This is a genomic window from Paraburkholderia sp. BR10872 (assembly GCF_040965835.1).
Lineage (GTDB): Bacteria > Pseudomonadota > Gammaproteobacteria > Burkholderiales > Burkholderiaceae > Paraburkholderia > Paraburkholderia nodosa_A.
The window spans coordinates 1-57,671 of the sequence record NZ_JBFRCN010000057.1 but is presented as its reverse complement, the minus strand read 5'-3'; the positions used below and the strand labels follow the sequence as shown (position 1 = coordinate 57,671).

Annotated in this window: 44 protein-coding genes and 12 pseudogenes (1 of these 56 running past the window's edge); 28 read left to right on the top strand and 28 right to left on the bottom strand. The window is 56.8% G+C overall.

Features of this window, described 5'->3' with window-relative positions:
- Nucleotides 1-757: the 5' portion of an acyl-CoA dehydrogenase family protein gene (locus AB4Y43_RS32905; RefSeq protein WP_218108682.1), read on the bottom strand. Its footprint begins 515 nt before the window's first position; only the first 757 of its 1,272 coding nucleotides appear in the window; its start codon is at nt 755-757; its stop codon lies off the left edge, out of view.
- Between the two features lie 804 nt (nt 758-1,561).
- Between AB4Y43_RS32905 and AB4Y43_RS32900 the strand changes: the two are divergent.
- The 6 genes and pseudogenes from AB4Y43_RS32900 (at nt 1,562) to AB4Y43_RS32875 (ending at nt 4,139) form a co-directional block, all read left to right on the top strand.
- Nucleotides 1,562-1,938 (top strand): annotated as a pseudogene (locus AB4Y43_RS32900) (transposase).
- Between the two features lie 231 nt (nt 1,939-2,169).
- Nucleotides 2,170-2,458, top strand: a pseudogene (locus AB4Y43_RS32895) (helix-turn-helix domain-containing protein); the annotation flags it as partial.
- A 25-nt stretch (nt 2,459-2,483) separates the two neighbouring features.
- A complete protein-coding gene (locus AB4Y43_RS32890; protein WP_069268312.1) occupies nt 2,484-2,753 on the top strand; it encodes a hypothetical protein in 270 nt (89 codons plus the stop codon).
- A 13-nt stretch (nt 2,754-2,766) separates the two neighbouring features.
- Nucleotides 2,767-2,881: pseudogene (locus AB4Y43_RS32885) on the top strand (transposase); the annotation flags it as partial.
- 52 nt (nt 2,882-2,933) lie between these two features.
- Nucleotides 2,934-3,656, top strand: a pseudogene (locus AB4Y43_RS32880) (IS6 family transposase).
- A gap of 147 nt (nt 3,657-3,803) precedes the next feature.
- Nucleotides 3,804-4,139 (top strand): H-NS family nucleoid-associated regulatory protein, encoded by a 336-nt coding sequence (locus tag AB4Y43_RS32875; RefSeq protein ID WP_069268313.1) that lies wholly within the window; start codon nt 3,804-3,806, stop codon nt 4,137-4,139.
- 655 nt (nt 4,140-4,794) lie between these two features.
- Here AB4Y43_RS32875 and AB4Y43_RS32870 read toward each other — a convergent pair.
- Together AB4Y43_RS32870 and AB4Y43_RS32865 are read right to left on the bottom strand one after the other, a co-directional pair.
- Nucleotides 4,795-4,890: pseudogene (locus tag AB4Y43_RS32870) on the bottom strand (transposase); the annotation flags it as partial.
- 698 nt (nt 4,891-5,588) lie between these two features.
- Nucleotides 5,589-5,822, bottom strand: a complete 234-nt coding sequence (locus AB4Y43_RS32865; RefSeq protein WP_176732985.1) for a hypothetical protein — start codon at nt 5,820-5,822, stop codon at nt 5,589-5,591.
- A gap of 116 nt (nt 5,823-5,938) precedes the next feature.
- On the opposite strand from AB4Y43_RS32865, the pseudogene AB4Y43_RS32860 reads away from it, so the two are divergent.
- Nucleotides 5,939-6,142: pseudogene (locus AB4Y43_RS32860) on the top strand (transposase domain-containing protein); the annotation flags it as partial.
- A 73-nt stretch (nt 6,143-6,215) separates the two neighbouring features.
- On the opposite strand, the gene AB4Y43_RS32855 reads toward AB4Y43_RS32860, so the two are convergent.
- From AB4Y43_RS32855 to nodB, 17 genes are all read right to left on the bottom strand, one after another.
- Nucleotides 6,216-6,992 carry a glycosyl hydrolase gene (locus tag AB4Y43_RS32855; protein WP_069268316.1) on the bottom strand — a complete coding sequence of 259 codons (777 nt, stop codon included), beginning with the start codon at nt 6,990-6,992 and terminating at the stop codon, nt 6,216-6,218.
- 91 nt (nt 6,993-7,083) lie between these two features.
- Nucleotides 7,084-7,941, bottom strand: a complete 858-nt coding sequence (locus tag AB4Y43_RS32850) for a sterol desaturase family protein (RefSeq protein ID WP_069268317.1) — start codon at nt 7,939-7,941, stop codon at nt 7,084-7,086.
- 934 nt (nt 7,942-8,875) lie between these two features.
- Nucleotides 8,876-10,231: a carboxyl transferase domain-containing protein gene (locus AB4Y43_RS32845; RefSeq protein WP_069268318.1), complete on the bottom strand. Its 1,356-nt coding sequence runs from the start codon at nt 10,229-10,231 to the stop codon at nt 8,876-8,878.
- A gap of 71 nt (nt 10,232-10,302) precedes the next feature.
- Nucleotides 10,303-11,643 (bottom strand): amidase family protein, encoded by a 1,341-nt coding sequence (locus AB4Y43_RS32840; protein WP_368619622.1) that lies wholly within the window; start codon nt 11,641-11,643, stop codon nt 10,303-10,305.
- A gap of 35 nt (nt 11,644-11,678) precedes the next feature.
- Nucleotides 11,679-13,367, bottom strand: a complete 1,689-nt coding sequence (locus AB4Y43_RS32835; protein WP_368619621.1) for an NAD(P)/FAD-dependent oxidoreductase — start codon at nt 13,365-13,367, stop codon at nt 11,679-11,681.
- Nucleotides 13,368-14,029: 662 nt separating this feature from the next.
- Nucleotides 14,030-17,074 (bottom strand): efflux RND transporter permease subunit, encoded by a 3,045-nt coding sequence (locus tag AB4Y43_RS32830; RefSeq protein ID WP_368729680.1) that lies wholly within the window; start codon nt 17,072-17,074, stop codon nt 14,030-14,032.
- Between the two features lie 11 nt (nt 17,075-17,085).
- Nucleotides 17,086-18,237 (bottom strand): efflux RND transporter periplasmic adaptor subunit, encoded by a 1,152-nt coding sequence (locus AB4Y43_RS32825; protein WP_069268323.1) that lies wholly within the window; start codon nt 18,235-18,237, stop codon nt 17,086-17,088.
- A gap of 93 nt (nt 18,238-18,330) precedes the next feature.
- Nucleotides 18,331-19,932 carry an efflux transporter outer membrane subunit gene (locus tag AB4Y43_RS32820; protein WP_368729679.1) on the bottom strand — a complete coding sequence of 534 codons (1,602 nt, stop codon included), beginning with the start codon at nt 19,930-19,932 and terminating at the stop codon, nt 18,331-18,333.
- Nucleotides 19,933-20,024: 92 nt separating this feature from the next.
- On the bottom strand, nt 20,025-20,642 hold the full coding sequence (gene cysC, locus AB4Y43_RS32815) for an adenylyl-sulfate kinase (protein WP_368619618.1): 618 nt from the start codon (nt 20,640-20,642) through the stop codon (nt 20,025-20,027).
- Nucleotides 20,643-20,719: 77 nt separating this feature from the next.
- The gene (gene nodU / locus AB4Y43_RS32810; protein ID WP_305120852.1) at nt 20,720-22,450 is read right to left on the bottom strand and encodes a nodulation protein NodU; all 1,731 of its coding nucleotides are present in this window, start codon (nt 22,448-22,450) and stop codon (nt 20,720-20,722) included.
- Between the two features lies 1 nt (nt 22,451).
- Nucleotides 22,452-23,081, bottom strand: coding sequence for a nodulation methyltransferase NodS (nodS, locus tag AB4Y43_RS32805; RefSeq protein WP_069268326.1), 630 nt, complete (start codon nt 23,079-23,081; stop codon nt 22,452-22,454).
- An 85-nt stretch (nt 23,082-23,166) separates the two neighbouring features.
- Nucleotides 23,167-23,757, bottom strand: coding sequence for a NodA family N-acyltransferase (locus AB4Y43_RS32800; protein ID WP_342922752.1), 591 nt, complete (start codon nt 23,755-23,757; stop codon nt 23,167-23,169).
- Between the two features lie 163 nt (nt 23,758-23,920).
- Complete coding sequence (locus AB4Y43_RS32795; protein ID WP_368729678.1) at nt 23,921-24,718, bottom strand: sulfotransferase; 798 nt, start codon at nt 24,716-24,718, stop codon at nt 23,921-23,923.
- A gap of 95 nt (nt 24,719-24,813) precedes the next feature.
- The gene (locus AB4Y43_RS32790) at nt 24,814-25,605 is read right to left on the bottom strand and encodes an ABC transporter permease (protein WP_305120853.1); all 792 of its coding nucleotides are present in this window, start codon (nt 25,603-25,605) and stop codon (nt 24,814-24,816) included.
- Nucleotides 25,606-26,520, bottom strand: coding sequence for a nodulation factor ABC transporter ATP-binding protein NodI (gene nodI, locus AB4Y43_RS32785; protein WP_368619617.1), 915 nt, complete (start codon nt 26,518-26,520; stop codon nt 25,606-25,608).
- A gap of 64 nt (nt 26,521-26,584) precedes the next feature.
- Entirely contained in the window at nt 26,585-27,823 is a 1,239-nt protein-coding gene (nodC, locus tag AB4Y43_RS32780) for a chitooligosaccharide synthase NodC (RefSeq protein ID WP_083245589.1), read from the bottom strand.
- 429 nt (nt 27,824-28,252) lie between these two features.
- Nucleotides 28,253-28,918 (bottom strand): chitooligosaccharide deacetylase NodB, encoded by a 666-nt coding sequence (gene nodB / locus AB4Y43_RS32775; protein WP_083245590.1) that lies wholly within the window; start codon nt 28,916-28,918, stop codon nt 28,253-28,255.
- Between the two features lie 244 nt (nt 28,919-29,162).
- Between nodB and AB4Y43_RS32770 the strand changes: the two genes are divergently transcribed.
- Nucleotides 29,163-30,071 (top strand): LysR family transcriptional regulator, encoded by a 909-nt coding sequence (locus AB4Y43_RS32770; protein WP_069268331.1) that lies wholly within the window; start codon nt 29,163-29,165, stop codon nt 30,069-30,071.
- Here AB4Y43_RS32770 and AB4Y43_RS32765 read toward each other — a convergent pair.
- The 3 genes from AB4Y43_RS32765 to AB4Y43_RS32755 form a co-directional block, all read right to left on the bottom strand.
- Nucleotides 30,039-31,346, bottom strand: coding sequence for an acetyl-CoA carboxylase biotin carboxylase subunit family protein (locus AB4Y43_RS32765; RefSeq protein WP_069268332.1), 1,308 nt, complete (start codon nt 31,344-31,346; stop codon nt 30,039-30,041). The two genes, AB4Y43_RS32770 and AB4Y43_RS32765, sit on opposite strands and share 33 nt — an antisense overlap.
- An 89-nt stretch (nt 31,347-31,435) precedes the next feature.
- A complete protein-coding gene (locus AB4Y43_RS32760) occupies nt 31,436-32,569 on the bottom strand; it encodes an acetyl-CoA carboxylase biotin carboxylase subunit family protein (RefSeq protein WP_256095001.1) in 1,134 nt (377 codons plus the stop codon).
- Entirely contained in the window at nt 32,566-33,279 is a 714-nt protein-coding gene (locus AB4Y43_RS32755) for a hypothetical protein (protein WP_342950207.1), read from the bottom strand. The genes AB4Y43_RS32760 and AB4Y43_RS32755 overlap by 4 nt, the downstream gene beginning before the upstream one ends.
- Nucleotides 33,280-33,736: 457 nt before the next feature.
- Between AB4Y43_RS32755 and AB4Y43_RS32750 the strand changes: the two genes are divergently transcribed.
- From AB4Y43_RS32750 to gspD, 12 genes and pseudogenes are all read left to right on the top strand, one after another.
- Nucleotides 33,737-34,669 carry a LysR family transcriptional regulator gene (locus tag AB4Y43_RS32750; RefSeq protein WP_069268336.1) on the top strand — a complete coding sequence of 311 codons (933 nt, stop codon included), beginning with the start codon at nt 33,737-33,739 and terminating at the stop codon, nt 34,667-34,669.
- Nucleotides 34,670-35,105: 436 nt separating this feature from the next.
- A complete protein-coding gene (gene nifA / locus AB4Y43_RS32745; RefSeq protein WP_368619615.1) occupies nt 35,106-36,752 on the top strand; it encodes a nif-specific transcriptional activator NifA in 1,647 nt (548 codons plus the stop codon).
- 225 nt (nt 36,753-36,977) lie between these two features.
- Nucleotides 36,978-38,471 (top strand): nitrogenase iron-molybdenum cofactor biosynthesis protein NifE, encoded by a 1,494-nt coding sequence (gene nifE, locus AB4Y43_RS32740; RefSeq protein WP_069268338.1) that lies wholly within the window; start codon nt 36,978-36,980, stop codon nt 38,469-38,471.
- A 22-nt stretch (nt 38,472-38,493) separates the two neighbouring features.
- Entirely contained in the window at nt 38,494-39,849 is a 1,356-nt protein-coding gene (gene nifN, locus AB4Y43_RS32735) for a nitrogenase iron-molybdenum cofactor biosynthesis protein NifN (protein WP_368729677.1), read from the top strand.
- Nucleotides 39,850-39,904: 55 nt separating this feature from the next.
- Nucleotides 39,905-40,309: pseudogene (nifX, locus tag AB4Y43_RS32730) on the top strand (nitrogen fixation protein NifX); the annotation flags it as partial.
- Between the two features lie 84 nt (nt 40,310-40,393).
- Entirely contained in the window at nt 40,394-40,594 is a 201-nt protein-coding gene (locus AB4Y43_RS32725) for a CCE_0567 family metalloprotein (RefSeq protein WP_069268349.1), read from the top strand.
- Nucleotides 40,595-40,609: 15 nt separating this feature from the next.
- On the top strand, nt 40,610-40,918 hold the full coding sequence (gene fdxB / locus AB4Y43_RS32720; protein WP_083245591.1) for a ferredoxin III, nif-specific: 309 nt from the start codon (nt 40,610-40,612) through the stop codon (nt 40,916-40,918).
- A gap of 16 nt (nt 40,919-40,934) precedes the next feature.
- On the top strand, nt 40,935-41,501 hold the full coding sequence (locus AB4Y43_RS32715) for a nitrogen fixation protein NifQ (protein WP_069268350.1): 567 nt from the start codon (nt 40,935-40,937) through the stop codon (nt 41,499-41,501).
- Nucleotides 41,502-41,887: 386 nt separating this feature from the next.
- A pseudogene (locus AB4Y43_RS32710) lies at nt 41,888-42,013 on the top strand (IS110 family transposase); the annotation flags it as partial.
- A pseudogene (locus AB4Y43_RS32705) lies at nt 42,014-42,151 on the top strand (IS110 family transposase); the annotation flags it as partial. It lies immediately after the preceding pseudogene.
- A gap of 288 nt (nt 42,152-42,439) precedes the next feature.
- Nucleotides 42,440-43,233, top strand: a pseudogene (locus AB4Y43_RS32700) (IS5 family transposase).
- 908 nt (nt 43,234-44,141) lie between these two features.
- Complete coding sequence (gspD, locus tag AB4Y43_RS32695; protein WP_368619614.1) at nt 44,142-46,352, top strand: type II secretion system secretin GspD; 2,211 nt, start codon at nt 44,142-44,144, stop codon at nt 46,350-46,352.
- A 236-nt stretch (nt 46,353-46,588) separates the two neighbouring features.
- On the opposite strand, the pseudogene AB4Y43_RS32690 reads toward gspD, so the two are convergent.
- Together AB4Y43_RS32690 and AB4Y43_RS32685 are read right to left on the bottom strand one after the other, a co-directional pair.
- Nucleotides 46,589-47,109, bottom strand: a pseudogene (locus AB4Y43_RS32690) (transposase); the annotation flags it as partial.
- 170 nt (nt 47,110-47,279) lie between these two features.
- Entirely contained in the window at nt 47,280-48,227 is a 948-nt protein-coding gene (locus AB4Y43_RS32685; RefSeq protein WP_368729676.1) for a DPP IV N-terminal domain-containing protein, read from the bottom strand.
- Between the two features lie 1,402 nt (nt 48,228-49,629).
- Here AB4Y43_RS32685 and AB4Y43_RS32680 point away from each other — a divergent pair.
- The 5 genes from AB4Y43_RS32680 to AB4Y43_RS32660 all read left to right on the top strand — a co-directional run bounded on the left by AB4Y43_RS32680 (nt 49,630) and on the right by AB4Y43_RS32660 (nt 52,810).
- Complete coding sequence (locus tag AB4Y43_RS32680) at nt 49,630-50,025, top strand: efflux RND transporter permease subunit (protein ID WP_141710968.1); 396 nt, start codon at nt 49,630-49,632, stop codon at nt 50,023-50,025.
- 11 nt (nt 50,026-50,036) lie between these two features.
- Nucleotides 50,037-50,423 carry a hypothetical protein gene (locus AB4Y43_RS32675; RefSeq protein ID WP_368729675.1) on the top strand — a complete coding sequence of 129 codons (387 nt, stop codon included), beginning with the start codon at nt 50,037-50,039 and terminating at the stop codon, nt 50,421-50,423.
- A gap of 70 nt (nt 50,424-50,493) precedes the next feature.
- Nucleotides 50,494-50,883 carry a transposase gene (locus tag AB4Y43_RS32670; RefSeq protein ID WP_368729674.1) on the top strand — a complete coding sequence of 130 codons (390 nt, stop codon included), beginning with the start codon at nt 50,494-50,496 and terminating at the stop codon, nt 50,881-50,883.
- The gene (gene tnpB, locus AB4Y43_RS32665) at nt 50,880-51,215 is read left to right on the top strand and encodes an IS66 family insertion sequence element accessory protein TnpB (protein WP_254344552.1); all 336 of its coding nucleotides are present in this window, start codon (nt 50,880-50,882) and stop codon (nt 51,213-51,215) included. Before AB4Y43_RS32670 ends, tnpB begins: the two co-directional genes overlap by 4 nt.
- Before the next feature lie 62 nt (nt 51,216-51,277).
- Nucleotides 51,278-52,810 carry an IS66 family transposase gene (locus AB4Y43_RS32660; RefSeq protein WP_368729673.1) on the top strand — a complete coding sequence of 511 codons (1,533 nt, stop codon included), beginning with the start codon at nt 51,278-51,280 and terminating at the stop codon, nt 52,808-52,810.
- Nucleotides 52,811-53,013: 203 nt separating this feature from the next.
- On the opposite strand, the gene AB4Y43_RS32655 is transcribed toward AB4Y43_RS32660, so the two are convergent.
- Nucleotides 53,014-53,349, bottom strand: a complete 336-nt coding sequence (locus AB4Y43_RS32655) for a DUF3757 domain-containing protein (protein ID WP_368619640.1) — start codon at nt 53,347-53,349, stop codon at nt 53,014-53,016.
- On the opposite strand from AB4Y43_RS32655, the gene AB4Y43_RS32650 reads away from it, so the two are divergent.
- Nucleotides 53,255-53,527, top strand: a complete 273-nt coding sequence (locus AB4Y43_RS32650; protein WP_256095114.1) for a hypothetical protein — start codon at nt 53,255-53,257, stop codon at nt 53,525-53,527. The genes AB4Y43_RS32655 and AB4Y43_RS32650 overlap by 95 nt on opposite strands.
- 884 nt (nt 53,528-54,411) lie before the next feature.
- On the opposite strand, the gene AB4Y43_RS32645 is transcribed toward AB4Y43_RS32650, so the two are convergent.
- Complete coding sequence (locus AB4Y43_RS32645) at nt 54,412-54,690, bottom strand: hypothetical protein (RefSeq protein ID WP_141710967.1); 279 nt, start codon at nt 54,688-54,690, stop codon at nt 54,412-54,414.
- A gap of 136 nt (nt 54,691-54,826) precedes the next feature.
- Between AB4Y43_RS32645 and AB4Y43_RS32640 the strand changes: the two genes are divergently transcribed.
- A complete protein-coding gene (locus AB4Y43_RS32640) occupies nt 54,827-55,417 on the top strand; it encodes a DUF4158 domain-containing protein (RefSeq protein ID WP_368685908.1) in 591 nt (196 codons plus the stop codon).
- Between the two features lie 259 nt (nt 55,418-55,676).
- Nucleotides 55,677-55,881: pseudogene (locus AB4Y43_RS32635) on the top strand (transposase domain-containing protein); the annotation flags it as partial.
- 124 nt (nt 55,882-56,005) lie between these two features.
- On the opposite strand, the gene AB4Y43_RS32630 reads toward AB4Y43_RS32635, so the two are convergent.
- Nucleotides 56,006-57,409, bottom strand: a complete 1,404-nt coding sequence (locus AB4Y43_RS32630) for an FAD/NAD(P)-binding protein (RefSeq protein ID WP_368729681.1) — start codon at nt 57,407-57,409, stop codon at nt 56,006-56,008.
- Nucleotides 57,410-57,671 lie beyond the last annotated feature (262 nt).

The following is a 57,671-nucleotide window of genomic DNA, read 5'->3' as shown; positions in this document are numbered from 1 at the left end:
AGTCGAAAAAATTGGCCTCCGACGCGAGTACGTTCTGTAGGGCTATGTGGTGACTGCCGGTACCTCTGAGGCCGGAGGCGTGCCAAGTGTCTTCAATATGCCAAGCCGAGGCCGGCAAGGCGACACCCCGGACCAAGGCTGGCCCGGCATCCCCTGCCGGGCCAAGGAGTGGCTTTCCTCCTTCCGACATGACACACAGACCCGCCATCCAGTCGGCGTTGCGGCAACAACTGGCGAACGGCCAACGGCCGCTGATCTGCCACCCACCTGGCACTTTCTCGGCGGTGCCTCCAGGCATGGATACGCTAGCTATGATGATGTCCGACTTCTCCTGATACATCAGATCGTAAGTCTGTCTCGGCAATCGAGGGCTCATAATTGCCGATGAAATGCCGATCATCGCGGTCCAGCCGACTGACCCGTCGAGCCGAGCCAACGCGCTGATCACTTCCATTCCCCACGGCAAATCTAACTCTAATCCTCCACGGCTGCGTGGCACGAACACGCGGAACACCCCGATCGATCGCAATTTCTCGATAAGGTCGGACGGCATGCATCGTCCGGCTTCGATTTCGGTTACGCGCGCGAGCATGTCCGGGGCAAGATCGCGAATCGCGTCGAGGATCCGACCGGCTGCAACTGACGAGATCTCCAGGCCCTCGTCGTCAGAGGGGGCTTGAATTTCAGCTTGATGCCCCTTTGGCACCGGGCGATCTGACTCGTGTAGAGCATTACTTTGCTTCATTAGTTTCAGCATGTGTCTGATTAATTAAATGAGCGAGCATGCCTTCACCTATGACAGGTTCAGTGCGGCGGTGGTTAGTTGTTGCGCCTTACGTCATGATTGACCAGCATTACGCGGTTCTCGTGCTAATCGCCTACCCGGCTGCAGTCTATATGCTATTGGTTCTGTGACGGGCAGCGTGCGTTCATTTCTGTGGTTTATGTGGCAAGCATCAATTGTGGCTGTAGGCGGGGGATTGGTGAGCCGGACCATGGGTTTTCCTCCTGTGCGCTTAGCGTGGTTGGAATGCAAGACCCGCGCAAATAGGCACTCGCGGTTCGGCCTCGGGTTGACAAATCTATTGTTCGTCGACGGATCTAATACTTTATACACGCTTTCAGAAGTGTGCCTCGCGTTCAGTAGAGACGCAAGGCAATTAATATCAAAAGAATTGAAATGTCGTTCAGTTATAGTAATGTCGCAATCATTGCATCGCCGAGAGATGACCGCTCAGATATTCCAGTTGACGGTTTCGCGTTCACCGCGCGTGACAATCGTCTTATCCACATGGCGTTGAGCTGTATGCTTGCATGCTGGAAGTCGATCGGTGCGGCGCCGTCAAAACCCGGCGCGAGCGATGCTAACCCGCGTTTAGATTCTTAACGGCAGGCCACTCACACCTCAGCAGAAAGCATGCTGCCAAGGAGTAAATGTAGCGAAAAAAGGCGCGTCATGCGGGTGGGCATGACGCGAAGGGAATAACCGCCGATGTCGACCCAACTGCGTTAATGTCCGACTATCAGGACTAGCGAGGGCACTGTAACGTAAGATGTCTCGATGAAGAAAAGAAAATCGCTTTATCACGGCCACCGCTTCCCAGCGGCAATCATTAGTCTCGCGGTTCGGCGGTGTTTCTGGTTCCAATTTAGCCTGTGTGATATTGAAGAACTGCTGTTCGAGCGCGCTGTCGTTGTCAGTTACGAGACGGTGCCGAAAACAGCCATCAACCTACGCGTGAGCGCGAACGCCGGATGTGTGGTTTCCGCGATCCTGGTCGCACACAAGCGTTCTTATCGAGCTTCGGACCGATTCGCCAGCACTTCGCGCTCAAGCGACATTTACTGCGTGCATCACTCTATCGCAAACAGCTCGACGCACGCTCTGCCGGGTGGCATCGCTTCACTAGGCTCACCCAAGATCCGTCCAATTTCTGAGCGAATGTACGTCCTGTGCGCTCTTGCATCTCGTACCTTAACGTGACAACGCCAATTCTACGGGTGAGCCCGTCTCCCAAGAACCATATGATGCATATCAACGTCGATGTCGAGTCGCATGAGTATCTTTGCGAATGCAGGTGCGCAAGCGTGCGGCAAGCCGTTAGCGCGTGGCGCACCGCGTTTACTAACATTTTCAAAGTATTGTCACAATGACGAGACAGTACGAGCATGAAATCCAAACGTCATCCCTATGGCCGGAAACTGGATCACGTGAGGTTGCAGGCAATGCGCCAGCAAGCAGTGAAGCCGTTGGCGAACGACAGGACGTGGCGAGTGTAGTGGCGGCCTGCGGGGTGAACGAACGCAGCGTCTATCGTTGGCTGGCCGACTTCGCCAACGGCGGACAAAGCGCCTTGCTCGTCGAGCCGGTCCTCGGCCGGGCGCCAAGGTCACTGCCGAGGAGATGCGCTGGCTGGCGCAAGCCGTACGGGGCCTCACGCCGTTGCAGTTCAAGTTTTAATTCGCACTGAAGCTGGACGACTATGAAGAATATGATCGACACCGACACGATGGAGCGGCGCGAGCGAATCCGAAAAAAGGCCTTCGAATTCGCCGAAAGCGGTGCCTTTACCAATTGGCAAGCAATTGGGGTGGCGCTCCGCTCACAATTTCCAACTAGTCACGTGGAGGATATCCTCGCGAGCCCATTCTGTCGTCTGGATCTGAATAATCGATGCGACAAAGCCCGCCGTCACGATCTGTCCGATAAAGATATTCACGAGCGAGACGGCAAGCAAGGAGGCATTGAATAGCGATCAACCGATCTTGCGCGAGATGCTCAATGCGTTGCGCTGGATGGCTCGCGCTTGGGCGGCGTGGCGAGTGCTGCCGACCAATTTATACGCCGTGGCAACTCGTGTACCAGCAGACACAACGATGGCTGGCGGCCGTCTGTTTGGCTTTTTCAAGTCGAAGGCGGTTAGAATGAGAGGGTGAAGAGGAACAAAACGCCGTACTATGGTTTGCGTTTTCCGGCCGCGATCATCAGCTGCGCGGTACGCTGGTACTACCGCTTTAACCTGAGCCTGAGCGACGTGGAGGAGTTATTGCTCGAGCGCGGCGTGATGGTCAGCTACGAGTCGGTGCGAAACTGGTGCGACCGGTTCGGGGCCCACGCGGCGCGGGAAAGCCGCGCGCGCAAAGCCTGGCTCCACCTGGCATCTCGATGAAATGTTCGTGAAGCTGCGCGGCGGGTCGTACGTGCTGTGACGCGCGGTGGACGAACATGGAGCAGAGCTTAGATGTGCTGCTGCAAGAGCGCCGCGACAAGGCTGCGGCCAAACGCTTCTTCAGGGGGGCTCTGCTCGCACCCCCGGTGCCCACGAAGATCGTTACCGACCAGTTGCGGAGCTACCCGGCAGCCAAAGCGGAAGTGACCGAGCTGGTCGGTGTGAAGCACCTCTTCGTGAAGGCCTCTGCCGGGGTCAACAACCGCGCCGAGAATAGCCACCAGCCCACGCGCGGGCGTTAGTGTCAAACGCAGGGGTTTCGCGATCCACACCGAACGCAGGCGTTTCTTACGCGCTTCGGACCGATCCGTCAGCATTTCGGCGTTGCCCCGGCATCAAATGAGCGCAGCCTGCCATAGAGCTGAACTTCAGGCGCACCTGCGCTGCTGGTTTGAGTGGACTGGTACGAACTGCATGGTTATCTGATAAGGATGCCTATTGTTAATGGGGTTTGGCAAACTCCATCGCTTAACTTGACAAAGCCAGACAAGGCATTCCAGACGTGGAAGCCGACCGCACCGAAGGCGGCCGGTTCGAACTGATCGCATCGACTAGCACGGAGGACAGAATCAGGTGAAAGGCGATACGTACAAGCACCTCATCGCCGAGTTGCAAAAGTTGAACCGGCGCATTGAGAGTGCGAGGCAGGACGAACGGCAAAACGTTTTGCGGGAGATTCGTGAGAAGATGACCGAGTGGGATATTACTTCGAACGAGCTCCGGCGATATCGACGTGGCACGTACCACATGAAGCCGGTTCTCGCGAAGTACCGAGACCCGGCCACTGGCCGCGAGTGGAGCGGCCGGGGCCGTGAACCGGCCTGGATCGCTGGCAAGGATCGCAGTCTGTTCCTCATCGAGAGCGACGATGCACCAGCCGGCACGCTGCGGGCCGTTCGCGCTGGTTAACTCTCTCTCGGCCTGCGCTACGTCGAGCCTCGTTGCGAGTCTCTGGCCAGGTGCGGCCGCACGTAGGCGCCCGCCGCGCGGAGTTCATCTCGGTTTCGGTTTGTGCCTGTGGCCGTTTCCCTGATTCGCCGTCCTGTCACGCACAATAGCTAACCCGCTACGGCCATCAAGGGCCGCGCGGAGCTGCGACGCGTCGAGCAGGGACTGTGCGAGACGCTCGGAATTCCGAGCGCGGTAGGATGATATCCTGAGCAGGGATGATCGCGTCCTTTTTGACTGAAGCGTAAGTGGCGGATGAAGCAGCTGCTAGTTCGAGGCAGAGCCGGCCATCGACGGTGAGATTTTTTGACAGTCGCAGGGTGAACCTTTGCAAGATAATCTGCAACGCCAATTTATGGTAAGACGAAACGCTTCAACAGCGTGTTAGACGCTCAATGGCCCCGGCTACCGGGCGAGGGATAACCGACAGGGCGGCGCAGACAATCAAGCGACGCCCGAAGGGATCTGTCAGATTTTTAGTTGCGGAGGTCATAAGACTACTAAGATTTCGGAAAGTGCTCTGCATGACTACATGAAAAGTCTTGTTTTCGTGCCGTTTGGCACGAAAACCCGCAGCGTGCTCATGCAACATGCATTACTCTCCGCGGTATGTAGCCACCTGCTCCATCAGTTGGCGCTCCGAGCGAACGCTGTAAAGCATCCAGACTAGCATGGCTCGCAGCAACTTCCCTGGCGCGACGCTCGACCGTCCAAGCGTGGTCAAGTTCATCTTTTCCATGTGTTCCATTGGATACCAAATAAGGTGCTTTTTCAACGATACAATGGACTAAAAGGGGCATCAATATGATCGAAGTATCCAGAAGAAATAACCATTTATATAAAGCGAATTGGTGCTGCTAGGATTTGTGCCTCATCGTCACTGAGCCGTGTATGAGCGAAGAATCGGATTCCGTCCGCGTAAATCGTAGTGCAAGTGGGCCCGCGCCTATCATGGCCATCGCGTCGATGTGCAGCGTACAGCTTGGTGCCGCGTTGCCGCGGCCCGTGATGGCACAATATGGTACGTTCAGCACGACTTGGGTGCGCCTTTGTTTCGCGGGCGTGGTACCGTCAATCGTGGTGCGACCGCCGCTTCAACCTTCTCCGGCGGCGCTGGATCGCCGCCATCGTCCTCGGTAGTGCGATGGCGGGCATGACGCTGTGCTACTTCGAAGCCGTCCGGCGCGTGCGTGTCACTCGGTCTTGCAGTCGCCATCAGCTTTCTCGGGCCGCTCTCCTTCGGTCGGTAGCCGCAAGTTCCGCATGCAGTGTGGCCCGTGCTTGCGCTGGCCGGCGTCCTGCCGCTTGCGCAGCAGGACGGCATGTAGGTCCCCTGGTTCGGGGCGCTCGTGTTTCCGATCGGGTCTGCGAGAAATCGTCAAGAATGGTGTATGCGGGTCGGTGGCATGATCAGGCGGCCAGCGCTTGATGGCCAGCATCGGATGTGGCCGTCAGACATAGGCCCACGCCAGCAGACTGTATCTTGGCATCGAACGCGACGGCCCGCTGCCGACGACGGTGTGGAACCGCTTCGTCGAATGGTAATCGGACCGCTATAACAAGACGGTCACTGAGGCCGCGGGCCGCGCCTTTTGTCTCGACACCGTCAAGGGTTCGCTGGAAAGAAACCTCGATCTTCTGCATGACTTGATCCAGCGCACGAGCGATTCTGGCATCTCCCGCTAAGGGGGCGATTAGCATGGTTTGATCAAAACGTGCAAATCGCATGAGGGCAAAGACGCAAAACGGTAGCGCTGGAACGGAACTTCCTGCACTTCGGCTCGGGCAGTGGCGGCGAAAGGGTTGCCGCAATCTACGCGCTGGTCGCCACGGCCAAGCTGAACGGCCTCGACCCCGAAGCTCTGCGCTACGTCATTGCATGTATCGCCGATCATCCAGTCAGTCGCGTCGGCGAACTGCTTCCGTGGGTAATTGCCGATCATCTCAAGAACGACCACGCCTGAGAATCCTCAAGCACTCACCGGTGTCAAGAACGGCCTGCACCGTACGCTTACGCGAGGACTGGAGGCGGCCACATCACTCGGTGGTGACGGCGAAGTTTTTGGACGCGAAAGACAGGCCACTAGGCGACGACGTGATCTCGAAGCCGTACTGAACCTCACCAAGCACGACGTCATCGAAATAATTCCGCGACTTGAGGTAATTCATGAACGCCAGCACGTCGAGCGTGGTGTGGTCGGTCTTTGTTGTGCGAAGAAACGAATAGACCGTGTTACGGCCGTTGCTGCCCACGTAGACATTCCAGGTACCACCCGACAGCGGGACATCTTTCTGAATTGGGATCGCACAGCCGGAGAACGTCCAGTTCGCGGAAATCGGTTTGACGTTGCCGCAGCCATCAGGCAATCCGGTATAGTTGAGCCAGACCATGATTTCGTGCGCATTGTTTCCGGCCCAGATATCGAAGGTCGATTCCCAAGCGCCGCCGTAAGGCGTGGTCGATGAGACGACAGCGGTCAGCGAGTTAAGCGAACTGAGTGGCTTGTTGACCGCGTATCCGATGTGCGGATAAGACTTGATGTGGCCGGTGTCGGGTTGTTTTGAAGAGACGCCCCAGTCAACGTTGCTCTTGGCCCAGATCGTCTGCTTGCCTGCGGCGACACCTTGGCAGGGCGCCCAAACGTCATTGTTGAACGTATAGCTACCGTAGGAGCTAGAAGCAAAAAGGAGATCGGCCGGATAGCAGGACGAGGCTTCGGGCGAAGTTGCAGACCAGCCATCGGCCTGTGCTTCTGCACTGCAAACCATCAAAACTGTGGCGGCACAGCCGGCGAGGAATGGCGTTCGCGGCATAAGGTTGCTGTCTCCTATACAGTGGATGATGTCAGTCGAGATTGGTCTCTCTTGGCTTTTAGGGGATATGAGCGGTAACTTTGCGGAACTATCATTCACTCATCCTGTTGCCACTTTTGACCGCCGGTCGGAACCAGCGGCGTTGGTCAAACGGGAACAGAACGTAGTCGCGAACCGTATGCGGTTCCGGTTGGTTGCGAAGACCCACTTCCGGCCATTCCTCTTTATCCGGCCAGTATGCCGTGCGAAAAACCGTGTCCCAGATGGTGGTGAAGAACCCATAGTTTTGGTGCCGGTGATGCGACTCCATTGAGTGGTGAATGCGGTGAAACTGGTTATCGCCGATGATGTATCGGAGCGGCCCGAGATTCACGCGCGTGCTAGAGTGAGAAAGATGTGCCTGAAAACTAATTAGCGTCATGGCAATCGCGGGCACGACACCGGAATTGAAGTGGATTAGCGCGAGTGGCAGTGCTACAAACACCGCGTAAACAAGCGGTTCGGAAATGTGATGATTACAGTTCCACGCGGTCAGCTCGCGGATCGAGTGATGAGTGGCATGCAAGCGCCACAGGAGCGGAATTGCGTGCTGTGCGCGGTGCATCCAGTAGTAAAAGAAGTCGCCGGCAATTGCAACCAGGACGCCAGAAAGAACCGCCATAAACACGCCGACAATCGTGTTGCCGGAATGGAACAACGCCCCAAAATCGACTGTCAGGAGTGGTTTCACCCCTAGCCACTGCAGCCCCATAGCGTAAAGGTGCCAGATTAATGCACCACAACCAATGCGGATTATCCAGTTCCGCACGCCTCGAATGTATGACGCAAAACTGTAGCGGTAGGCCGGATAGATCAGCTCGAGTACGACGCAGACGTTAGCGAACACCATCACGAGCTCTAATGAGCTCACGAAGAACCGGGCCATCTGATCAATATCGACAACGTGCATTCATTTGCTCCGGCGAATCGGCGCTCTATGCGCGAGCCTAGATTAAAGCGGTAATCGTCAGGCAGCCGCCTTACAGCTGTCGCTTCACCGGTCCGAAACTATTTGGTCCGGCGCGTCCTATAAATACCGATTCGGCATGCCATTCGATGTGAGGGTGGTAGTGCGCGGGTTGCACCTAGCAGATCAAGCAACATCAGTACCGTAGTACTTCAAACCATATCAAACTATAACCGTGACGACTGCACGGTAAGTTTTAGTATGCATCGCTTCGCGCCATTGCGAAAATCAATTGTTTGGATAGGAAACATTCGTATTCTAAATGCCGTTTTCGCTTCCGTCGTAAGTACTGGCGGCATTCAGCCACAGCTGACTTGCCGCAGGAGTTGATTGCCACACTGTTCACCGATCCTGCTCTTCTGCGGATAGGACGGCAATCTCATCGCGGCCGACCGTCCTTCCTATGCCGTCACAGTTGGGTTGGCGCGGCACGAAACCCACAGCAGCGAGTCCGTCTCTCAAGGACATCTGGGCACTAGGAGACGCGAGAAACCACAGCTGGCATTCAACGATTTGACTTCCCTGCCTGATGCACCGATATCGCCCTACATCATAGTTGAGCGGATGGGCAAGTGCGGAAGAGCCAACGGCCGTTCGGTGAAGGGGCCTGTATGGTCCAGCGACGTGGTGTCCTCGGGGCGGAAATGTCCAAAGTCCCGGTGCCGGACTGACAACGTGACAACGCCGACGATTAGCGGCTGATAGTGCAGTCTGGTTCTATGTGCGCGTAAGCGATCAGGTCTGGCTAATTGCGCATCGTCAGATGCCTCGATTTTACTAAAACTTTCTGAGGGATTTTGATGGCGCAGAACGGTCCTCTTCGAGGCGCCATTGCGCGCGACCGTCCGCTCAAATCTTCCGTGAGGAACGGACCGTGTCACGTCGGAAACAGATATCTGACAACCTCTTGTCTAGTCTCTTCCACTCCTATTACGTCAGTAATCAGTCCATCAGCCTTTAAAAGATTAGGATTCTGGATCTCGTCAGATAGCTTCCGCATCGTGTCTTTAATAGCGCCTTCAGCACCAGACATCAGTTTGCCCATCGTGTCCGGGCTAAAAACGCCGATGTGTGCGTGCGGATACGCCAGCACGGCTATTGGATCGAATCCGGGGCCGCTCATCGCATACACACCGCCGGTGTAGGCTTTTCGGACGACAAGGAGTAGCTTAGGTACGTGGCATCTGACATGTGCTCTGAACAACTCCGCTGCTGCCAAAAATATACCGCTACTTTCAGCTTCCCTGCCTATCATGAACCCGGGAACGTCGGCAAGGAAGATGATTGGCATGCTGGTCTTTGCAGCTATGTTTATCATTTTTGCCATCTTGGCCGCGGATTTCCGGTGGATGGCGCCGCTGTTGAATCGCGGGTTGTTTGCCACGATTGCCGCGAAATGTCCCTTAATGCGCGCATAGCCCGTCAATGCTTCTCGTGCGTATTCGGCGTTTGTTTCAGTGAAGCTGCCTTTGTCCACAAAAGAAAGCAGCAAATGATGCATGTCATAGGGGGTGCGATGATTGGACGGAATCAAATTTTCAAAATCGACTGCGTCGGGTTCCTCATATTCAAGCGTGGTCGACGGTGTGCCTTTGACGAGGCAGCGTAGAAAATCTCTTACGCATTCAAACAAATGGCGTTCATCTTTGAACGCGAGCTGAACTGACCCCGAGCCCCGGCAGTGAACGTCTGTTCCGCCAAGCGAATGAAGATCCGACTGCTCAGCCAGCATCGCCTTCACCATATCCGGACGGCCCATACATAGAGCCCCTTTCTCAGTCATCAAAACCAGATCGGCGAGCATGATCGGAAGAGCCAACGGGCCTGACGTCGGTCCTAGTATTGCTGAGATCAGCAGATTGGCTTCTGCTAACTCTGCGAGCGACGCGCTGACCCTGCCCATCCCTGCTGGAGACAAAAGCAATCTCGACATATCTGATGAAATTACTTTCGTTGTATCGAAACTGCCCACCTCTCCCGGATGATCCTGAATGTATATCAACGGAGCCCGCTGGTCCCGGGCCTGATTCACAGTGCTTATGATTTGCTCGGCAGTACGCCATTGTCCGGTTCCATTGAACATACAGTCTTGTCCACGATTCATGACCAGAAATGACTTGACCGAATTGATTAGTCCCTCGCCGCAGAGGAAGTGGGCGTCCGCTCTTGGATCATGTTCGACAAAGCTACCCGCATCAAAAAGCATGCCAACTCTTTGCAACGAAATCTGCATGAACTGTTTACCTCCTGGCAGTGCGTGAGCGTTTGGAAGTCCAGCGCCAGCGCGATTGAGAGTCGCGTACGCTACGAAGCAAGAATCTCCTCCACAGCGGCCGCCATCAGAAGGAGCCGGCGGTCTTGGCCACGTGCGGCATCAAGGCTCAATCCCACGGGTAATGCATCGTTCGGCGCCACAGGCAAGGTAATGGAGGGCATTGCGACATTGCTTGCGAGGTCGGTGTTGCGTATTACGTCTGCGAACAGTCCCGGACGCTGTGCATCGCTAACGTGAGGAGTGCTGCGCGGGACAGTGGGATAAGCTAGAAAATCGATCCATCGAGCGTTGAGCAGCGCATTCATTTGTAGCCGCAAGTCGTTAATGTTCTGCACTGCGGCGGAATAGTCTTTCGCGGAAATCAAACTTCCGTCAAGGTGTTGATGAATGATGCTCCTCACGCACTTGTCATGGATGTTGTCGAACACAGCATTAACCCTGCTTCCCCATCCAAACGAGAGCAGTGCGCGCGGAAAGTCCGTAAAAAATTCGTAAACTGGAATAGTAAAAGTGCCGAACTTATTTAATTCTGAAACAACAGCGTCATCGAGGTCGACGCACTGAAAGCCTGCACGAGTGAGACGCCTGATCGCCTGCCAGGAATGCTTCCGAACATCATCATCCAAGTCGTTCCACATGGAGCTTGGAAGACCGATTCGACAGCGAGTATTTGTTTGTTTTGGCGGGCTTTGGCTATCGGAGCTCAGCAAGTCGTATAGAAACAATGCGTCTTTTGCCGAACGCGTCAGGAGGCCCGGTGAATCCTTCGTGCGTGAAACCGGAATGATCCCGGATGAAGACCACCGGCCACTTGTTGGTCTGAAACCGACTATGCCGCAAAAGGCTGCGGGTATCCTCACCGAGCCGCCAGTGTCGGTTCCGATCGCCATCGGGACAATACCGGCTGCCACAGCTGCGGCGGAGCCGCCGCTGCTTCCGCCGGCCAAATGGCCCGGAGCCGCCGGATTGCCCACGGTTCCCCAATGGGGATTGACGGACGTGATTCCAAAGCTCAGTTCATGCATGTTGTTCTTGCCGGCGACGACGGCACCGAGGGATTTGAGCTTTCTGACCACAAGTGCGTCGCGTGTGGCTATACAATCTACCATGCCCGGTGTCCCGGCGGTTACAGGGAGTCCCTTGACGCAAATATTGTCTTTTGTAGAAAAAGGAATGCCGTAGAGTGGCGCGCCTCGCAGATTGTCCCTCGCCCTCGCGAAGTGAGCCTCCGGACTGCGAGCACGTATGAAGCAGTTTAGATGTGTCTGGTTAGCGTCTGCGTTCAGTGCGCGATCCCGGATCTCTTCCGCTGTAACTGCTCCAGACCTTATGACGTCGCGAAGTGATTCAAGAGTGTTGTGAAAATGCATGAAATTTTGCAAGTGGGAGGTCGGGGAGTGCGATATTAGTAGCTGTAGGCACTGCGTATATCGTCAAGAGGGTTGCCAGGCAAAAGATCACCCCCGACGCTACGTATAACGGCGCATGCGCTGTTGATCGCTGTCTGCACGGCTCCCTCAACCCACCCACCGGTGAAAGAACAGCCGCATCCTGCCAAGTAGAGTCCTGTATCGCTTGCTGGATCGTTTGCCGTCTGAAATTGAAAAAAAAGACGCTGCGAATAGACGTCCTCGCCGGGGTAGTTGAGCTTGAAGGCGCCGGACGAATGCGGGTCGGTCAGCCAGTCATGATGGAGGACGCAGCGTTCATAGTCCTTATCTGCAGGGACGAGGTGACGCGCAAGTTCTGGATGGAAGGTTGACAGGTCGTCGACGAAGCACTCGCATCGCTCTTTTTTGTCCGAAACGCTCAGCAACTTATGAGCGTCGTCCTCCCAAGTGTAGCTGAGCAAAACCACACCCCGACCATCTGGGTTGTGAGGTTCGTAGTCAAGGCAGTATACGCCTCGTGCGAAGCTGTCAGACTGGATGGTTATGGGCAGTTTCTTGTTTATCCAGAACTTGTCTCGGGTGAGCATGAAGAGTTTTGACGATCCGGTCAGATGAGTTTCTCTGACTGCTCTGGATACGTCGCGGCTGAGAAACGTTTCATCATCTGTCAAGCAATGAACCATCTGCATCGCCCTGTTGTTGCTGGTGACGATCACCCGGTCAAAGGTCGCAATTTCGTTATCGTCAGTCACGATCTTGATCTCTGAACCTTCTTTGTAGATGCGACCGACGCCGCTGAAGCGAACTCGTTCGGAAACGGTGTTGCCATAAATATTCTCGCCTGCAATGCGTTCAGCCAGTGTTGAAATTCCGCACGAGATGAGGCGTTGATCGTCCATGTAACCGTTAATGACGAGACGCAAAATTTCAGTGAATCCGGCCTGATAGACAGGGAGAAAACCACCTGAGCCAATCCCAAGGGACCCAAACAGTTCGAAGTCGTACGGCCTTTCCCAAGCGGTACCTCCAGGCGGGCAAGGACCCGTGAAAATGGTGACGATGGCGGCATAGAACGAGCTGTCGCGAAATAAATCCAGCCATGTTTGCCACGCGGTGCGTGCTTCGTTCAAGCGCTGCGATTTTAACATGGCAGTAATTTCGGCTGGCGCGACGAGAGCTGTGCCATTGATCACGCATCCATCCTGCAAAAGAGCTCTCCACCCTTCGTGTACACGCCTGAATAGAGGCGGCGGTGGATTTCCGGCCGGCCAGATATGGCGGACGCCGCGATAATGCAGCTCCGTATCAACGACTCCAGGATCGGGGAACGATGCTGTGGTGGGAATATCATACCGGTCAAGGTAATGAAAAAGACCGGTCGAACTTGGGGGAAACCGCATTGCGCCCATTTCGGCGATGAGATGTGGGTGCTCTGAATCAAACGCCTGTGACCACAACCTGCCGCCAATACGATCGCGAGCTTCAAACACAGTGACGTCGCATACACCTGCTCGCATCAGTTCGTTCGCGGCCAGAAGGCCGCTGATGCCAGCTCCCACAATAGCAACGCGTGGACTTGCGATATTCGAGGAGAGAGTTCCGATGGCCCCTACAGATGCGCCCCGGTCCAAAAACGGAGCATAGTCATACAGTAGATCGACGGTCGTCGATGGTACTTTTGAAGATGCGACGCAGTTTTTCATGGATTCCTCTCCTGTAATGGCAATGCATCGACGCGAAAGACGATGATGGCGGGAAGTGACGCACGAATCTCGATAGAACGGGGCGAGATCCTATATTTCGTTTCCGATAACGTGTTGCTCGTCAGTAGAAAATGCCGCGCCGGAATGTCTATGCAATCGACGATAGCAATCTGCTGTAGCGAAATCAAGCAAGTAAAATTGATGTCTGTAGCAATCTGGAAGCGGGCTATGGATAGTTGTGCCGATAGTGTGAAAATGGAGATGCTATACCTGAGGTCCGACAATGTGCTCTGGGTCAACCTTAAGGGCGCTGACAACGATGGTCTTTTCATCGGGTCAGAAACCTCGTCGCGCCCGCGCGTTTGCGAGGGTCACGGCGCCAGCACCTTGATCTAGGTGCCATTGCAAGCGTTTGACGCTTCGTCGTCCTCTTGTCCATCTCATTGCCTGTGAGCTCAAGAGCGCTCGAGGAGCACGACCGGTGGACCTTCCAGCGTTGGCTTCCCTAACTGCAAAAGGGTGGGTTAGGCGTGCTCGACGAAATCCAATGCCAAGCAGCGCATCGCTCGTCCTCGCACGGCAATCATGCTGACGCACGGGTGCCGGGGAGTGTGTATTTTGAATAGACGAAGACATCGCTACTGCACAGTTGAACAACCAGGTTATGACTGGTCTTTTGGCGTCCCCTGATGATTTGCACCCAGCAACATATACATCGCCGGTACCACGAACAGTGTGAACGCAGTGCCGATCGATAGTCCGGTGAAGATCACCAGACCCATTGCGTTGCGGCCTGCTGCGCCCGCGCCCGAGGCGACGACTAAGGGCAGTACGCCGAGCACCATGGCGACCGTCGTCATGAGGATCGGGCGCAAGCGTGCACCTGCCGCTTCCTCCAAGGCTTCTCGCTTGCCGCGGCCCACGCGCTGAAGCTGGTTCGCGAACTGCACGACAAGAATCGCATGTTTGCTGACGAGTCCCATGAGCGTGACAAGTCCAATCTGCGTATAGATATTGAGCGTCGAAAAGCCGGCATTGATGAAGACGAGAGCACCGAAGAGCGCCATCGGGACGGACACCAAAATGACCAGGGCATCGCGGAAGCTTTCGAATTGCGCTGAAAGCGCAAGAAACACGATAATCGTCGCGAACATGAGCGTGACCGAGGAGTTACCGGACTCTTGCATGAACTGGCGCGATAGCCCTGCGTAGTCGGTGTTGTAACCTGCCGGAGCTGCTTCGTTCGTGGACTGACGAAGGAAGTCGAGAACTTCGCCCTGGGAGACGCTAGGTGAGATCACAGCGGAGATCGTTGCCGCATTGAGTTGCTGGAACCGATTGATCGATTCAGGGACGACTGCTTGCTTCAGGTGCGCAACCGTCGATGCCGGAATCATGCTGCCGTCCGGCGTGCGCAAGTAATAGTCGAGTACCTGTGACGGATTCAGTCGATCTATTTGCTGGACTTGCGGAATCACCTTGTATGAGCGGCCAGCGATCGAGAAATAGCTTGCGTAGTTACCGCCGAGTGCAGCGCCTAGCGCCTGTCCTACATCGCTTTGCGTGAGGCCGAGTGACGCGATTTTGTCGCGGTCAACTATGACGACCGTTTCTGGCTTGTCGATCCTTAGATCGCTATCAATAAAGAGAAACATGCCACTTGCACGCGCTTTCTGGAGTACGGCTTTCGTCACCTGGTCGAGATTCTCGAAGGGCTCTGTCGTGCTGATCACGAATTGCACGGGGAAACCTTGTGCGCCCGGCAAAGGCGGGAACTGGAACGCGGCGACACGAGCACCAGCAATGCCATTCCACCTCTGCTGGAGCTCCTGCTGTAGTTCGGTTGCGCCTCTTTTCCGCTTGTCCCAAGTCTTGAAGAGAACGCCACCGAAGCCCTGATTCAATGTTGGCAGGCCAGTTAGCTGAAACAGCTGGGCATATTCGGGCAAGCGCTTCGACATTTCTAACACCTGATCGGCGTATGTCTGCATTTGCTGGACTGTGGCATTCGGCGGCCCCTGGATCAGCGATAGGACGATGCCTTGGTCCTCCTGCGGCGCAAGCTCTGCCTGCGAAGTCGAAAAGAGATAAACGGTTCCGCAAAGCAGCATAACTCCCATGACGACGAACACGGAAGATGTGTCGAGGGCCGCATGCAAGAGCCGCGCATAGCCGGCATGCACACGATCCAGCTGTCGATTGACGAAAACGGCGAAACGCCCGGACTCGTGCACATTTTGGAAAATGCGCGAGCACATCATCGGCGACAGGGTTAGCGCAATCACGCCTGACACCGCGACGGCGCTCGCAAGGGTGAACGCAAATTCAGTGAAAAGGGTGCCTGTCAGGCCGCTCTGAAAGCCGATAGGCAGATATGCGGCGATCAGCACGGCGGTCATTGCCAGAATCGGGCCGCCAAGCTCGCGCGCGGCAGTTAGCGCGGCTTCCATGGGAGACTTGCCTTCATTCATGTGGCGGTCGACGTTCTCGACGACTATGATCGCATCGTCGACCACCAGCCCAATCGCGAGCACCATCGCGAGTAACGTCAACAGATTGATCGAGTAACCGAGCAACTGCATCATGGAGAACGTGCCAATCAGCGAAAGCGGCATCGCGACCACGGGTACGATGACGGCGCGCAAACGACCGAAGAAGAGGAAGATAACGGCCGTGACAATCAGCAACGTCTCGACGAGCGTCTTCACTACTTCATCAATCGCGCTGTTGATGAAGTCTGTCGCGTCGTAGACGATATCACCAGCCATCCCCGTCGGGAACTGCTTCTGCAGATCGGGAAACACGGATTTAACGCGTCTGGCCACATCGAGCACGTTTGCGTCAGGCGCTACCTTAATTCCGATAAATACAGAACGCTTGCCGCCAAATGCGACGCTGGAATCATAATTGTCCGCGCCTAGCACGACATTGGCAACGTCCTCGAGACGCACGATCACTCCGTTCTTTTGTTTGACAGCCAGTTTCTGAAAGTCCTCCACCGAACGGACGTCGGTACGCGCGTTTAGACTGACGCTGGTCATCTGGCCTTTTGTTGTGCCGAGTGTCGCGAGGTAGTTATTGTTGTTGAGTGCTGTGTAGACATCAGAAGCAGTGACATTGTGCGCTGCGAGCTTGGTTGAATCTAGCCATGCGCGCAATGCGAACTGGCGACCGCCCAGTACTTCCGCGGTCTGCACGCCCTGAATGGAGTCGAGCTTCGGCTTCACAACGCGCAGCAGATAGTCGGTGACATTGTTGGGCGGCAGCACGTCGCTGTAGAAGCCCATATACATCGCGTCGGTGGTCTGGCCCACCTGCATCGTCAGCACCGGCTGCTGGGCCTCGCGCGGCAACTGGTTACGCACAGACGCTATCTGTGTATTGATCTCGGTGAGTGCGCGGTTCGGATCATAATTCATGCGTAGCGTCGCGTTGATCGTCGACACGCCCGTGCTGCTTTTCGACGACATGTAGTCAATGCCCTGCACCTGAGCGATGGCGGCTTCTAGCGGCTGCGTGATAAACCCAGCCATTGTGTCGGCGCTCGCACCGTAATAGGAAGTGGTAAGCGTGACTACGCCCGTCTGGGTTTGAGGATATTCACTGACCTTCAGCGTGGAGAGCGAACGCAAGCCTAGTACGAGGATCAGCACGCTCAGTACTGACGCGAGGACTGGCCGGTTGAGAAAAATGTCGGTGAATTTCATTGGGAGGCCTCTCACTCCTCCTGAGGCGTCGGAGCAGGACTGTCCGCAGGCAGCACACGATTATTGATGATGAGCGGTGTGCCGTTCTGTAGCTTGAGCTGACCGCTCGTGACGACCTGCGCGCCTTCGTCGAGACCCCTCAGGATCGCCACCTGATCCCCGCGCGTGGGTCCCGGCGTCACGAATACCTGTTGCGCCACCGGCATTGTTTTACCGTGCGCGTTTTTTTGCTCGCGCCGTCTAATGACGAATACCGTTGCACCGTACGCATTGTGCGCGATCGCGGTTTGCGGCAAGGTCAGATAGCGCTGCTCGCTACCCACATCTATCTTCACGTTCGCGTACATGCCGGGCAACAGCTTGCGCTCGTGGTTGTCCAGGACCGCTTCGATCTGAACGTTGCGGGTTGTGCTGTCCACGCGCGGATTTATCGCGCGGACTTGGCCACCGAAGCTAAGGCTCGCAAATGTGCTTGTATTTACGGAGACGTGCTGTCCGGCCTCGAGTTGCGCCAGTTGTTCCTGGGGTAGGTGAAAGTCGACGTAAATGGGATCGACGACTTGCAGGGTAACAATTGCGTCCCCCGGGTTGATGTACTGGCCGGGATTAACGGTGGTGATCCCCACGCGTCCTGCGAAAGGTGCGCGAATGGTTTTCTTGGCGACGAGGGCAGCTTGCTGTTCGACTTGCGCCCGTCTGCTCTTCAGTTCGGCTGTGTCGGCATCCAACTGGGCTTTTGAAATGGCCTGTATGTCATACTGTGCCTTGTCGCGCGTGTAAACCGTTTGCGAAAGGTCCGCGGCAGCTTTTAGCGATGCGAGCTGTGCGCGATCAGAGTCGGCGTTGAGGCGCAGGAGAACCTGTCCGGCCTTCACCTCCTCACCGGAACTGAATTCGAGCTCGCGCACGAGGCCTGCGACTTCTGTCGTCACGTCGACGCCGCGCACCGCGCGTAGGCTGCCCGTGGCGGAAAGCTGCGGCTGCCAAGTCTGATAGCTGACCACAGCTGACGTGACCGTGGCGGCGGCCATGCCATCGCGCATCATGAACTTTTTAATCATATGCGCTTTGTAAAGATTGAAGCCGATCAGCGTGCCGAGTAGACTGCCCACGCAGATCAGCATGATGGTCATCCGTTTTCCTGTTAGTCTTTTCATCGTCATCGTAGTGTCCTTGCACGGCAAACTCACGAGGCACAAGCGTCTTTGGCGCGCTACCCGTGAAACGTATGCGGCGGCAGCAATCGTCATGAGCAGTCACTGGGAGCGGGCGCCGGCGTTTGCATGCCCAGCATGCCCCTTCTCGTCATACGCCGTGTCATTCCACCAACCGCCACCCAGTGCCTGGAATAAAGCAGCTGTATCTGCATAGCGAGCTGCTTGCGCCTGCGCGAGATTCACGACGGCCTGCTGATATTGGCGCTGTGCGTCGAGCAGCGACAGATAGCTGACTCCGCCGACTCGAAACTGTCCGCGCGCCACATCCAGTGAACTGCTAGCCGCGCGCCAGGCGTCGGTTTGGGCGGCAAGAGCAGCCGCGTCGTGATCGAGTGCGCGCAACGTGTCCGCCACATCTTCGAATGCGAGCAGCACGACTTGCCGATATCGCGCGTTGGCCTCGTCAAAGGCGGCTTCCGCCGCTCTTTTTTTTGCGGTCAATTGCCCACCATGGAATATTGGTTGCGTGAGTCCCGCGCCGATGTTCCAGATCATGTCGGCATACTTCAGCATGCCAGCCGGCGTTAAAGACTGTGGGCCGTAATTCGCGGAGAGCATGAGTTGTGGATAGAGGTTTGCCGTGGCGACACCGACCTCGGCGCTCGCCTGGTGCAGCACGGCATCAGCGGCCAAAATATCCGGCCGCTGCCGGACCAGCGAGGAAGGCAGACTGACCGGCAAGGTTTGCGGTAGTGTGAACATCGACATCGTGAATTCGGACACACCTGCTTCGCTCGGTAATCTGCCCGAAAGCACGGCAAGCTGGTGTCGAGTCCGATCGAGCGACTGCCGCAGCAGCGGTAGCGTCGCCCGTGTTTGCGCGACTAACGTCTCTTGCGAGAGCACGGCAATCCGGTCCGCACCGCCGAATTCGAATTGCTTGCGCAAAACGCCAAGCTGCGTCTCCTCGTCGGCTACGATGTTCTCGGTCGCGCTGATCTGCTCACGCAGCGACGCTTCCTTGACGGCAGTCGTCACGATGTTTGCCGACAGTGCTAGGTAGGCGCCTTGCAGCTGAAAGCGCTCAAAATCGACCTGCGCGCCCTGCGATTCGAGCTCGCGCCGAACTGCACCAAACAGATCCAGATCATACGAAACACTTACCGACGTGTTGTATAGAGTCAGTATTTTGTTGATGTTGGGCTGCCCCAACGTCGCGCCGTTCAGCTTCTCCCGTATCGCGTTGAGCTTGATATCGACAGACGGGGAGAGTGCGCTGCCTGCTTGTGCGCTCATATTCTCGGCGGCCTGGCGTAGCGCGGCACTGGCTGCTGCGATCGTTGGGCTATTTTTAAGTGCTCCGCTTATCAGCGTGTTGAGCGGCTCGCAGCGATAGAGCGTCCACCATTGAGCGGGCAGGTCGCCGCCGGCCGCAAACCGCTGCTCGAGACCCGCCTCGCCCTGCGACGAAGCCGTGCGATCAGGTAAAGGCGTTGCTGTGTAATGCTGAGTCGCGGGTGGCGCTGGCGTGTGGTATTCGGGGCCGACCGTGCAGCCGGCCAGCGAGCCGAGGAGTGGAAACACTACAGCGATTACTGCGGCACGCGTGACAACCCGGCCTGTTGTGCAGTGAAAAGCTACCGCGCTGGATTGCGGATGCAAACGTGCACGACCGGAGCCGCATTGGACCTCGTCATTCATCTATCTACCTGGCTTGCGAGCGATGGGTGTTCTCAATTGTTGGATGCAGAACTCCTCCAGTTTCAACGGTGTTGCTGCGAGCGTGTATGCAATCACGAATGATGGTAACGGTCTGAACTGCGGAGCCAATTCAGGACCATATCGGCACCTTCGTCGATGGACTTGCAACATGTGTCGATGAAGACGTCCGGATCCGTCGGCGCCTCATACGGGGAGTCGATGCCGGTGAAGCGCTGGATTGCGCCGCGCCTTGCCAGCCGATACAACCCTTTAGGGTCACGGGCTTCCGCCGCGGCTAAACTCGCGTGGACATGGATTTCGGCGAAGTTACGGCGGCCCGCCGTAGAGCGGGCGAGTTCCCTATCGCGGCGGAACGGCGAGATGAGACATACCAAAACTACGATGCCGGCGTCGGCCATTAATTTTGCGACCTCTGCGACGCGCCGTACGTTCTCGTGACGGTCTGCATCGGTAAAGCCAAGGTCTTTGCATAGACCGAGCCTGACGGAGTCGCCGTCAAGAATGTAGGTGAGTCGGCCAGCTGTATGGAGACGCGCCTCCACGGTGTCAGCAATAGCCGACTTTCCCGCGGCTGATAGGCCGGTAAACCAGAGAATGGCCGGCGTTTGCCGAAGCAAGCGTGCTCTTGCCTCCGGGGGAACCCGGAAGCCGTGCGCATACAACTCTGAAGTGGAAGGCTCATTCGCCATACTTGCCTACTTAGATCGGTCCGGTCGGGGCATGAGCTAGCGCTCACTTGTTGCGGCATTGCGGTGAAGATCCAAAGTCATGCGAGTCCAAAAGAGACCGGCTCATCGACTGACGCCGAAATCTCGTCTCTGCATGTCTTGGTAAATAGAAGACCATTGCACCAAACGTGTTCGACACGTCCCCATTCACACGCCGACGCAGCATCGGGAAAAAAGCCTCGTCCCAGGTGGTTGGCGCTGGTGTTGCACAGCAAGGGAAGGCCTGTGAGCTTCTCGTATTCGATTAGCAGCTGCGCAACAGGGTGTTCGGATGACCTTGCAATGGTCTGCAACCGCGCAGAACCGTCGAGATGCACGACGGCAGGTATCTTGTCCCGCCATTCGTCGCGTGTTTGATGATCGAACAGCATGTAGGGGTCTGGAGTGCCGGGGAGAAATACAGCAGGCGCCCGGTCTTCAAGACATATAGGTGCCACAGGACGGAAATATTCCCGATGCTTGACATCGTTGAGAAGAGCCTTCATGCTCGGCGAAGTCGCAGCGGCGAGAATACTTCTCGCCCCAAGTGCTCGTGGGCCCAGCTCGGCGCGTCCGGCAAGGAAAACGACGGGTCTATTTTCGGCGAGAATATGTGCAAGTTCAGCTAAGGAACAAGGCGACGCAGACCAGCCGGGCACTCGGGTGCCCGTTTTCATTGCGGGGCCGCTATATACCGACCACTCTAACGGCATGAAGCCCTCGTTCGCGGCTATCGCGCAGCATGCGGTACCGATCGCCGAACCGCTGTCGTTCGGAAAGGGCGGAATCCAGGTAGCATCGAACAAGCCACTTGTGCGTAATGCACTGTTCCATTTGATATTGAGCCCGCATCCGCCGGATATGCACAGGTTGCGCGGCCCGGGAATACAATGCTGCCGCAGGGCCTTCTCCATTTCGCGGACGAGTAGGCGTTCAAGGAAAGTATGGAAAGAGGCGAGTACGTCTTCGGGAGGTTTAGCTTGCAGGTCCGGCACGCATGCGTGGAAGAAATCGCGTATCGCTGCGAGCGATGTACTCGGAAGGTGGAGATTCTGGCGATAGTTTCGCGCGAGTTCTGTGTCGCCTGCGAAGCGTTCCAGGTAAAGGTGACGAAATATATCAATGATGTCTTCGTCGACTGACCCCAGCGCGATGTACGCCATTAGCTTGCCAGCCACTCCCAGGTCCCACTCAGCACCCGCCGCCTTTGCGTACGGCCCGAAATGATGTCCGGCCGCTGCATACATTTGACCGATGATGGGGAACAGCTGGTCAATGAGCCGCACGTCGTCGCGTCCTACATGGTACAACCGTGGCACCATGCCGCCATCCCACACTAGGCATAACGCAGGTTGCCCTAGTTGTGCGAATGGACTCGTGCAGTATGCGGCGGCGACATGGCCGGACACGTGAGGGTAGCTCCTGTATCGATATGACTTGCCGCCGATCAGCAGCCCAGTGCCGTCGACCGAAGCCAGAAGATCGCCGTTTCTTCGTTCCGTATAGGGGGCACCCTCGAGGACGATTGGGGTGGGGCCGCTCAGCGCCTGGAACTTTGACGTCACTTCGCCGTCCCAGCCGTCTATCACAAATTCGTCGATGTCGTCTGTCTGTAGACCGTGCTCGGCTAATGCGGTTTCAATTGCATCGAGGTTCCATATAGCGTGATATCTCGGATTGTTGTCCCGCTTCTCCTGTTCGATGCAAAAAAGGAGCTTTCCATCTTCGACAACGGCGATCGCTCCGTCGTGTGTCAGCTTGAGGCCACAGATGCGCATGGTATCTTTCACCCTAGCGAGGTAAATCTGATTGATGGGAAAAATGCACTGCGTTCTGGAAGCGTGCGAGCAGGCAATCCTCGTTGGACGACTGGCCGACGCACTCGACTCGCTCAATCTCGGTGAACCGTTCGTTTAGCATCTTCAGCACCGTTTCGGCACCAGCAATATGTCCCCAGCGTCGACAATTGGCGTCACGTGCTGAACCGAATATCAACTGGCCCTCAGGCGCGAGTACGCATGCCAGATTGCGGATAGCATCTCGCACTTCGGCGATGTCGGCGAGATAGTAGAAAACCTCCGCGACTACGATCAGTTCGAACCGCTCTGCGCTAGAAAAGTGCTGGACGTCTGCAACGATCCAGTTCACGTTCGGCGGGTAATTTAAGCGCTTGCGTGTTCTCGCAAGCGCTTGCGGCATCACATCCATCACGGTGAGCCGCCCACAGTATGGCGCCAATTTCTCTGTGAACGCGCCCCCCGCACAACCAACCTCAAGGGCATGGGCAACGGGGCCTTTAGAGAGGGATAATCGAAGCATGTGCATATGACGCTCATGCTCGAACGGATTACTGTCCAGTTGCCACGGGTCGTCCGCGTCCAACTCCCGTCGCAGCAAGTCAAAATGCGTTACGGTTTTCAATTTAGTTACCCGAGAGTGTGCGTTCTAATCTCGTTGCAGGACAGATCGAGCCGCTGACCGCATGTCCGGTACAGATGCAGGCGAGTCATAGCTCAGGGCCATTGCGTTCGATTTCAGTCCCGTGCGGCCACTCACTCATAGCCCTATCAATTGGCAAAATCACCGCCAGTACATCTTCAACACGTGTTGCCGGCAAATCGAGGTGAACGTTGGGAAGCGTTGAACGGACGCGAACTCCTGGAATGATCGTTCCCATTCCATGTCGACACAACCTCGTGAAGTGGTTCTTCAAAGCATGGCGGACGGTGCCAAATGCGAATGGCACGCGAAGCTCCTGCAATACAGGATACATCGCGCGAATGGATTGGCTGATTCCGAGCCCCTCGAGGTCTGGCCGCACTCCATACAGACCCAGTTCCGCCACCAGCACATCGGTTGTGCCAACCTTGATGAAGCGGCGCAACGAACCCATGTGCGCCGCCACACCTTGCGAATCGTAGGCAATTGCGCGGAGTTCGGGCCTCGCCCCGGCCCAACTTCGACCGCCATCGAACGGCTTAGCATTGAACGGTCCGGTCGGGCCATACGTCGTCCGAAAAAACTGGGCCAATTCGAGATGATCGGAAAGCTGGAGCTCATTTTCCCAGCACAGTTTCCACTGCACCTTTGAAGACATGGAAAGATACCTTGTTCAATTGCGTCTACGCGCAACCAGTGGCGTGCGATTACCCAGGAGGTGGAAGCCTCGCGTTCGGGATGTTGCGCCAGTAGGGAACGCAAGATCGTAAAATTAGTCTTTCGATAGCAGACTTGTTTGAAGGATAGATTTGGTGCTGCTTCTATGGAAATGAACATGGGCGAACATGGATCCTGCCATTACAGGAAAGTCCACCTCTCGCTGTTTCAAAAAATCTCTCATGCTTCCCGCCACTGAAGTGACATTTCAACTCGTCGAAGTTGAGTACGGTCTGCTCCAGAGGCCGTATTTCCTGCCTTTGAAGAACTGTCCTGTGAGAGCAGGGATGCATGGAAGTCCCAAGGTACGTCTGTACCGCTTCCATGCATCCGGCGGGATCATCGAGGAGGTTTTCATAGTCTATTGAAAGCAGATTCTCTGGCGCGAAAGAGTCGACGACTTGACGATGAAAATCGTCTGCAGCTTTGAAGTAGGCTTCGCACAATTCAATGGTCAACGCGACCTGAGGAGGCGGAGCTGATCCATTGTCCGAACCGTACTTCAGCCATTCACCACTTTGTCTCGCTTGCACCAGAGATCGCAGCGATTCCAGCGTATTCCTGCGGACTACAAGCATTGCCTTCAGGCATGGCCACCGTGCCAATTCCTCAAAGAATCCTGGGCGTTCCAGAAATTGCGGCTGATTGATCTTGCAACCGATATGCGTGGCGTGTGCCTTTCCCTTTTGGACCGGATAGCGAAGATAGGCAAGCTCGAGAAGTTCCAGATTGCTGCACCTGAGCCGGTTGGTATCAGGCCAATTGGTGTCATAGGTGTTGAGCAACTCGCCATTGCTCAAGACGCTCGGATGAGCATTCAGCAGTTCTTCCAGATAGTGAGTGCCGGTTCTGGGCATCCCGAGAATCACGAATGGCTGAGTTTTCGGCATCAAGTGGGTCATGGCGTGCATTTCATTAGGTTGAAAGCGGTGGTTCGGGTGTAGCCCCAGTCTGACGCTTGTCACAAGACTGCTGCTGAGGCGCAACGCCGTCGGCATCAAGACATCAGCCGGTGGCGGACCAGTGTCGCAGACAGGAAGAACGGCAGTATTGTGTAGACACAAAGCACGCCCAGATGCAGCCCCATTCCGCCGACCGGACGTGCAAGCATCGCCGGACGGATCAATTCAACGGAGTGGGCAAGCGGCAGGAACTGTGCAAGGTCTTGAAGCGCGCCGGGCAGTTGGCCCACAGGGAAGACGACACCACTCAGGAACAACATGGGCGTAAGCACAAGCGTCTGGTAGAAAACGAAATAGTCATAACTCGGCGCGATCGCAACGAGTACCATTGCCACGCTCGCGAAAGCGAGGCCAGTCAGAAAAACGACAGGGATCACAGATACGATGCTCGAAAACGCCGCGTAACCGAGCGTCGCCGCAACTACCATCACGGCGGAGCCCGCGAGAAGGGCTTTTGTAGCGGCCCATGCCAATTCGCCAAGAATGACATCGCCAATTGTCAGTTGGGTACAGAGCACGGCTTCCCACATGCGCTGAACTTGCATGCGAGCGAAGGCAGCGTAAATCGTTTCGAAAGTCGCTGAGGTCATGGCGCTTGTCGCAACCATTCCAGCCGCCAGGAATGCAATGTAAGGAGTGCCATCGATGTGACCTATCATTATTCCGACGCCGAAGCCGAGACCGAACAAGTACATCATCGGGTCAGCCAGGTTGCCGAGAAGGGAGATAAGTGCCGCTTTTCTCCACGCCAGATAATTGCGCCGCCATACTGTGCGCCAGTTCCAGGCGTTGCCGGGTAGAGTAATCAAAAACACTTCGCGCATCATTCAATCCTTCATTTCTCGTCCGGTCAGCCGAAGAAAAACGTCCTCCAGGTTCGCGGGACGTTGCACAATACGCAGACCGTTACGCTCACGCAGTCGCGCGCATACATGTTGTGGATCGGCCGTGTAGCAGAAGAGTGCATCACCGCTAACCTCTGTACGCTGCGCAAACGGCATGAGCAGCGCTTTGAGTTCATGTGGGTTGCCGCCGTATATCTCGATAACGTGACTTCCAATCTGCTCCTGGATTAATGCATTAGGTGCACCCTCAGCAATGCTGCGTCCCCCGTCGATTACACATAGCCGATCGCACAATCGCTCTGCCTCTTCCATGAAATGGGTAGTGAGAAGAATTGTTTTGCCGCGTGCGAGTAAACAGCGCAAACGATCCCAGATGAGGTGGCGCGCATGCGGATCTAGCCCGGTTGCCGGTTCGTCCATGACAATAAGTTGCGGATCGTTGATGAGCGCGCGTGCAATGGTTAGGCGGCGCTTCATCCCGCCCGATAACTCTGTGACGCGTGCGTGAGCCCTGTCCTCAAGACGTGCGAAGTGCAGCAAGGATGGAACGACCGCCTCGATTTCGCCTTTGCTCATCCCAAAGTAGCGCCCGAAGAGTTTCAGGTTCTCGCTCACACTAAAACCTGGCTCCAAGTTGTCGAATTGCGGAACGACACCAATGCGCCTCCGCGCCAGGCGTGCCCGCGCTGGCACCGGTTCTCCGAGGACGGTAATCACGCCTGCGTCAGGCAGCGCCATACCCAGCACCATTCGCGTGGTAGTGCTTTTGCCGGCACCATTAGGCCCGAGCAGACCGAAGCACTCGCCGGGCTCTACACGGAAGGACAATCCGTCGACGGCAAGCTTACCGCCATAAGATTTCCTTACGCTGGAGAAGGTGATCGCTGCATTAGACATGGAGCCGGAAATGTATACAGACCACTGTTTAAGGAAGATTCCGTAGCGCGCGCGATGCTACGCATTACTCGCTTTTGGGAACATGGTGCTCGTCGCGGTCTTGGACGGCAGAACTGCGGGAAAGCCAGTCACTGTTGTCCAATGTACATAGAGCGTATGCCTTTACAGGAAGCAGGAGCAAAAGATTTATGAGTGTGTGCACTGAAAATCCGAGAAATCGAAGCTCGCGAGCGCGAATGGCCGCAACGGAGCAACGGACCATCGTCATTGAAGCAATAACGAAGCATGCCTGCCAAGGAGCAGTGGCTGTGAGCGCGATCTGCAGAAAGCCAGAGATCATTGAAATGGCCAGCAGCAGAGAGCCAATGTTCTGCGCTACCACATCAAGAGTTAGGTAGCGGTCAAGACGAGGCAAAAGGCGAAGGGCGAGCAGCGTGTCGCGATAGGTACTGCGCGCCCAGCGCAGTTGCTGGCGCAGGTATGGTCGCAGCCTATCCGGAACCACGGTCGCGGCGACTGCATCTCGAACGTACTCCGTCCGATAGCCCGCCGCGAGCATCAGAATTGTCAGATGGCGGTCTTCGCCGAAATCGCTGCGCTTGCCCCGGAACATTTGCGTTTCGTACTGGTCCAGCAGCAGAAGAAGCGCTGTGCGCCGGTATATTGCACACGGTCCGCAGCAGCACATCACGGCGCCAAAGCGAGCTTGCGCCGCGCGCTCCTCGTTGCACGCAAGCCAGTATTCCATATCGATCAGGCGGGTCAGCCACGTGTCGCTGCGATTGCTGGCTACCAATTGACCCATGGCTGCACCGACCGATGGGTCGCTCATTGTCAGCACGAGTTTCTTTACTGCGTCCGGCGCCAGAGTGGTGTCGGAATCTACGTTAAGTATGAGATCTGAGGTCGAAGAACGTATCGCGGCGATTTGCGCTTTACGCTTTCCCACATTCTGTGGAAGAAGCAGTACCTTGAATCGCGGATCATGCTCGTGCTCCCGATACACCACGTTCAACGCATCGCGGTTGGCGGATCCATCATCGACTACGTGAACCTTGATAGCGCCCGCGTAATCCTGGGCGCCAATCGAGTCGAGACACGCCCGCAGCGTTTCGGGGTTTTCGTTAAAGCACGGGACGATGACGTCGATGTCCGGCAAATACTCTATGTCGAATACCTTGATGCATGCAGGTGGGCCGCCGCTAGTCGGTAGAGTGTGAAGAACCTGCGCGCTTTTATAGATGGCCGAAAGTGACGCGTATAGTAGGACAGATGTCGTGTTGATTGCGGCAGGAATGTTCATCGGGTCAGTGTGCTAGGAGACGTTGGGATTCTCAGTACAGGCCTGCCGTGAGCGATGGCGCGGGAGTCAGGCGCGGTAATACCATCCAGGTTCATGCATGATTCGAGTGGCAATTATTCTCGTGCCTGTAGAGTTGACGTTTCTCCATGGGGCAGGAAAGACGCTGTTGTGGCGTACGAGAGAAATTTCCAGTAATGCACCTCATGGTAGCGAGGTCGCCCAAGACGCTTCCATCGGTATCGGCTGAAAGTCAGATCAGCCAACGCCTGCTTCTGGGTCAGTATTTCCTTAGTTCTATCCATGATCGTCCGCGCGCGGACCACGCGCATACTTGAAGCTGTTGGTGAAACGTCTCTAGGGGAGCATATCGTCCACTTGTCGACCAGCTTGGGGTCAGAGATACTCGTAAAGCGAGATTTTCCGTTGAACTTACGGAAGTGAACCGATGACGAAGCCCCTTTTCTTCAATCCTGGAATCAGGCGTGATAGTGCAATGACAGTCTGCGCGCGCGAAGCATCGCGATGATGCAAGTCGCACTCTTCGGGAGGAGCCCCGTCGTGCAGTAATACGATCGAGCCGGGCAGCACTGATGCCAATACGGAATCGACAATCGCCTCGGCGCCCGGACGGGACCAGTCTCGTGGATCTACCGACCAGTGGAGTGGCATTAGTCCCGATTTCATGGATTCGGCGATAACGTCGTTCGTCCATTTGCCATATGGCGCACGCATATATCGCACCCCTGCCGCTGGACAAGCACGCTGGATAAGCGCGTTCGCTTCTGCTATCTCGTGCCGTATCTGATCTGGCTCACATTTCGACAAATCCCGATGGGAGAGACTGTGATTCGCGACATCGTGGCCTTCGGAAACCATGCGCCGGATAAGTTCCGGATACTCCGCCGCGTAGGCACCGAGTACGCAGAAGGTTGCCGGTACCTGTTGCCGCGCCAGCAGATCTAGTACTTTCGGCGTCCATATCGGGTGCGGTCCGTCGTCAAAGGTAAGGTAAACCTTACGCTCACCGTTACGCTTACGCTCGTTTAGCACTTCCGCAATAAATTGCGGCATTTCCCAATCGCTGAGTCTTCTCATGGTCTTTCACTCATCTTTTGATGAGTCACCGTCTACCCTGGAACCGTCCCCAGTCGCAACGCGAAATGCGGCGTAGCAGATCAATATCTGGGAGTTGATGTCGAGTGTCGTTCAGTAGAACGACATGAATACTCATATTGATGACTTGCATGTCAAGCTGAATTGCCGTAACTTTGCGGTACCTCAATAAATTTGTACAATCGATTGTTTCGATATGTGTCATCCATAACGCGGATAATTAAAGATGCGCTTCAAAGGCCTCGATCTGAATCTTCTCGTCGCGTTGGACGCATTGATGGCGAAGCGTAACGTCACGCTCGCGGCACGCGACATCAATTTGAGTCAGCCTGCCATGAGCGCAGCGGTGTCGCGGTTGCGAGACTATTTTCGCGACGACCTCTTCGTGATGAGAGGCCGAGAATTCGTGCCCACATCACGAGCGATAGAGCTTGCCGGACCGGTGCGGGAGGCTCTATCGCATATCCAGCTTTCCATCATCTCGCGCGACGTTTTCCAGCCGGCCAAGTCGGATCGCCGGTTCAGGGTCTGCCTATCTGATTTCATGACGCTCGTCTATTTCCAGAAGGTCATTAAGCGCGTTGCACGCGAAGCTCCCGCGGTCAGTTTCGAATTGCTTTTCCCAGATGACGAGCCTGGGGATTTGCTGCGGCGTGGCGACGTCGATTTTTTGATTCTGCCCGATCTATTCCTGCCGGATACTCACCCGAAAGCGCCGCTCTTCGACGAGAAGCTTGTGTGTGTCGGCTGTCCTGCCAACAAGCAGTTGTCGGAGCAGCTTCCGCTCGACCGGTATATGTCCATGGGACACGTGACGGTGAGGTTCGGGCGGGCACGCAGGCCTTCGATCGAAGAGTTTTTCCTACTGGATCTCGGTCTCAAACGGCGCGAAGAGGTCGTCGTCCCGACCTTTCACCTCATTCCGTCGGTGCTAACGGGTACCCGTCGCATTGCGACGATCCCTTTGAGGCTCGCTAGGCATCTCGGGGAAGCCTCTCCTCTGCGGATCGCCGAAGTACCGCTTCCGCTATCGACTTTTACTGAGGCTATCCAATGGCCTGCGCTGCATAGCGGTGATCCTGCAAGTATCTGGATGCGCGAGCTATTGCTGGAGGAGGCGCAAAGTCTTGCGTAGCGTGATGTCATGTGTACTGCTATTCGGCGAGCCCACACTCTCTGCCAGCGTGTAGCGGAAATCGCGCAACGTCGCGCGAATTGCCCTGTCGACTTCTTCCTCCGATGCGCCGCGATAGCGGAAGCGTGCGAGGATGTTGCCCGAGCAGCTGGAACCGTTGAATAAGTGACGTCTCGCCGGGAGCACAGCTTCGTAAAGCCCCGGGATAGTGTTCGGCAATTGTGCGTCGACGAATATCTTGCCGACTGGCTCTGGCAGCATCAGGAATCCACCGCGTGTGATCGAGGTTGACGCGATTAACGCCGCCTGCGCCCGTGCGGCGTACCGCGCTTCGTCACCTGATTGGTGAGTGACCCAGAGGTCGAAGAGGTCGACGCCGTACAATTCATGGAAGAGAAAGGGAATTTCCCCGCTGCCGACACGGGCACCGACATCCAGAAAATAGAATCCGTCGCAAGCTCCGATTATCTCGAGATGAAACGGTCCATTGCTCAAGGCGAGCGCTTTCAGGCATGCCGCCGCGAATTCAAGCACCGCATCATTGAGCGGCCCCGGGTCGAGCATCACCGAGCCTAGGGGTTTTCCTTGTGCAAACTGAAGACGGTTGTTGATGTAGCGGGACGCGCGCGCAATTACCCATGTGTCGTCTCGCACGAAACCGTCAACGTGATAGACGGGTCCTTCGATGTACTCCTCGCACTCGTACTCAACCAGCGGTAGTGTCGGCCACAACATATCCAATCGCGCACGGGTGTCGATGCGCGGTACGTCTAGGCCTGCCGCGCCGGTACGTGGCTTTACCATGATCGGAAAGCGCATCACAGGGGACGAATTTGCTTTCGCAAAGGCCACATCTTCCAACGCTGCAACGCGTGGCACACGCAGGCCCGCGGCAGCAACGGTATGCTTCATAGCGGTCTTGTCACGAAAGCGGACGACGGTATCTGGCAGATCGCCAGGGATATTGAACGAATTGCGCAGTCGCGCGGCCTTCAGAAGGTCGAATTCGGACAATGCGATCAGCCTGTCGATGCCGCCGAGCGCCGATTGACAGGAGCTCATGGCCTTATGCAGCGCATCTTCATCAAGGATGTCTGCTAGCTCTTCGACATGCGCGGTTTGAGAGGCGTCGAGCGCAGCCGCGCCGTTCGGCGTGCAGATGTAAGCGACGTTATTCGTCGCGTGATCGATGTAGCGATGGTAAGCTGCAAAGCCGTCGGACCATCGGTTAAGCACGACTATGCGGCTACGCGGGGCGTGTTTGTTGGTTGTCATGAAGGGCAAACCGTTCAGATATCGTTACAGGCGCGGCCGGATCCGAGCGCTCTCAGCGCTTCAGCAAGGCGCAAATCAAGGTCGACCGATCAGGCGCGATGAACAACACATGGCCGACACGGCCGCTCGTCGCGGGACTGAGCCGCCGATTGAGAATGGACCACCACCTCCTGGAAAACTGGTATGGCGCGAACGCGTTCGACGGCGGCCGCGTCGCCTACCGGTGCGAAGAACCGCACGCCGCTGACACACAGGGCAGGTCTTGCATCGACGTCGGGGGCTGGATCAGGATCGCCGAGGTGGCTGCGTATCGCTAATTCCGGCAGAGAGATTGACCTGCTGAGTTCGATGAGCCGATAGGTGCGATCACCTCCGAGGCAGGCCGCGATCTTGATCAGCACCGGACCGTCGCGTGTTATGCGCACTTTGGCGTGGAAAACACCGAGGGTCAGTCCAATCTGCGCCGCGGTGTGCTCGACGTAATTGACGAGCGCGGCTCCTTGGTCCGCGCTCAAAGAGGCTTCGACAAAGTGGCCCAATTTTGCGAAATTCTGCTCTGCGCCCAAAAGATTTTCGGTTACTGCGACGACGCGGGGTCCGTGCTGGCTGCTGACGTAGCCTTCGATGCAGTACTCTGGGCCCTTCAGATACTGTTCAAGGAGCAACACGTTGCCGGCCTTGTGGCCGATATCGACAACGCCGTGATGCATGGCACACTCGACCGCAAGTTGCAACTGGGAAAGAGAATTGACGTACCTCACATGCATGCCGCCGCGGACAGGCTTGAGGACGGCTGGAAAACCTACGTGTAAAGCGGCTGTTATGACGTCGCGACGATGTGCGATGAGGGCGAACTCAGGAACCGCCAGTCCGGCGGCGGCGAGATGCATGCGGCTGCGATATTTATCACGCGTGAGTGCTGCCGCTTCCGGCTGCAAATGGGGAAGACCAAGGAGCGCCGCTGATTCAGCTGCTACGCCGGTTGCGTATTCGCAACCGGGTACGATCGCATCGACGCCGATGGCGCATGCGGCGGCCGCCACGGCGTTCGGCGAGGCAGTGTCCACCATCGTGTACGACACCGCGGCGGCCTGCAGTTCGCGTGACAGGGGGGGCTCATCGCTTTTGGCCGAAAATACGTGGGTGGCCACGCCAAGGCGCACGGCTGAGGCGACCAGTGCGGTCCCGGACGAGCGCGGCTCTATCACGATGATGGCGGTCATTTGATCGCTGCCTGTTCAGTGCCGGTTTCCGGCCGGGGTAGGGTCGCCACACGCAACTCTTCGAAATACTCGTGAATCATTCCGACAAAGTTGTTCAAATAGATTTCTGCTTTCTCCATTCCGCCCCAGCCACCGATCGCGAGCTTCAGAGCGATCCATGTGGAGTCTTCCAAGCTGCGCGATTCGGCGTACTCAATGTGGCTGAGTGTACCCTTTACGTGATCGTGCCCGAATGCGCGCGCGGCTGATTCCGCGATGACCTTGTTGTAGCGGCCCGAATACCATGCCTGCAACCAGTTCAAGAGCATCGTAGGGAGCGGGCCATCGCGGACAATGCTGAGGTAGAGATATCCGATTAGCTTGTCTGTGCTATTGAATGGTCTAATGCTGTCCACGCTTGCTGCGGTCAGGCCGAACCTCTCGAGGTCATGCAGAAGAAGGCATTCTTGCCCATACTCTTGTGCGAGGTGTTGCGCCAGCATCTGCGCGAGCGAGTTGTCCTGGCAGCCTATCTTGTAAAGCGCGAATGCGCCTACCTCGTTGTTGAGCCGGATGCGCAACACGGTTTCGACGAGATGGCGCCGATAGTACTCACTGTCGATCCAGTCGCCGCAGTGGAACGCAGCGGTTTCCGGCGAAATTGCGAGTGCCTGGTCCATGGCATGCTTGGCAAGCTCCTCGAAGCGAACCCGATCGTTGGGTGTATTCATGTGATCTCCAGATAGGATGAGAAGGAGCGAACGCGGCGCGCTGCGTAGCGGGTCAGCGGCGAATAAACCGGAGACACGAACTGCTCGTGGCACGAAGCAATGGTGGCTCGCTAGCTTTGCGAAAGTCCCCACGCTTGGCCTCGAAGCAGCGCACCGGACGCCGTGCAACGAGAGGGCGTTGAAGGCCGACCGCTCTCGGGTGGCCCCAAATTGGGTCGCTCTTTGCAGAGCGGTCTGCTTTGGCAAACGCCATCGCATCGAAATGATTGCTGTCAACCGACAACTGACCCAATCGTTTCCTTAAACACAGCGAATGCTTTTTGTAACAGGTATCTAGGCTCCATTCCCATTCGTTTTTTGCTCACCCATGCTCTCGACTTGGGCGACGGAAGGATACTAACTGCAGCGGTATGCGTGGTATAAGCTGATAATGTTTATGTTTGCATGAGGGAAATTGATGATTCGCGATCTCGACAGCACACTACTGCGTACGTTCGTGACGGTAGTGGAAGCCGGCAGTGTGAGCAATGCTGCCATGGAGCTGCATCGTACACAGGCTGCCGTCAGCATGGCCCTCCGGCGGCTCGAAGACGAAGTCGGCCAGCGCCTCCTTGAGCGTTCACCGCGCGGCGTGAAGCCGACCTCTGCGGGCAATGTTCTGTTGCCGTATGCACACAAGCTGCTCGAAATTGGCCTTGCGGCGCGTTCCGCTCTTACTTCGGGTGAAGTTGCGGGTACCGTGAAAATTGGACTTCCCGAGGACATCGCGATGAGTCACCTCCGCCATGCACTGCGGCAATTTTCGACATTGTTTCCTGATGTAGCCCTGGAGATCGTCGTTGATGCGAGTCCGGCCTTATCGCAGCGGCTCATGAGCAACACACTCGATTTCGCGATTGGTGATCCAGCCCAGATCCCCGCGGAACCGCTCGTCACCTGGCGACATCCCCTTCGCTGGGCGGCTGCGCGCACGCGCAATGATGATCTCGGAGACGGTCCGCTGTCGATTGTTGCATTCGGCGGTGCATGCAGGTGGCAGGAGAGCTATTTTGCCACGTTGCTTGAAGCAGGTATCGCTTGGCGCGTGGCCTGCAAAAGCACGAGCCTCTCTGCGGTTCAGTCAGCCGTTGAAGCTGGGCTCGGCGTTGCGCTACTTCTGGATTGGCAGGTGCGCCGCGATACGATGCGTGCGATCGATCCCAGCGCAGTAGGGTTGCCGCTGCCGCCGGTGGCGGAATTCGGTCTCTTTAGTCCTGGGCGATTAGAAGACCGCTCGTCTGCGGCCAACGCACTTCAGCGTTTTCTCTTCCGTTCGCTGCAATTGAGTACTCTTGGAGACGGTGTACACGACGGAGCGTCATCAGGCTTGCCACTGCGTGCTTCAAACTAATGAGCCCCTGAGGTAAAACGCGTCGAAGGGCCGAACTTCGGCGCGCCAAATGGAGGTTCAGACGATAACGTCCTGTCTTTTGAATCCAGCATCAACGCTACGTGAAGCGCGTTCTCTAATTCACGCGCAGTTATGCTATTTCCCCACAAATCAAGTGCGACTCATGCATTTAAACATAGACTGCCGCACAAATCTAAATTTGTCGTAAAACCAACGCTTTCTTTCGGTAGTATCCCATCTGCGCACAAAGATACCTCGTGTTTTTGTCGTATTTCTGACACCGCGACTCCGATTGTCGCGTCTCTGTCTGTTTTGTCGGCTTTCGTGCCCGTTGCGATAAGAATTCACCGTGGCTTGCGCAAATGTAGCGCCGCCATTCATTGTGTTGGGACCCGGGTCCCGCGGCGCTAACGTGCAATTTCCGGAGTTCAGATCTATGTCGCAGCTCGATGTCAATGAGAGTCATCTCAATTTTGATGTGGTCTACAAAGTAGTAAAGACGTTGACCTCGTCACGAGATACCGAAAGGACGTTGGAGAGATCTTTGCATTACCTCTCATATGCGTGTGGATGGCGCTCCGCGTTTATTGCGGTCACTGAGCCAGACGGCCATCTGGGCGGCCTGTGTGGCACGGGGTTGTCAGCGGGCTGGCGTGAACGTCTGCGTTTCTTGCCCAATGACGGGGTATTGGGGCGAATACACACAAACGACTCAGCCGTCGTGGTGGCGAGACTGCGTGATGAACCACTCTTCGTGGACAGCATCGATATCTTCGACGGATTGGAAGGTGAGCATGTGGCACTGCTCGGGGCGCCGATCAGGTATGAAGGGCGGCCGCTCGGCGTACTTGTTGCGTTCTGCGAGAACACGGACGGACAGCGCGCCTTTGCGAGCGACCTCCAACTCATGAAGGTCGTCGCGGCGCCGATGGGCCAGGCACTTCTGCTTGATCGTGCGTCGGGACAGATGGACCAAACCGCGCGACAGGAGATGAGACGAGCGGTCAACGCAGACCAGACTTCGTCTCGTATCGACAATGTGCTCGGAGAATCTGCCGCCATGCAACGCGTCTTTTCGCAAGTTCATCAAGTAGCGCCAGCGCGGACGACGGTGCTTTTGCGCGGCGAGAGCGGAACTGGAAAGGAGCTGATCGCGCGCGCGATTTATGGGTTATCGCCCCGCAAGGGCCGGCCGTTCATATCGGTGAACTGTGCGGCGCTCACTGAAACACTGCTAGAAAGCGAATTATTCGGCCATGAGAAGGGAGCGTTTACCGGTGCGCAATATCAACGCAAAGGGCGTTTTGAACTGGCGCACGGTGGGACACTTTTCCTCGACGAGATCGGCGACATCTCGCCTTCGTTCCAAGCCAAATTGTTGCGAGTTTTGCAGGAACGAGAGTTCGAGCGGGTGGGTGGCACCACCCCGGTAAGAGTCGACGTGAGGCTGATCGTTGCCACGAACCGCAACCTCGAACAAATGGTGAAGGCGGGGGAATTTCGTGCGGATCTCTACTACCGCATCAACGTCGTTAGTATCCTTTTGCCGCCGTTGCGCGAACGCCGTGAGGACATTCCGGCAATGGCGCAGCACTTTTTGGATCGCTTTAACCGCGACAATCGTCGATCTTTGCATTTCAATGAACAAGCGTTTCGGGTTCTTTCCAGCTGCTACTGGCCTGGCAATGTGCGCGAGCTGGAAAATTGCGTTGAGCGTACCGCGACCATGGCGGATCACGACACGATAGATCGATTTTCCTTTCTGTGTGAGAGAGGCCGGTGCCTCACCAAAGAGCTACATTACATCGAACGAGAAGACGCTGTGCGTGCTGCCCGCACGTTGGACGCTACAAACAGTGAAGTGCCGAATGCCCTGGCGAGCGTAAGTGCCGGTGATTGGAATGGGCGTAGCTTCGATACGCCAAGCGGTAGCGACATGCCGGGCAGCGAGCGGGAACAGCTTGTGTGGGCAATGGAGCGCTGTGGATGGGTGCAAGCGAAGGCCGCACGACTCCTACATATCACGCCGCGGCAGATCGGCTACGCACTGCGTAAGCACGGGATCAAGCTGCGCCGCTTCTGAAGGCAGCGGCGGTTGCGCGGATGCATTTGGAGAGACTGGGCGAGAAGGCTACCGGCAGGCTCTCGCGTGTCGCAACATTGTAGTGATTGGTTCAACTCCTTCAACGCAGGTAACAAGGACGACAAATCCGGCTTCGGCATAGCGTCACTATGACTGTTAGCTTGGGCTACGATGGTGGTACGCAATTTGCCTGTAGTCGTGGACTTCTATTGTCAGGACTCTACGATGTGGCTAAAGACGAGCGCTGTCGAGATCTTCAACGAACCGGGTTGCGCAAAGAACCTCGCGAAGAGCGAAAAGGAGCGCAAGCAAGGCTGTTCGAAGCAGGTTTCGCCGGGGGCGGCCGCTGGCGGATGCGCATTCGACGGCGCGCGGATCGCATTGCAGCCCGTGGTCGACGTTGCACACTTGGTGCACGGGCCTATTGCATGTGAAGGAAACTCTTGGGACAACCGCCATTCGGCATCGTCTGGGCCGACTCTCTACCGCACCGCGTTCACAACCGATATCAATGAACTCGATGTAATTTACGGCGGTGAGAGGCGGCTTTTCAGGAGTCTGCGTGAAATTTTCGAAAAGTACGATCCGCCTGCCGTGTTCGTCTATCAGACGTGCGTGACCGCATTGATCGGCGATGATATAGACGCCGTATGCAGGCACGCGTCGGCAAAGTTCGGTAAGCCCATCATACCGGTGAATGCGCCCGGCTTCGCAGGATCCAAAAACTTCGGCAACAAGCTCGCAGGGGAGACGATCCTCGATTACGTCATCGGCACGCGCGAGCCGGCGTACAAGACACCATTCGATATTAATCTTATCGGTGAATATAACCTCTCGGGCGAGTTGTGGCAGATAAAGCCGTTGTTCGAGGCGCTCGGCATCCGGCTCCTGTCCTGCATCTCGGGAGACGGCCGCTACAGCGAGATCGCGAGCGCACACCGCGCGAAGGTCAACCTGGTGGTGTGCTCCAAGTCCATGCTCAACGTTGCGACAAAAATGCAGAAGCGCTACGGTATTCCATACCTCGAGGGTTCATTCTACGGAATTGGCGACACGAGCGACACGCTGCGCGGGGTCGCGAGGCTACTGGTGGAGCAGGGTGCGCCGGACGATCTTATCGTGCGCACCGAGCACCTTGTCAAGGCAGAAGAGGCGCGCGTATGGGGGCGCGTTGCCCCGTACAGGCAGCGGCTCGATGGCAAACGTGTGCTGCTCATCACGGGCGGCGTGAAGTCATGGTCAGTGGTCGCGGCGCTGCAGGAGGCCGGGCTCGAGATCGTCGGCACTAGTGTGAAGAAAAGTACGGATGGGGATAAGGAAAGAATCAAGGAGATCATGGGCAATGACACGCGCATGGTCGACAATTTGACGGCGCGCGAGATGTACAACATGCTCCGGGATGCGAAGGCGGACATCATGCTGTCTGGCGGGCGCTCGCAGTTTGTCGCGCTTAAGGCGCGCATGCCCTGGCTCGACGTGAATCAGGAGCGACACCATCCGTACGCTGGCTACGAGGGCATTGTTAAATTGGTGCAGGAGATCGACCGCGCAATCCAGAACCCAGTCTGGCAGCAGGTGCGTATTCCTGCGCCGTGGGACGACGAAGAGGTAGTGCATCGCGAGGGGATTCTTAAGTCTTCCACGCACATCAATCCGATTCCGCGGGGCGCAGACGGTGAGGCATACGATTGGAACCTCCGCGCGGCGGTATCGAGTTGAGTTTCGGAGTGGAGCACATATCATGGCGATAGTCGTCGAGTCAGAAAAAGCCTGTACCGTTAATCCCCTAAGAATGAGTCAACCGCTCGGCGCGACGTATGCAGCCATGGGGCTTGATGCATGCATGCCGGTAATGCACGGCTCGCAGGGCTGTACGTCGTTCGCGCTCGTACTACTGGTGCGCCATTTCAAAGAAGCCATTCCGCTGCAAACAACGGCGATGAGCGAGGTCACCACGATTCTCGGCGGATACGAGAACGTAGAGACAGCGCTGCTGAACATTCGCAAGCGCGCGGCGCCTAAGATCATTGTGCTCTGCACGACTGGCCTGACTGAGACGAACGGCGAAGATGTGGAGGGGCACCTTGCGATGGTGCGAAAACGCAAGCGCGAACTGGACGATACTGAACTCATCCTCGTATCGACACCGGACTATATTGGTGCCTTTGAGGACGGCTTCAGGCGCGCGGTGACCGCGATCGTCGAGACACTGGTGAAGCCGTTGCCGACGATACCTCAGCAGATCAATCTGGTGCCGGGCAGTCATCTATCGCCTGGTGACATCGACGAGCTTCGGGAGATTATTTGCGCATTCGGGCTGGAGCCGATTGTGCTTCCAGATGTTTCCGGCTCCCTCGACGGCCACCTTGATTCTGCGTGGCGTGGGACGACGCTGGGCGGAACGACGATTGATCAGATCCGTGCGGCGGGGGCGTCGTCATTCACAATTGGCGTTGGTGAGCAAACGCGCGACGCCGCCGAGACGCTCGAAGCAATTGCCGGCGTGCCGTTCGAGATCCTCGAGCGGCTAACGGGGCTGGAGCCGAACGACCGGTTCTTGCAACGTCTTGCACAACTTTCGGGGCGTGCAGTCCCGGCCCGGTATCGCCGGCAGCGCAGCCAACTACTGGATGCGATGCTCGACAGCCATTTTTACACGGGTGGTCTAAAAGTGGCGATTGGTGCGGAGCCGGACATGCTGCTTTCGATCGGTTCGCTGCTCCGTGAAATGGGTGCGGAACTATCTGTTTGCATCAGTACCACTGCTTCGGCATCGCATGCGCTGTTGCCGGCAAGCGAAGTCATATTGGGGGACTTGGAGGACATGGAACGAGGCGCGAGTAACTGCGACCTGCTGATCACGCATTCGCACGGCAGGCAGATGGCCGGTCGCCTCGGAAAGCCGCTGATGCGCGCGGGCTTTCCGGTGTTTGACCGCGTCGGCAACGCCCATCGTTGCCAGATAGGTTATCGCGGCACAATGAATCTTATTTTCGAGATTGCCAATCTTATGTTCGAGAGGATCTCGCAACCTCATCCCGGCGACTGGAAACTGCCGCAATCATCGGGCGGCCTTGATGTTTCGGTTCAGGGTTAGGTTTAAGAGAAGGGTGTTACATGCCGTAACTTGAACTTGATGAGGAGACCAGCGCATGAAGATCGCCTTTGCGACACAGGACAAAGTGCACGTCGACGCTCATTTTGGCTGGGCGAAAGGCATTGCGGTATACGACGTGACGACGGAAGGACATTCACTTTTACAGATTTTTGATTTCGGCGACAAGCTGATGCAGGACGGTGATGATGAGAAACTTGCGCCGAAGCTCGAAGTGATCCGCGACTGCGCGATCTTGTATGTCGCGGCCATAGGCGGTACGGCGGCTGCGCGCGTAGTAGCGCTTAAGGTCCATCCAGTGAAGGTGCCGCAGCCATTGCCGATCGAAGAGATTCTAATCAAGCTGAGCAGGGTTCTGAAAGGCACGCCGCCTCCGTGGTTGCGCAAGAAGCTCACCAGGGAACGTGGCACATCGTACGATTTTGCGGGGGATGACGAGTTGCCCCTGGCTAAAACCGATCTCCCTAGTATGACGGTTCTTGTTGCCAGTGACGCCTGTAGTGCGTCGTCCGATAAGGAGGACATGATGTGCAACGACTCGCGGGAACTTAAGACGCGCCTGAAAAAACTCAACGCGTTGGCCACGCAGGCCAAGATGGATCTGCATGATCTGTCAGAAGATCTACCAACGGGTTGGGAGCAGATAATGGTAGTCGCGCAACGCTGTCACGACGCGCATGCGGCGTTGATGCAGGCACGTCAGACCGCAGTTTCGGCTTCCGATTAAACTCCGGACCTTCAAATGAGCCATCCTTTTAGTGTGATACTCCCAAGCGGAGAGGCTTGGATACCTCACTTTGTTGATTCACTCGACGAACAAAAGTGCATCGGTTGCGGGCGATGCTTCCGGGTTTGTTCTCGCGGCGTACTTCAGCTGTTAGGCATCGATGAAGCTGGCGATCATGTTCCACTGGATGATGACGATGAAGAGGAGGACGAGCATGAAAAGAAGGTCATGACAATTGCGCATCGAGGTCTCTGCGTTGGCTGCACGGCATGTGCGAAGATATGCCCGAAAGGGTGCTACACACATGCTGCGGCCCAAGTGTGAGCAAGCGAGAATTCCTATGGATTACTACGCGGTGTTAATGCGCCATGCGGAAAGCCCGGACGACTTGACGGTGCTTGCGGTCGCCGGTGTGCTCGCGGCGGCGCTCGACGAAGGCGGTACGGAAAGATTGCCTATCCCCGGACTGGATGCAGCGGAGACACACTGGATGCTTGCTCGCTGGTTCCCTGATGCCGAGAGTTCTCTGGGTCTTTACTTTGGCGCGTCGGCTGCAGATTCACAGCTAGGACCGTCTTATGACGACATCGATCTTGTAATGTTGTTAAAGACACACGCCAATCCGGGGGCAGGCACAACGACCGAGATCAATTGCATTTCTCACGCGCTGGTCTACGCTTGCGCAGGCAAAAAACATCTGTGGCAGGAGTTGCGCCTTTCTTCGCGCGGCGAATTGTCGGCGCTTCTCGAGTACTGGTTTCCGGCGCTTGCTGAAAAGAACGTTCACGGCATGAGGTGGAAGAAGTTTCTCTACAAGGAACTTTGCGGGACCGAGGCGTTGAACGTCTGCCGGGCCTCAAGCTGCGGGGAATGTGCGGAATATTCCAGTTGCTTTGGGCCGGAATGAATGTGCGGATCAGTGGCGACTCCGATTGACGTAGGTATATTTGATTCGTTTCCCTGTCGGTTGCAGGAAGAATCGCGTAATGTATGTGATTTGGTGGGCAGTACGGAGAGTGATATGAAACGAAGACCATTAGGGATATTAACGTTGACCGACGGGGGCAGTTATGAAGAAGCTAAAGAGGGTGCTGTGTGGTGCTCTGATGGTCGCTGCGCTGGTCGGGGCGGCGGTGTTGGCTGCTGCTTCGGATAAGGAATGCACGTGGCAGAATGCGGAAAACCCTTTAGAGAGTTTTACCCTCCAATGGTGGCCCGGCGGGGGGGAGGAGTTCACGCGGCGGAGCGAATGGACTGAGTATTGAGCTTCACCAATGCTGACGGGTGAAGCCTATGCCAGTTGGTGTCGATATCGCAAAAAAAATCTTTCAGGTACACCACGTGGACGAAGAGACCGGCGAAATCGTCAACAAGCCGATCAAACGGGCGGAGTTTCTCGCGTACTTCGCAAACCGCGCAATCGAGCAGATGAAGAAGCGCCGGCCACTGAACGTCGTGATCGTTGCACTGGCGGACAAGATGGCCCGTACCATTTGGGCCATCCTCGCACATGGTTGTTCCTATCGGAGTGGATATGTGAGCGCCAGGCCAGTTTGAGCGATTTTCGAACGCACATGAAATCAGCTCTGTAGTCGGAGGATGGGACGTCAAAAGGTTGCGCTGGCACTTGAGAGTGATGGCAAAACATGTCGGACCGGGACTCGCCAAACCTGAATGTCCTTTCGGGCTAAAAGCCCGCGACGAAAATGAGGCGCGAGTCAGCGGAATCCATAGGGGCCCGCAGTGAAACACTAGCTGCAAAGGCCAGATATAAAGCTGCAGCCGTTCCTGTTACGTCAGAACACTCAAAGCCCTTCGCAAAAGGGCGGCGTCCATATAAAGGACATGGCCAAGCCAATACTCGACGACGAACTGTGGGCACTCATCGAACCGCTGCTGCCCCCTCTCAAACCACGGCGAACCCGTTATCCGGGGCGCAAGCCGCTCGACAATCGTGCGGTGCTCACCGGCATTCTCTTCGTCTTACAGACAGGCCTGCGTTGGGACCTGCTACCTCGAGAGATGGGGTGCGGCAGCGGCATGCGTTGCTGGCGGCGCCTACGTGACTGGCAAGCCGCTGGCGTGTTGGAGCATTTGCACGAGGTGCTGCTTGGGCGATTGCGCGCAGCCGAGCAAATCGACTGGCCTCGCATCATCGTCGATTCCTGTTCAATCCGCGCTGTGGGCTCAGGTCAAAAACAGGACCAAATCCCACAGACCGCGCGCGACCCGGTTCAAAGCACCATCCCATCACCGAAGCGCAGGGTATCCCGCTCGCGGTGATTCTGACCGTCGCGAACCGCAATGACGTCACTCAACTTCAAGCGCTGGTCGAGGCATTTCCGGCCAAGCATGGCAGACCATATCAAAGCCTCGGTTCGTTCAGGGCGACAGAGGCTACGACCACGACAAATATCGACGTCCACTGCATGCTGCCGGCATTGCAACCGAAATCGCTCGACGTGGTCTGCCTACATAGTAGTGGGCTAGGCAAAACACGCTGGGTTGTTGAGCGGACCATCTCGCGGCTTCACAACTTCCGCCGACCGCGCATCCGCTTCGAACAGCTCGCTTCCATCCACAAGGCTTTCCGCTGCTGCATCATATGTTGGCGACACCAGCAAAAGTCATTCTGTTAACACCTCTTATTGCGCCAACGGCGGATGGAATACCGGTGGCCGTGATCACCTATTTCGGCTTTTCCTTAAGTTCCCTAACCTAACCGCCCTTGCCAACGTAAGCTCGCTTTTGGCACAAATCGCGACTCATAAATGTGCTTGATGCATCCAAAAAAAATAGCGACTTATACGGAACGAACCCGCGCTGTTACGATTCGTACATCGTTGCCACGGGGCTAGGTGCGAGCGCGGAGTTGGACGCCGTCCAAGCGAATTGCATTGCCACAGGGTTTGCGCTGGTCGCACACGGCGATCTGTCGAATCCAGCTGCGCGGAGTTGTCGCGGCCCGTGACAAGCTAGTTCAGCGCGCCTCCGATGCCTTTTTTGTTCGCGAGCTTGGAGCTCGAGAGCGTGATGCGGCGGCCGCGCTGGATTGCCACTGTCCGTGTGTCCTCGCAAGGATGGCCCTGTCTACTTCGAACCGGTCAAAGTGTGCTAGGGCGGTCTCGCAATAGCAGTCGCCATCTGCGTCGTAGGGCGGCTCCGTGTAGCGACGGTCAGGATATTTGACCACCTCGTTCACCGAGCTGGTGGTCGGAATCGGCTCAGCAGCTCGGCTGCCTCAACTGCATCGTGATGATGAGGCGGATGGGCGCGCTGTTCCATGGTCTGCCAAGGCCTCTTGACGTCGCTGTTCATCGCCACGCCGTTCGTTCTTCTGCAATGTGGCGGCCATGGCCTGCCGTGCAACTGATTGCTACCCACCGTTGCATGCGTAGCGATCGTGTTTCCCCTCATGCGGTCCTGCTGAAGTTTGACGACGACTTGCGAACAAAGCGGCAGCTGTCCACAACGTAAATGCGCTGTGCGTGTTGATTCAACTGCCGGCAAATCCACATAGACTGTTAACCTAACAAGAACAAACCGTATGGCTTTACGTCGCATCGCAACCGCATTACTGCTGGCTGGATTGATTACCGCCCATACCGCGCAGGCAGATGTGATGCTCAATTTCGTCGATGCCGGCATCGATCAGGTCGCCAAGGCGGTCGGCGCGGCGACAGGGAAGACGATCATTGTTGACCCGCGCGTCGAAGGGCGGCTGAATCTCGTCTCTGAGCACCCTGTTTCCGAGGATCAAGCATTGAAAACTCTGCAGTCTGCGCTGCGAATGCAGGGTTTCTCGCTGGTGCAGGATCACGGTGTGCTCAAGGTCGTGCCCGAAGCGGACGCGAAAGTGGAGGGTGTGCCGACGTACATTGGAAATGCGCCTTCGGCACACGGCGATCAGGTCGTCACCCAGATCTTTCGCCTCAGGAACGAATCGGCGAACAACCTCCTGCCAGTGCTGCGTCCGCTCATCTCGCCGAGCAATATGGTTGCGGCCTATCCATCGAATAATACGATCGTCGTCACGGACTACGCTGATAACGTCCGCCGCATTGCGCAGATCATCGCGGGCGTCGATTCTGCGGCCGGCCAGCAAGTGCAGGTAGTGGAACTGAAGAACGCGAATGCGACCGACGTTGCGACGCAGATGACCAAGATGCTCGACCTTGGGTCGATCGGCAATACGGATGCGACGCTGAAAGTCTTAGTGCAGGCCGATCCGCGCACGAATTCGCTAATGCTGCGAGCGTCGAACGCAGTGCGCCTCGCGGGGGCGAAGTCGCTGGCGAAGCAGCTTGATGCGGCAACCGGGCGGCCCGGTAACATCCACGTTGTGCAACTGCGGGGCGCGGATGCCGGGCGTCTTGCGAAGACGCTGCGCGGCATGCTCGGCAAGGGCGGCAATGATTTGATGTCCACAGGGGGCGGTGGTGCCGCGAACTCGTTCAACCAAGGAAACATGGACTCGTCGGCGGGCACGCCGGGCCAGCCCCCACTGCCAGGCGGATCCTTGGGCGGTTCGTCATTCTCGTCGATGGGAAGCAATGGACTTGCAGGCGGCGGCAACAACGGCGGTCAAGGTAACAACGCGGCGTTTCTTGGCGAAAAGGAAGGCGGTGACAGTGAAGAGAACCAGCCCGGCGGGATGATCCAGGCCGATCCGGAGACGAATTCGTTGATCATTACCGCGTCGGACGCCGTCTACGGCAATCTGCGCAGCGTGATCGATCAGCTTGACGTCCGCCGCGCGCAAATATATATCGAGGCGTTAATCGTCGAACTGTCGGCGACGACAAACGCGAACCTCGGCATCCAGTGGCAGGGTGCGCTGCTTTCGAATGGTGGAAACAACGGTCTCTACGGCAGCTCCAACTTCAATTCCAACGGCAGCCAGGGCATCGTGAACCTGACTGCGCAGGGGGCGATCATCGCGAACGCCCCCGCCGCAGCGCTCGCGACGAAGGGCGCGGACCTGCTGAACAACGGCCTGAACGTAGGCCTGCTGCACCGCTTCGGCGACGTGTTCGGTCTCGGGGGGCTGTTGCAGGCGCTGTCGCAGTCGAGCGACGCGAACGTCCTATCGACACCTAACCTCATCGCGCTCAATAACGAAGAGGCGAAGATCGTCGTTGGCTCGAACGTGCCTGTAGTGACGGGTTCATACGCCACGCCGACCGCGAATGCCGCAACGTCCGTGACCGCATTCAACACGTTCGATCGACAGGATGTCGGGATCGTGTTGCACGTGAAGCCGCAGATCACCGACGGTGGCATCATAAAGCTGCAAATCTATGCCGAAGCTTCGTCCGTCGATTCGGCATCGACGAACAATCAGGGCGGCGTGACAATCAACAAGCGCTCGGTGCAGTCGACGGTGCTGGCCGATGATGGCGAGATCATCGTGCTCGGCGGCCTGATAAAAGATGGGTACGCGAACGGCAACAGCAAGGTGCCGCTGCTAGGCGACGTGCCGTGGATCGGCCAGCTGTTCCGTTCGGAGCAGAAGAGCCGCGAAAAGACGAATCTGATGATATTCCTGCGTCCGGTCATCATCGACGATCGGGATAAGGCGCAGGCTGTCACGTCGAACCGCTACGACTATATTCAAGGTGTGCAGGGCGCGTATCGTCAGGACAACAACCTGATGAAGGACGACGACGACCCGGTCGTGCCGCAGAAGCCGGTAGGCCCAAGTCAGGGCGGGTCAGCCCTGAATCTATTCGATCTCGACAAGATGCGTCGCCAGTAGATCGATGTCTTGGTTTTCATGTTGGGATGCCCCCCTATGCGGTTCATCAAGCGTTAAGGGCTGACTTGTGTTCGGAAAAGGTCCCGTCGCATGGCGAACAGGACGTCGTAGCGTCGCCGTGCCAGTGAAATGAGCGCTTGGTTTTGTCGCTTGGACTGCTGGACTTTGCGTGCGTAGAGAGGGCCGTAAGATAGGTCTCTAAGGCCACGAGGGTCGATAGAAGCAAGTCGCCGAGCCAGTTCTTTCGTCATGCGCGGCCAGCCGTACTCACCCTTGACCTGCGCATGGATCGCGCGGATGTTGGCCAGCAAGGCATCGTCGCTGATTCGTACCGGGCTGTGCCTCTCCCGGCCCGCTGCAGCCCGCTGACGCCGCTGGTGATACCCGCTCGGGCTGACCTCCAGCAACTCGCACAGCAGCGACGCCGGCCAGCGCTTGTGCTCCCGTTCGATAAAGGCGTACTTCACGTCGATTCTTTCGCAAAGTACGCTGCCGCCTTTTTTAGAATGTCGCGCTCCATCTTCAGTCGCGCATTCTCCGCACGCAGTCGAGCCAGTTCCATCTGCTCCTCGGTTACCGGCTTCGTACCCGGGCCGACCAGCGTTCCTTTTCGGTCCGCCTGCACCCAGTTCGAGATCGTCTGGCTCGACACCCCCAGAATCGCCGACACCGCTGCCAGGCTCTGGCCGGCCTTCACCAGCCGCACCGCCTCCAGCTTGAATTCCAGGGTGTACCGCGCACGCTTCAATTGGCTCATCTTCGTTTCTCCTTGCTGCAGTTTAAACCTCAGCAAGGGATACGTTTTTCAGGGGCAAGCTCAAAGCGCCATGCGTGGGGGAAGGTCGATACGCGACCAGAGGTCGACGTAGAAGCTACCGTCAGGAGAAAACTCGATGTGATGATTGGCCGGTTCTGGCGTAAGTGATGTCAGCACCCCTTTCCGTCGAAGCCAATTCGGTAGGCATGAACGAAATAAGGGTCCTCGCCGACATTCATTCCGCTTGCTTCAAACCAAATTTCCCTTCTGACTGGATCGATGTGGTCCACCGCGCGGACAATCCAGTCACCTTTGGTGATTTGGTTTTTTAAAACACCGGTACGGCCATTAAAGAGGTACAGATGTTCAAATCCATCGCGTTCGGATGCCCAGATAATTTCCTCTCCATCATTAACATTGTAGCGAAAGTATTTTCCGGAATCTATTTGGTTATTTCTTAAATCTGTATAATCGACGAACGTGGAGCTGACCTCATCGATCAAAGAGCGCGTACGGCCGGTGGCGGCCTTCACCTCGATTACTCGGTAGAGCTGATGGCCGCGTTGGTTGTACTCAAATGTAAAGCCTTCCCCATCCTTCCGCCAATTAATTTTGGAAAGGTCAAAAGGATTCGGGAACAAAGCATTGTCGATATTGATCATGCGCTTGTTGACTATGTCGAATAGTACCGGTTGCGGTCGCGGAAGAATATCTCCCGCTTTGGCATACTCTATTGGCTCATACCTGGCTTGATGGTTTGTTGCTGAGGAATTGACAAGCACGATTTGACGCGGTTGGCCGAGGGCGACACGGTAACCTGCGAGGTGATTGGAGTCAGGGGACCACTTTAGGGATGAGAAGACGTAATTGTTCGCTTCTGTCCCGTCCCAACTTAACGGTACATTTACGGATCCGTCCTTACTCATTAGAAAGACGTTGGAGTTTTTGATATATGCTTTCCACTTGCCGTCCGGTGAATCGATTGTGATTCGACTATCGCTTGCAGCCGTTGGCGTGAAGTCGTTATGAAATGGCAAGATTTCGCCCTGAGAGATCCTAGTGCAGATGTAGCTTGAAAGATCACAACTCCACTGAACGGAACCAATGGAGAACAGCAACTGGTTGCCGTCTTGTCCGATTTCGAAGCGGTCAAAGGGCAGCGAATTGCCTCGGAAATTCGAGGAGGCCGCCTTATTTAATGCTTCGGCAAGGCGGCCATGATCGAAAGCTGGTTGCTTCTTCCCAGTTTTGATATTGAGTTTAATGAACTGGCGCTCACCATGTGTCGTCCGTCGGTAGGCAAGGGTCTCGGGCGAAAGCCAGAAAGGGGGGGTATCGACGAAATTGACAATTTTATCCGAGTATTGATAACGAACTGTGAGAGCCCGCTGAAAGTCTGAGGGGGTAAGAGGAAAGGGGGGGTATGGTTCCGTTCCCCTGGTTGTCAGCAGCCGATAGCAACGTGCAGTAGGAAATTAGAAGCAGAAAGATGGTGACAATTTTTTGCATGGATGTTTGGCCTTGACTATGTATAGGTGTATCGGTTACGTCGTCGGCTTACCTTGAGGCAATTTTTATGCCATCAGTGAATGCGAGTGGGTATGATCAGTGTCCGCTGAGCGCAAGCGAGGTTCCAGCGACCGGTGAGATTAACTGACTGTAGTGAGGTGAAGACCTTCGATAATCAGTGAAATACAAAGCAAACTGGCGGCACGTGGAACGGAGTCGCATTTGTTCGACACTGGCCTTTGTCATCTCGTCCTTGCCTCCCATGTTGTCGAGGAAGTTACAAACAGCAGGGCCCCTTCGCTCCACCAGCGTTACCCGGTTTCACGGCTACTACGGGCCCATCCGCCACCCTCTCGCCTTCGGTCCACTTCCCGGGTTCGCCGGTTATAGAACCTACCTTGCTCCGGCGATTTCGCGCCGGGGCGAGGAGGGCTTCTCCAGTTGCTCAGCATGTCCTTGTCTTCGTGCCGTCGCTTCCACCCCGCCGAAGTGGAATAGCCGTATCGGTCAGAATTCCGCTACCCATGCTGCCTTCACCCTCACGGTTGCGGGCTCGGCCCTCGGAGCTTTTCATTTTCGAGGCCACATCTACGTTCACTTTTGTTACGGCCCGATGACTCGCGCATTCCCCTAGGAAATGCCTGTCGATAGGCTTCAGAGGCTTGGTTTCCCCCCACCCTGCTATCCAAGCTACGGGGCCTCTGACTTCTAGCGAAGTCAGCTTGATAGATCGAGCAACAGAGTAAAGCTTGGACGAATGACGTCGAAAGGTTGCGTTGGCAATCGAGCGTGATGACAAGACTGGTCGGACCGTGACTCGCTGAACTTGAAGCATAATTCGAGCGTTGAGCTCGTGCGACAAATGAGGGACGAGTCAGCGGATTTCATCGGGGCCCGCAGCGAATGAGGCTGGCCGCGATGTCGATCGGGTTCTCGTTGCGAAACGTGTCGAATTAACACACAAGAAAAACTGGCGCATCGGGGGCGTTCATATAAATTATGTTGGTCGGCGTGTCCGACGAAGTCGTCGCGACGGTGGCACCGAAGATCGACGCGTTCAAGGCGAAGCTGCCGGGCGGCTACCGGGTCGAAACCAGCGGCCTATTCGAGGAAAGCGCGATCTCCCGGACGTCGGTCTTTGCGGTGGTGCCGGTCATGATCGTGCTGATGTTCACGAGCATGATGGTGCTGCTGGTGTGCTTCCGGCGTCTGGCCATGGAGGTTGCGGTGATGCCGCTGGGCCTGATCGGCGTGGTGCTCAGCGCTGCTGGTGTTCAACCGGCCGCTCGGTATCGTCGCGATTCTGGGCATTCTGGCGTTGATCGGCACGAAGGGGCTGATCGACGTATGCCCATGCCCGCGTCCCCGCACCGCTCACGTGGTTCGCCATGGTGCTGGCCTCGCTGATCGGGCTATGAGTGCTGTATCTGCACATCCCGGTTGGCACGCTGCTCGACGCGCTCGCGCCCGGGGCGCTGTGGCCTGTCCTGGCTGGCGCGGCGCTTGCCATCGGCTGGGATCGATGGAGGAGGAAAGTGCCTCGCGCACCGGTAGGAGATGTGGGCGTGATCCTGCGCGAACTCCAGCGGGGCGCAGCGGCGGTGGCGCGATTCGCGCAATGCGCGGATACCTTCGTGCGGGAATGGTCCGTGTCGTGTCTGACGCTGCTGCTGGTTGCGCTGCTGTCCGGATGCTGCCGTGCAACCAGAGGCCTTTGGGACGCGAAAACCAAGCAGAAGGTCGGTTCCAGCCAGATCCACCAGTTGGTGCTTCACATTGACCTGTTCTCGGTAAGCACCCGGTGAAGTCATCTTGATTGCGTAAGGCTCGAAGGCGAGGATCGTGTCCATCTAAATTTTTAATGGACAGATGTACATGATGGACGAGATCGAGGTGACGCAGGAGGTCGTGCAACCGACACGACGTCGGCGGCATAGCAAGGAGTTCAAGGCGCAAGTCATCCGGGCGGCGATGCAGCCCAACGTATCGATCGCGGCGGTAGCACTGCACTATCGCTTGAATGCCAACATGCTCCGAAGCTGGGTGGCGGCGCAGGAGGAGCTGGATGCGGCCGAGCTCGCCCGCAAGTCAATGAGCGTGCCATCGGCAGAATTTGTGCAGTTGCAGCTGGAAGCGTCCGGAGCTGCATCTGGCGCGACAGAGATCCTGATCGAGGTACGTCGGGGTGCGGCAACGGTGACGGTACGTTGGCCGTTATCTGCAGCCAGCGATTGTGCGGTGTGGTTGCAGGGGTGGCTGCGGTGATCCGCATCGACGCGATCTGGCTGGCGACCGAACCGCTGGATATGCGCGCCGGCACAGATACGATTCTGGCGCGCGTGGTGAAGGTGTTCGGCGCAGCGCGACCACATCACGCCTATCTGTTCGCCAACAGGCATTCGACGCGCATGAAGGTGCTCGTCTATGACGGGTTCGGAATCTGGCTGGCCGCGCGTCGCCTGAACAAGGGCCGGTTCGTCTGGACGAACGGTGAGCAGACGATCGCGACCGCGCTCAATCCCGAGCAGTTGCGTGCGTTGGTGACCGGACTGCCCTGGCAGACGTTGGTTCACGATCACGCGATCACGGTCGTGTAATACCCCCAGAGCCGTAAACTGGCTTGCTTCCGTCGCGGGTGAGGTTCTGGCAGACTGCCTGCATGGACCTGCCCGCCGACCTCGACACCCTGAGCCCCGACGAACTGCGCACGCTGGCCGCGCGGTTAATGTCGCAGGTTGGTGAGAACGAACGGGAGCTGCATTACCGGCAGACACGTATCGAGCAGCTCGCGCATGAGATTGCTGTACTGAAGCGCATGCAGTTCGGCCGGCGTAGCGAACAGGCCAACAGCGAACAGATGAGCCTGCTCAATGAGGCGATTGACGCCGATCTGGCCGCGCTCGAGATTGAACTGGAGCAGTTGCGGCCGACACCTCGAACCGATGACGAGCGCCAGAAGCCGAAGCGGGCAAGCTTGCCGCCCGGTTTCCCGCGTACAGACATCCACCACGAGCCCGCAGACACCCGGTGCTCGTGCGGTTGTGAGCGCGAACGGATCGGCGAAGACATCAGCGAGAAACTGGACTACACGCCGGGCGTATTCATGGTCGAGCGGCACGTCCGTGGCAAGTGGGTCTGCAGGACGTGCGAAACGCTGGTCCAGGCGCCGGTGCCGCCCCACGTGATCGACAAGGGCATTCCCACCACGGGTCTGCTCGCGCAGGTGCTGGTCGCCAAATACGGTGACCATCTTCCTTTGTATCGCCAGGAGCGCATCTTTGGTCGGGCCGGCCTGGCGATTCCGCAATCGACGCTGGGTGAATGGGTTGGTGTTTGCGGGATGAGACTGCAGCCACTGGTCGACGCGCTGCGAGCGGAACTGCACAGGCAGGAAGTGCTGCACGCCGACGAGACGCCGGTGCAGATGCTCAGCCCAGGCAAGGGCAAGACCCATCGGGCCTATCTCTGGGCATACAGCACCACGCAGTTTGTCGAATTGAAGGCGGTCGTCTATGACTTCGCCGACAGCCGCGCTGGTGAGCATGCCCGTGCGTTCCTTGGCGGCTGGTGCGGCAAACTCGTGTGTGATGACTACGGTGGCTACAAGGAAGGTTTCCGTCAAGGCATTACGGAAATCGGGTGTGCTGCCCACGCCCGACGGAAGTTCTACGAGCTTCACGCCAATCACAAGAGTCAGATTGCCGGGCAGGCACTTGAACACTTCGCGGCACTCTACGACGTCGAGCGAGAGGCCGCAGGGCTCGATCCCGAACAAAGACGTGCCCTTCGTCAGGAGCGTGCCCGGCCGATTGCCGATGCGTTGCACGACTGGATGACTGGTCAGCGCAAGCTTGTCTCGGAGGGCTCGGCCATTGCGAAAGCGCTGGATTACAGCCTCAAACGCTGGGAGGCGCTGATGCGCTATCTCGCCGATGGGCGAGTGCCCATCGATAATAACTGGCTAGAAAACCAGATACGTCCATGGGCAACTGGAAGGGCGAACTGGTTGTTCGCCGGCTCTCTTCGTGCGGGCCAACGTGGTGCCGCCGTCATGAGCCTGATCCGATCGGCACAGCTCAACGGTCATGACCCGTATTGCTATCTAAAAGACGTCCTGACTCGCTTGCCGACCCAGCGCGCCGACAATCTCGCGCAGCTGCTTCCACATCTCTGGTCACCTACCACAGCCTGATCGACACGAATCCGTGCCCCCGGTGTGTTTGCCGGGTGCTTACTGTTCTCGCAGCGGATGCCGGAGCAGATTCTTCTCCACTAAACGTACCGTTGACCTCGTCTGAATCTCGCTAGGATTCGCGAGGCGACAGGTCAATGTCCTTGAAATTGCACCAAGACGGCTCCCACCGGGAAGCCGCCGCTGCCGGACGCTCAGCTTGTTCAGGACCGTCGAACGACAACGAACCTACAACGCAACGCGGTCGGCTGAGTGCATTCATAGTAGTCAAGGTCGCGAAGGCCAGATTTCCGGCGCCATAAGCCTTGATCTACCCTTAGACTTGGTAGCGGAGACCTAGGCATGTACCGTAGATTCACATGTCCGCCTTTGGCAAGTTCGTAGGAGCACTGGACTGACGCCGATTGCACAACACCGTCATTATCAAGCTGCGGTGGATCAAACGTGGCTGAGGTGAATTCCTTGATATTGCCGTCGTCCGGTCCTCTCGCAAAACCCGTCCATTCCCCCTCGTTATCGCTGGTTGTTGCAGTGTACACGTTCCGCGCAATTTTGATGACGGCGGGCGTCGGGCAGCTTTCGTATGTTTCAGCAGCAGCGCAATACGATGCGCTGAGCGCAAGGGTAACAAGAAAGAGATTTCTCATCTTCGGCTTTATTCCTCAATTTTGCAATGGCAGTGGGCTAAATTATCTGAGCATCTGGCAATGCATTTAACGAAAATTAAAATGCAAGCCATTGCAGTTTAGATGATGTCTAATTCCGCCTTTTTAGAACTTCGATTGCGTGATCGCCTGAAATCGAGCACATAGTTTATACCGTAATAGCGCTAACCATAACAAATAAAATTTATGCGAGAGTCAATGTCGTTGATGGGTATGGCAGATCCATGTTTTCGAGGCGTTAAGGCATGGAATGCCAAAGCCCTGTAGTTTCCACCCCTCGGCTATCCTCGAAGTACCGCAGAGAGATAGCGAGCAAGCGCATAATACCGGATTGGCGAACGGCGGTAGGAGTTTGAGCCGACGATATTGCGGGCAAAGGATTCGAGAAAAAATGACGAAGATAACCCGGCGCATGCCCTCAATGGCGTTCGGCGCGAATGCGGCCACTCGCAATGGCCTTCCGCATATCGTGAAGGCCCCTGACCACGATTCAGCCGAATAGCGATCATAAGTGTAGAAGTTATGAGGTGGCGGATCTTTATGCCTTGGTGGAGTAAGGAAATCGGGCTGGGGATGCTTCCCTGAGCTATCGCGTCCGCTTGCGTCGTCGAGATGCAGATAGGTCAACGTGGTCAGCCAGCGCGGGACGGCCGAGTCCTTGGCCGACTGGTCTGAATGTGCGATTTCTTACGCGGACATCGTTCGCGCCAAACCCCGTATGACATCACTTAAAAGTGTCGTGCCGGGGACCGTCGGACGCTGCGGCAACGACCCGGAGTACGTCACCTTCGAGCCTTGCCTTCCACGAAACGATACGACGGAGGTCACGGGAAAGCGGGTTAGATTTTCCCAACCAGGCGCTCGATGCCCTGTATGATCTCGCGCCGTATTTCGGGTGGAACACTTTTATCAAATCCGATCTGATCGCGTAGCGCTTCAGCACGCTCTCTCGGGCGGGAGGCTGGTATTCCACGCCGCCGCAATCGCCGTTAGCGCGCTCTGATATTCCTCCAGTGTTGGATGATCGGATACCTCATCCTGAAGCATTTGCGCGAGAGCGCCAGGAGATTTTCTGCTCCGGCGGCAGTTCATTCCGATCGAGAACGATAGCGTCGGGTTCCCTGACTGAACCGCTCCCCGTCGCAATGCATCCAGGTCGCCAACGCCCAGTTTGCGGGCACGCGACGATTTTTTCTGCTGGCTGGCTTTGCCCATGTTTCTGCCCCTTCGCTGCGTTCTGAATCCGAAAATTATCGCGGCCAACTGGTTGCTCAAGACTGGCACAGGTGTGACGGCTTTGCCGGATTTTTTGCGCTACACTGGCCAGCCCATTCGAGATCCGGAATTCGGCATGGCGACCATCGAAAGTACCGCGTATCCGAGGTTTCCCAAGGTTTTTTCACCGGAGGAATTGCAAGCGTTCTATTCGCCGGACGTCGAAGAGCTCGAGTGGGTGCGCCGCAACGCGCGTGGCCAGTCCTCGAGACTGGGCCTGCTGGTTTTGCTGAAGGCCTTTCAGCAGATGCACTACTTTCCCTTCGTTGACGCCATTCCCCCCGCTGTCATCGAGCACATCCGGGCGAGCGCGAACATAGGCGCCGAGGCCGCATTCGGCTACAACAGGGCAAGGTCGCCCGTCTTGTTTCGTCACTATGCGGCAATCCGGGAATTTCTCTGCATCCAGCCCTATTACAACTCCGATACCAAAGGTGCAATACGAAGGCGGCTTACCGATTGCTTTCAAATCCGAAAGCTTGTGAGCAGGATATCGTGCGCGGGCACTTTGAAGCTACGCGAAGCTTCGAACGCTACGCCTCTTACACGATATCTCCTCAAACTTGCCCAGCTTGGCGGATATGGATCGAGCCAGTGCCCCGCCGCCCGGAAACACCGCGATCTGGAGAGGTTTGCGAAGACTCATCGATATACAACTCGGCTTTGAACTCTCAAAAAATCATGGGTTACCGCAAGTTTAATGGACCGCATACCGCCTTTCTTCCATGCCGCTGTCACGACGCGACGCGGGGCGTGTCTCCAATCGCCCTACGCGCCCCTACGCCGCGACCTGCATCGTCGTCATACCGCTCACAGCGCACTTAGCGCTTGCAGTATCTGGATTGTTCGCCCTTTGTCGCGACGTCGATATACGACGTCGCCTGAAAAGGGCGGACACTGACCGCCATCGACACCTAGGCCCCGCCAGAAAAAACTCGTTGTTTGCGGGGCTCACTTCGCGCCGGGGAACGGGCCTCTGCCATCATGAGCCTGATCCGTTCGGGACAACTGAACAGGCACGATCCGCTCGCCTATCTGAAGGATGTGCTCGCGCGCCTGCCCACATATCTCGCGACTGACATCGACGACTTGCTGCCTCACCGATGGGAACCTTCCGCCAGCGCTCTATAGATTCCGCGCGCGCCGGGCAAGGTGACTTCACCGGTTGCTTACATCACAAGGCAGGCGTCGATATTGGAGCCAGAACCAGAGCGTGCGCTTGCATCCATGACCCTGTCAGGCCACGCGCTCGCGTCTAACGTGCAGAAAACTGCCGCCTCATGATCTCCGTCATCCGCTCGATATGCATTAGCAATTCGGGCACCGCCGTCGCCTCCCAAAAGCGTCTTCTAAGCGCGGGGCCAATATAAAAGAGTGACGGATTCGTGCAGCCATTGACTCGGACTACGCGGTAAGACTCATCAACACACAACCCCGCCCAGTCAAATTTTGCAATCCCGTCGCGCCGTAACTGATCAAAAAGAGAATCGCACCCGTGTGCTATAGGCCGATGTAGGCGATCTGCATGCGGTACTGTATCTGACGCCGCAGCTGAATGAGCGGGAGCCATCCCGGCACCCGTGCAATTGACGAAATACGATGCGCGTACAACGCGCGAGCCCGTTGCTGCGCGCGGGCGAATAGCCAGCAGCAGCCCGTCGCCATGTGCGCTGATTGTCTCGATTCGCCCACTCATAAGCGAGAGGCGGCCACTCATCCTGAGTGACGCGACGAGCGCTGCCGTGGAAGGTGGCTGTCGGTGACGATGTGTTTCCCAGTAAGGCGCAATATGACGCACGAAAGCGCGCCGGTCGGCCTCAGACCAGTTTGACCAGATCTGCGGTACCGCAGGACGCAGGCTATCGATCACCTCGCGCCAGTCACCGCCTCTCGCGCGATGTTCAGCAATGACTTTGCGTACGGCGGTGAGGCAATGCCTAGGGCCAGCAGTCAGTTGATCGAGAAGCGCCCGCCGCGCTTGTGGCTGAAGTTTCGGCAGTGACCGGCGGTGGTGTTGGGGCAACAAACCACGGCGGGACATAAGAGTGAAGCACAACTTTTCGCTGCGCCGATGCAGCGCGTAAACAACGTCGAGTGCCGTCAGACCAGACCCGTACATGAAGAACTGGCTGTCATCCGGCACGGCCCGCAGTTTAACTGCGTCCCAGGGATTCGCGAGGAAACGTTGATCGAGTGAAGCGCCACCGGTCGCTGCTACAGTGATGGAGGGGCGGCCATAGCTGTGGCCCGTCGCAAGGACGACGTGATCGGCAGAAATCTCCACACCCGTGTGCAAGTAAACCTTCGTTCGGCCATCCTCTTCGGGCGCCAGCGCAACGGCGTATCCGTCGTGTTGAGAAAACTGATGCTTCCCCGACTTTCCTACTGCCTGTTTTAGCCGATGTGCAAGATAGTCACCGTACCATGCGCGTGGCAGGAAATCATCGGGTTCCGCAGGCCGGCCCCGCAGTCGGCAATAATCGACAAAGCCGTTCCCGTTGTCCCGCTCAACACTGAGGGCCCGTGCGGGGGCGTTCAGGAGCCAACCTTCCTCGTCCGACCGATAAGCAATGCCGCGCGAAACGCTATAGCTGGCATCGACCAGTGCGATCGACAGGGGCTTTGCGGTTTGATCCGATAGTAGCCATGTGGCGGTCATCGTCCCGCAAAAGCCAGCACCCACTATCACGATCGATACAGTCATTGCCACGGTTCCAATGGTTGTTCGTATCCGCTCGCGCAGAAAATTTATTTTGACGTTCACATGAATATTCGTGCCGATAGCGTCGCTTGCTGACCTTACCCCTGTTTGACGTATCCCATAGCCGAGGGAATTCAGGCGGCTCGCTGGGCAGCGAGCCAGTTCTTCTCGAACGTCATAGGGCTGACGTAATCGAGCGTCGAGTGTAGCCGATGGGCAT

What these genes read in the sequence shown, in the direction of transcription:
- AB4Y43_RS32750 (WP_069268336.1), top strand. Translation starts at nt 33,737, where the DNA reads ATGATTCGCGATCTCGACAGCACACTACTGCGTACGTTCGTGACGGTA.
- AB4Y43_RS32790 (WP_305120853.1), bottom strand. Translation starts at nt 25,605, where the DNA reads ATGATGCGCGAAGTGTTTTTGATTACTCTACCCGGCAACGCCTGGAAC.
- AB4Y43_RS32835 (WP_368619621.1), bottom strand. Translation starts at nt 13,367, where the DNA reads ATGAAAAACTGCGTCGCATCTTCAAAAGTACCATCGACGACCGTCGAT.
- AB4Y43_RS32770 (WP_069268331.1), top strand. Translation starts at nt 29,163, where the DNA reads ATGCGCTTCAAAGGCCTCGATCTGAATCTTCTCGTCGCGTTGGACGCA.
- AB4Y43_RS32630 (WP_368729681.1), bottom strand. Translation starts at nt 57,409, where the DNA reads ATGACCGCCACATGGCTACTATCGGATCAAACCGCAAAGCCCCTGTCG.
- AB4Y43_RS32855 (WP_069268316.1), bottom strand. Translation starts at nt 6,992, where the DNA reads ATGCCGCGAACGCCATTCCTCGCCGGCTGTGCCGCCACAGTTTTGATG.
- AB4Y43_RS32850 (WP_069268317.1), bottom strand. Translation starts at nt 7,941, where the DNA reads ATGCACGTTGTCGATATTGATCAGATGGCCCGGTTCTTCGTGAGCTCA.
- cysC (WP_368619618.1), bottom strand. Translation starts at nt 20,642, where the DNA reads ATGGCGAATGAGCCTTCCACTTCAGAGTTGTATGCGCACGGCTTCCGG.
- AB4Y43_RS32765 (WP_069268332.1), bottom strand. Translation starts at nt 31,346, where the DNA reads ATGACAACCAACAAACACGCCCCGCGTAGCCGCATAGTCGTGCTTAAC.
- AB4Y43_RS32840 (WP_368619622.1), bottom strand. Translation starts at nt 11,643, where the DNA reads ATGCATTTTCACAACACTCTTGAATCACTTCGCGACGTCATAAGGTCT.
- AB4Y43_RS32755 (WP_342950207.1), bottom strand. Translation starts at nt 33,279, where the DNA reads ATGAATACACCCAACGATCGGGTTCGCTTCGAGGAGCTTGCCAAGCAT.
- nodI (WP_368619617.1), bottom strand. Translation starts at nt 26,520, where the DNA reads ATGTCTAATGCAGCGATCACCTTCTCCAGCGTAAGGAAATCTTATGGC.
- AB4Y43_RS32760 (WP_256095001.1), bottom strand. Translation starts at nt 32,569, where the DNA reads ATGACCGCCATCATCGTGATAGAGCCGCGCTCGTCCGGGACCGCACTG.
- fdxB (WP_083245591.1), top strand. Translation starts at nt 40,610, where the DNA reads ATGAGCCATCCTTTTAGTGTGATACTCCCAAGCGGAGAGGCTTGGATA.
- AB4Y43_RS32715 (WP_069268350.1), top strand. Translation starts at nt 40,935, where the DNA reads ATGGATTACTACGCGGTGTTAATGCGCCATGCGGAAAGCCCGGACGAC.
- AB4Y43_RS32640 (WP_368685908.1), top strand. Translation starts at nt 54,827, where the DNA reads ATGGCGACCATCGAAAGTACCGCGTATCCGAGGTTTCCCAAGGTTTTT.
- nifE (WP_069268338.1), top strand. Translation starts at nt 36,978, where the DNA reads ATGTGGCTAAAGACGAGCGCTGTCGAGATCTTCAACGAACCGGGTTGC.
- gspD (WP_368619614.1), top strand. Translation starts at nt 44,142, where the DNA reads ATGGCTTTACGTCGCATCGCAACCGCATTACTGCTGGCTGGATTGATT.
- AB4Y43_RS32660 (WP_368729673.1), top strand. Translation starts at nt 51,278, where the DNA reads ATGGACCTGCCCGCCGACCTCGACACCCTGAGCCCCGACGAACTGCGC.
- AB4Y43_RS32670 (WP_368729674.1), top strand. Translation starts at nt 50,494, where the DNA reads ATGATGGACGAGATCGAGGTGACGCAGGAGGTCGTGCAACCGACACGA.
- AB4Y43_RS32845 (WP_069268318.1), bottom strand. Translation starts at nt 10,231, where the DNA reads ATGCAGATTTCGTTGCAAAGAGTTGGCATGCTTTTTGATGCGGGTAGC.
- AB4Y43_RS32825 (WP_069268323.1), bottom strand. Translation starts at nt 18,237, where the DNA reads ATGACGATGAAAAGACTAACAGGAAAACGGATGACCATCATGCTGATC.
- AB4Y43_RS32800 (WP_342922752.1), bottom strand. Translation starts at nt 23,757, where the DNA reads ATGTCTTCAAAGGTGCAGTGGAAACTGTGCTGGGAAAATGAGCTCCAG.
- nifN (WP_368729677.1), top strand. Translation starts at nt 38,494, where the DNA reads ATGGCGATAGTCGTCGAGTCAGAAAAAGCCTGTACCGTTAATCCCCTA.
- AB4Y43_RS32725 (WP_069268349.1), top strand. Translation starts at nt 40,394, where the DNA reads ATGTGCAACGACTCGCGGGAACTTAAGACGCGCCTGAAAAAACTCAAC.
- AB4Y43_RS32795 (WP_368729678.1), bottom strand. Translation starts at nt 24,718, where the DNA reads ATGACCCACTTGATGCCGAAAACTCAGCCATTCGTGATTCTCGGGATG.
- AB4Y43_RS32830 (WP_368729680.1), bottom strand. Translation starts at nt 17,074, where the DNA reads ATGAAATTCACCGACATTTTTCTCAACCGGCCAGTCCTCGCGTCAGTA.
- AB4Y43_RS32820 (WP_368729679.1), bottom strand. Translation starts at nt 19,932, where the DNA reads ATGAATGACGAGGTCCAATGCGGCTCCGGTCGTGCACGTTTGCATCCG.
- AB4Y43_RS32890 (WP_069268312.1), top strand. Translation starts at nt 2,484, where the DNA reads ATGAAGAATATGATCGACACCGACACGATGGAGCGGCGCGAGCGAATC.
- nifA (WP_368619615.1), top strand. Translation starts at nt 35,106, where the DNA reads ATGTCGCAGCTCGATGTCAATGAGAGTCATCTCAATTTTGATGTGGTC.
- nodB (WP_083245590.1), bottom strand. Translation starts at nt 28,918, where the DNA reads ATGAGAAGACTCAGCGATTGGGAAATGCCGCAATTTATTGCGGAAGTG.
- AB4Y43_RS32645 (WP_141710967.1), bottom strand. Translation starts at nt 54,690, where the DNA reads ATGGGCAAAGCCAGCCAGCAGAAAAAATCGTCGCGTGCCCGCAAACTG.
- nodC (WP_083245589.1), bottom strand. Translation starts at nt 27,823, where the DNA reads ATGAACATTCCTGCCGCAATCAACACGACATCTGTCCTACTATACGCG.
- AB4Y43_RS32865 (WP_176732985.1), bottom strand. Translation starts at nt 5,822, where the DNA reads ATGCAGAAGATCGAGGTTTCTTTCCAGCGAACCCTTGACGGTGTCGAG.